The 56,501-nt window shown below is 68.1% G+C and carries 48 protein-coding genes, 1 tRNA gene and 1 pseudogene (1 of these 50 running past the window's edge); 24 read left to right on the top strand and 26 right to left on the bottom strand.

The genetic code is table 11. The features are described 5' to 3' along the window. Window positions 1-564, top strand: a pseudogene (locus tag ACZ5IK_RS00250) (MFS transporter) (it extends 582 nt beyond the left edge of the window). A 71-nt stretch (window positions 565-635) separates the two neighbouring features. Here ACZ5IK_RS00250 and ACZ5IK_RS00245 read toward each other — a convergent pair. Both ACZ5IK_RS00245 and ACZ5IK_RS00240 read right to left on the bottom strand, forming a co-directional pair. Beyond that, on the bottom strand, window positions 636-1,007 hold the full coding sequence (locus ACZ5IK_RS00245) for a hypothetical protein (RefSeq protein ID WP_465485887.1): 372 nt from the start codon (window positions 1,005-1,007) through the stop codon (window positions 636-638). 72 nt (window positions 1,008-1,079) lie between these two features. Continuing rightward, window positions 1,080-2,270 (bottom strand): RtcB family protein, encoded by a 1,191-nt coding sequence (locus ACZ5IK_RS00240; RefSeq protein ID WP_465485886.1) that lies wholly within the window; start codon window positions 2,268-2,270, stop codon window positions 1,080-1,082. A gap of 233 nt (window positions 2,271-2,503) precedes the next feature. On the opposite strand from ACZ5IK_RS00240, the gene ACZ5IK_RS00235 reads away from it, so the two are divergent. Together ACZ5IK_RS00235 and ACZ5IK_RS00230 are read left to right on the top strand one after the other, a co-directional pair. Further along, window positions 2,504-4,003, top strand: coding sequence for a M48 family metallopeptidase (locus ACZ5IK_RS00235; protein ID WP_465485885.1), 1,500 nt, complete (start codon window positions 2,504-2,506; stop codon window positions 4,001-4,003). A 9-nt stretch (window positions 4,004-4,012) separates the two neighbouring features. Next, window positions 4,013-5,119 (top strand): DUF4034 domain-containing protein, encoded by a 1,107-nt coding sequence (locus ACZ5IK_RS00230; RefSeq protein WP_465485884.1) that lies wholly within the window; start codon window positions 4,013-4,015, stop codon window positions 5,117-5,119. 128 nt (window positions 5,120-5,247) lie between these two features. Here the strand turns inward: ACZ5IK_RS00230 and ACZ5IK_RS00225 are convergent, their stop codons facing one another. Continuing rightward, the gene (locus ACZ5IK_RS00225) at window positions 5,248-6,285 is read right to left on the bottom strand and encodes an aspartate-semialdehyde dehydrogenase (protein WP_465485883.1); all 1,038 of its coding nucleotides are present in this window, start codon (window positions 6,283-6,285) and stop codon (window positions 5,248-5,250) included. Then, a complete protein-coding gene (locus tag ACZ5IK_RS00220) occupies window positions 6,285-7,550 on the bottom strand; it encodes an aspartate kinase (RefSeq protein WP_101611168.1) in 1,266 nt (421 codons plus the stop codon). The genes ACZ5IK_RS00225 and ACZ5IK_RS00220 overlap by 1 nt, the downstream gene beginning before the upstream one ends. A 227-nt stretch (window positions 7,551-7,777) precedes the next feature. On the opposite strand from ACZ5IK_RS00220, the gene ACZ5IK_RS00215 reads away from it, so the two are divergent. Then, window positions 7,778-8,374 (top strand): nitroreductase family protein, encoded by a 597-nt coding sequence (locus ACZ5IK_RS00215; RefSeq protein ID WP_465485882.1) that lies wholly within the window; start codon window positions 7,778-7,780, stop codon window positions 8,372-8,374. Here ACZ5IK_RS00215 and ACZ5IK_RS00210 read toward each other — a convergent pair. Next, window positions 8,335-9,804, bottom strand: coding sequence for an MFS transporter (locus tag ACZ5IK_RS00210; RefSeq protein WP_465485881.1), 1,470 nt, complete (start codon window positions 9,802-9,804; stop codon window positions 8,335-8,337). The two genes, ACZ5IK_RS00215 and ACZ5IK_RS00210, sit on opposite strands and share 40 nt — an antisense overlap. A 103-nt stretch (window positions 9,805-9,907) precedes the next feature. Here ACZ5IK_RS00210 and ACZ5IK_RS00205 point away from each other — a divergent pair, with 103 nt between their 5' ends. Both ACZ5IK_RS00205 and ACZ5IK_RS00200 read left to right on the top strand, forming a co-directional pair. Continuing rightward, a complete protein-coding gene (locus tag ACZ5IK_RS00205) occupies window positions 9,908-10,747 on the top strand; it encodes a helix-turn-helix transcriptional regulator (protein ID WP_465485880.1) in 840 nt (279 codons plus the stop codon). Between the two features lie 9 nt (window positions 10,748-10,756). Further along, complete coding sequence (locus ACZ5IK_RS00200) at window positions 10,757-11,350, top strand: hypothetical protein (protein ID WP_465485879.1); 594 nt, start codon at window positions 10,757-10,759, stop codon at window positions 11,348-11,350. On the opposite strand, the gene ACZ5IK_RS00195 is transcribed toward ACZ5IK_RS00200, so the two are convergent. Beyond that, on the bottom strand, window positions 11,343-12,236 hold the full coding sequence (locus tag ACZ5IK_RS00195) for an ANTAR domain-containing protein (protein WP_465485878.1): 894 nt from the start codon (window positions 12,234-12,236) through the stop codon (window positions 11,343-11,345). The two genes, ACZ5IK_RS00200 and ACZ5IK_RS00195, sit on opposite strands and share 8 nt — an antisense overlap. 142 nt (window positions 12,237-12,378) lie before the next feature. Between ACZ5IK_RS00195 and ACZ5IK_RS00190 the strand changes: the two genes are divergently transcribed. Then, the gene (locus tag ACZ5IK_RS00190; RefSeq protein ID WP_465485877.1) at window positions 12,379-13,140 is read left to right on the top strand and encodes an ANTAR domain-containing protein; all 762 of its coding nucleotides are present in this window, start codon (window positions 12,379-12,381) and stop codon (window positions 13,138-13,140) included. A gap of 1 nt (window position 13,141) precedes the next feature. Here the strand turns inward: ACZ5IK_RS00190 and ACZ5IK_RS00185 are convergent, their stop codons facing one another. From ACZ5IK_RS00185 to ACZ5IK_RS00175, 3 genes are read right to left on the bottom strand one after another with little or no spacing between them, the layout of a single operon-like run. Beyond that, window positions 13,142-14,992, bottom strand: coding sequence for a CheR family methyltransferase (locus tag ACZ5IK_RS00185; protein WP_465485876.1), 1,851 nt, complete (start codon window positions 14,990-14,992; stop codon window positions 13,142-13,144). Continuing rightward, entirely contained in the window at window positions 14,989-15,594 is a 606-nt protein-coding gene (locus ACZ5IK_RS00180) for a chemotaxis protein CheB (RefSeq protein ID WP_465485875.1), read from the bottom strand. The genes ACZ5IK_RS00185 and ACZ5IK_RS00180 overlap by 4 nt, the downstream gene beginning before the upstream one ends. Window positions 15,595-15,617: 23 nt before the next feature. Further along, complete coding sequence (locus ACZ5IK_RS00175) at window positions 15,618-15,983, bottom strand: hypothetical protein (protein ID WP_465485874.1); 366 nt, start codon at window positions 15,981-15,983, stop codon at window positions 15,618-15,620. Window positions 15,984-16,228: 245 nt separating this feature from the next. Here ACZ5IK_RS00175 and leuA point away from each other — a divergent pair, with 245 nt between their 5' ends. Next, entirely contained in the window at window positions 16,229-17,986 is a 1,758-nt protein-coding gene (gene leuA / locus ACZ5IK_RS00170) for a 2-isopropylmalate synthase (RefSeq protein WP_465485873.1), read from the top strand. A 90-nt stretch (window positions 17,987-18,076) separates the two neighbouring features. Here the strand turns inward: leuA and ACZ5IK_RS00165 are convergent, their stop codons facing one another. After that, the gene (locus ACZ5IK_RS00165) at window positions 18,077-18,703 is read right to left on the bottom strand and encodes a peroxiredoxin-like family protein (protein WP_465485872.1); all 627 of its coding nucleotides are present in this window, start codon (window positions 18,701-18,703) and stop codon (window positions 18,077-18,079) included. A gap of 58 nt (window positions 18,704-18,761) precedes the next feature. Between ACZ5IK_RS00165 and ACZ5IK_RS00160 the strand changes: the two genes are divergently transcribed. Continuing rightward, entirely contained in the window at window positions 18,762-19,367 is a 606-nt protein-coding gene (locus ACZ5IK_RS00160; protein ID WP_465485871.1) for a TetR/AcrR family transcriptional regulator, read from the top strand. Here the strand turns inward: ACZ5IK_RS00160 and ACZ5IK_RS00155 are convergent. Then, window positions 19,324-20,262, bottom strand: coding sequence for a LysR family transcriptional regulator (locus ACZ5IK_RS00155; protein WP_101611178.1), 939 nt, complete (start codon window positions 20,260-20,262; stop codon window positions 19,324-19,326). The genes ACZ5IK_RS00160 and ACZ5IK_RS00155 overlap by 44 nt on opposite strands. Window positions 20,263-20,349: 87 nt before the next feature. Between ACZ5IK_RS00155 and ACZ5IK_RS00150 the strand changes: the two genes are divergently transcribed. Continuing rightward, complete coding sequence (locus tag ACZ5IK_RS00150) at window positions 20,350-21,273, top strand: EamA family transporter (protein WP_465485870.1); 924 nt, start codon at window positions 20,350-20,352, stop codon at window positions 21,271-21,273. Here ACZ5IK_RS00150 and erm read toward each other — a convergent pair. Next, the gene (gene erm, locus ACZ5IK_RS00145; RefSeq protein ID WP_465485869.1) at window positions 21,176-21,922 is read right to left on the bottom strand and encodes a 23S ribosomal RNA methyltransferase Erm; all 747 of its coding nucleotides are present in this window, start codon (window positions 21,920-21,922) and stop codon (window positions 21,176-21,178) included. The two genes, ACZ5IK_RS00150 and erm, sit on opposite strands and share 98 nt — an antisense overlap. Window positions 21,923-22,103: 181 nt before the next feature. Further along, a complete protein-coding gene (locus ACZ5IK_RS00140; protein WP_465485868.1) occupies window positions 22,104-22,802 on the bottom strand; it encodes an SDR family oxidoreductase in 699 nt (232 codons plus the stop codon). 87 nt (window positions 22,803-22,889) lie between these two features. Between ACZ5IK_RS00140 and ACZ5IK_RS00135 the strand changes: the two genes are divergently transcribed. Further along, the gene (locus ACZ5IK_RS00135; protein ID WP_465485867.1) at window positions 22,890-23,453 is read left to right on the top strand and encodes a CGNR zinc finger domain-containing protein; all 564 of its coding nucleotides are present in this window, start codon (window positions 22,890-22,892) and stop codon (window positions 23,451-23,453) included. On the opposite strand, the gene ACZ5IK_RS00130 is transcribed toward ACZ5IK_RS00135, so the two are convergent. From ACZ5IK_RS00130 to ACZ5IK_RS00095, 8 genes are all read right to left on the bottom strand, one after another. Then, complete coding sequence (locus ACZ5IK_RS00130; protein WP_465485866.1) at window positions 23,446-24,087, bottom strand: SDR family oxidoreductase; 642 nt, start codon at window positions 24,085-24,087, stop codon at window positions 23,446-23,448. The two genes, ACZ5IK_RS00135 and ACZ5IK_RS00130, sit on opposite strands and share 8 nt — an antisense overlap. 141 nt (window positions 24,088-24,228) lie before the next feature. Beyond that, on the bottom strand, window positions 24,229-25,347 hold the full coding sequence (locus ACZ5IK_RS00125) for an ABC transporter ATP-binding protein (RefSeq protein ID WP_465485865.1): 1,119 nt from the start codon (window positions 25,345-25,347) through the stop codon (window positions 24,229-24,231). Then, window positions 25,344-26,339 carry an ABC transporter ATP-binding protein gene (locus ACZ5IK_RS00120; protein ID WP_465485864.1) on the bottom strand — a complete coding sequence of 332 codons (996 nt, stop codon included), beginning with the start codon at window positions 26,337-26,339 and terminating at the stop codon, window positions 25,344-25,346. Before ACZ5IK_RS00120 ends, ACZ5IK_RS00125 begins: the two co-directional genes overlap by 4 nt. A gap of 6 nt (window positions 26,340-26,345) precedes the next feature. Beyond that, window positions 26,346-27,281, bottom strand: coding sequence for an ABC transporter permease (locus ACZ5IK_RS00115; RefSeq protein WP_465485863.1), 936 nt, complete (start codon window positions 27,279-27,281; stop codon window positions 26,346-26,348). Then, window positions 27,278-28,279: an ABC transporter permease gene (locus ACZ5IK_RS00110; protein ID WP_465485862.1), complete on the bottom strand. Its 1,002-nt coding sequence runs from the start codon at window positions 28,277-28,279 to the stop codon at window positions 27,278-27,280. Before ACZ5IK_RS00110 ends, ACZ5IK_RS00115 begins: the two co-directional genes overlap by 4 nt. Window positions 28,280-28,364: 85 nt before the next feature. Then, window positions 28,365-30,038 (bottom strand): ABC transporter substrate-binding protein, encoded by a 1,674-nt coding sequence (locus ACZ5IK_RS00105; RefSeq protein WP_465485861.1) that lies wholly within the window; start codon window positions 30,036-30,038, stop codon window positions 28,365-28,367. Between the two features lie 605 nt (window positions 30,039-30,643). Beyond that, window positions 30,644-31,561, bottom strand: a complete 918-nt coding sequence (locus ACZ5IK_RS00100; protein ID WP_465485860.1) for a cation diffusion facilitator family transporter — start codon at window positions 31,559-31,561, stop codon at window positions 30,644-30,646. Window positions 31,562-31,712: 151 nt separating this feature from the next. Next, complete coding sequence (locus ACZ5IK_RS00095) at window positions 31,713-32,837, bottom strand: epoxide hydrolase family protein (protein WP_465485859.1); 1,125 nt, start codon at window positions 32,835-32,837, stop codon at window positions 31,713-31,715. Window positions 32,838-32,883: 46 nt separating this feature from the next. On the opposite strand from ACZ5IK_RS00095, the gene ACZ5IK_RS00090 reads away from it, so the two are divergent. From ACZ5IK_RS00090 to ACZ5IK_RS00035, 12 genes are all read left to right on the top strand, one after another. After that, window positions 32,884-33,321 (top strand): MarR family winged helix-turn-helix transcriptional regulator, encoded by a 438-nt coding sequence (locus ACZ5IK_RS00090; protein ID WP_465485858.1) that lies wholly within the window; start codon window positions 32,884-32,886, stop codon window positions 33,319-33,321. A 65-nt stretch (window positions 33,322-33,386) separates the two neighbouring features. Beyond that, window positions 33,387-33,459, top strand: a tRNA-Arg gene (locus tag ACZ5IK_RS00085). A 504-nt stretch (window positions 33,460-33,963) separates the two neighbouring features. After that, the gene (locus ACZ5IK_RS00080; RefSeq protein WP_465485857.1) at window positions 33,964-34,932 is read left to right on the top strand and encodes a ParB/RepB/Spo0J family partition protein; all 969 of its coding nucleotides are present in this window, start codon (window positions 33,964-33,966) and stop codon (window positions 34,930-34,932) included. A gap of 334 nt (window positions 34,933-35,266) precedes the next feature. Beyond that, a complete protein-coding gene (locus ACZ5IK_RS00075; RefSeq protein ID WP_101610278.1) occupies window positions 35,267-35,530 on the top strand; it encodes an acyl carrier protein in 264 nt (87 codons plus the stop codon). A 63-nt stretch (window positions 35,531-35,593) separates the two neighbouring features. Continuing rightward, window positions 35,594-36,742: an LLM class flavin-dependent oxidoreductase gene (locus tag ACZ5IK_RS00070; protein ID WP_465485856.1), complete on the top strand. Its 1,149-nt coding sequence runs from the start codon at window positions 35,594-35,596 to the stop codon at window positions 36,740-36,742. After that, entirely contained in the window at window positions 36,739-37,968 is a 1,230-nt protein-coding gene (locus ACZ5IK_RS00065; RefSeq protein WP_465485855.1) for a cytochrome P450, read from the top strand. Before ACZ5IK_RS00070 ends, ACZ5IK_RS00065 begins: the two co-directional genes overlap by 4 nt. Further along, complete coding sequence (locus ACZ5IK_RS00060; protein ID WP_465485854.1) at window positions 37,961-39,934, top strand: amino acid adenylation domain-containing protein; 1,974 nt, start codon at window positions 37,961-37,963, stop codon at window positions 39,932-39,934. Before ACZ5IK_RS00065 ends, ACZ5IK_RS00060 begins: the two co-directional genes overlap by 8 nt. 11 nt (window positions 39,935-39,945) lie before the next feature. Next, on the top strand, window positions 39,946-44,793 hold the full coding sequence (locus ACZ5IK_RS00055) for an amino acid adenylation domain-containing protein (protein WP_465485853.1): 4,848 nt from the start codon (window positions 39,946-39,948) through the stop codon (window positions 44,791-44,793). Between the two features lie 32 nt (window positions 44,794-44,825). Continuing rightward, complete coding sequence (locus ACZ5IK_RS00050; RefSeq protein WP_465485852.1) at window positions 44,826-45,764, top strand: thiamine pyrophosphate-dependent dehydrogenase E1 component subunit alpha; 939 nt, start codon at window positions 44,826-44,828, stop codon at window positions 45,762-45,764. Further along, a complete protein-coding gene (locus ACZ5IK_RS00045) occupies window positions 45,761-46,756 on the top strand; it encodes an alpha-ketoacid dehydrogenase subunit beta (RefSeq protein ID WP_465485851.1) in 996 nt (331 codons plus the stop codon). Before ACZ5IK_RS00050 ends, ACZ5IK_RS00045 begins: the two co-directional genes overlap by 4 nt. A 19-nt stretch (window positions 46,757-46,775) precedes the next feature. Beyond that, complete coding sequence (locus ACZ5IK_RS00040) at window positions 46,776-47,363, top strand: TIGR03086 family metal-binding protein (protein ID WP_465485850.1); 588 nt, start codon at window positions 46,776-46,778, stop codon at window positions 47,361-47,363. Window positions 47,364-47,648: 285 nt separating this feature from the next. Beyond that, window positions 47,649-48,230: a P-loop NTPase family protein gene (locus ACZ5IK_RS00035; protein ID WP_465485849.1), complete on the top strand. Its 582-nt coding sequence runs from the start codon at window positions 47,649-47,651 to the stop codon at window positions 48,228-48,230. On the opposite strand, the gene ACZ5IK_RS00030 is transcribed toward ACZ5IK_RS00035, so the two are convergent. The 5 genes from ACZ5IK_RS00030 to ACZ5IK_RS00010 form a co-directional block, all read right to left on the bottom strand. Next, window positions 48,227-48,718 carry a GNAT family N-acetyltransferase gene (locus tag ACZ5IK_RS00030; RefSeq protein WP_465485848.1) on the bottom strand — a complete coding sequence of 164 codons (492 nt, stop codon included), beginning with the start codon at window positions 48,716-48,718 and terminating at the stop codon, window positions 48,227-48,229. The two genes, ACZ5IK_RS00035 and ACZ5IK_RS00030, sit on opposite strands and share 4 nt — an antisense overlap. A 61-nt stretch (window positions 48,719-48,779) precedes the next feature. Further along, window positions 48,780-50,027: a WXG100 family type VII secretion target gene (locus ACZ5IK_RS00025; protein WP_465485847.1), complete on the bottom strand. Its 1,248-nt coding sequence runs from the start codon at window positions 50,025-50,027 to the stop codon at window positions 48,780-48,782. Beyond that, on the bottom strand, window positions 50,024-50,359 hold the full coding sequence (locus ACZ5IK_RS00020) for a type VII secretion target (RefSeq protein ID WP_465485846.1): 336 nt from the start codon (window positions 50,357-50,359) through the stop codon (window positions 50,024-50,026). Before ACZ5IK_RS00020 ends, ACZ5IK_RS00025 begins: the two co-directional genes overlap by 4 nt. After that, a complete protein-coding gene (locus ACZ5IK_RS00015) occupies window positions 50,356-50,958 on the bottom strand; it encodes a YbaB/EbfC family nucleoid-associated protein (RefSeq protein WP_465485845.1) in 603 nt (200 codons plus the stop codon). The genes ACZ5IK_RS00020 and ACZ5IK_RS00015 overlap by 4 nt, the downstream gene beginning before the upstream one ends. A gap of 218 nt (window positions 50,959-51,176) precedes the next feature. After that, complete coding sequence (locus tag ACZ5IK_RS00010) at window positions 51,177-55,820, bottom strand: DUF7927 domain-containing protein (RefSeq protein ID WP_465485844.1); 4,644 nt, start codon at window positions 55,818-55,820, stop codon at window positions 51,177-51,179. A gap of 192 nt (window positions 55,821-56,012) precedes the next feature. Here ACZ5IK_RS00010 and ACZ5IK_RS00005 point away from each other — a divergent pair, with 192 nt between their 5' ends. After that, window positions 56,013-56,390 carry a RidA family protein gene (locus tag ACZ5IK_RS00005; protein ID WP_465485843.1) on the top strand — a complete coding sequence of 126 codons (378 nt, stop codon included), beginning with the start codon at window positions 56,013-56,015 and terminating at the stop codon, window positions 56,388-56,390. Window positions 56,391-56,501 lie beyond the last annotated feature (111 nt).

Here is a 56,501-nt window from a genome sequence, read left to right as displayed (position 1 = left end):
GGACGGCTCGTGATGGCGATGTTCATCGCCGCCGGCGCGCTGTTCTGCCTGGTCGGGATGGAGCTCGCCGCGCTGGCGACGGTGCGCGCGAGCGGCGACATCGCCTGGTCCGGGCTGCTGATCACGTTGATGTGCATCGCCTCCGTGCTCGGCGGGGCGATACACGGGGCCGTCCAGCGGTCGCTTTCGCAGGGCACGCTGATGGTGCTGCTCGCGGTGCTCACGCTGCCGGTCGGGCTGGTCGACCACCCGTGGTGGCTGCTGGCGATCGTGCTCTTCCCGAGCAACGTGCTGTGCGCGCCGACGCTCGCGGCGAGCACCGAGACGGTCAGCGCGGCGGCGCCACCGCGGGTGCGCGGCGAGGCGATGGGGCTGCTGGACGCGGCCAGCCGGATCGGGCTGGCGATCGGGAGCCCGATCATCGGGTATGTGATCGATCACTCCAGCCCGGGCTGAGGGTTCGCGGCCTCGGCGATCGGAGCGCTGGCGATCGCCTCGCTCGGCCTGTTCTGGCGACGGTCCCGCACCCCGGCCGCCCCGGCGCCCGCACTCGCCTCCTCCTGACGCAATTCGTCCTCTAGTTGCGGTGGTTCGAGAGCGAACCACCGCAACTAGAGGACGAATTGCGGGGAGGGTCAGGCGCAGACCTTGCGCAGGGCGTCGACCCGGTCGATGTTGCGTTTGGTCCAGTCCGCGATCTTGCCCGCGTCATGGATGTTCTCCTTCTGGGCCTGCAGGTACGAGTCGGCCATGCCGGTGAGCGCGCCCGCCACGTCCTGCTCGCCGACGCTGGACGCCAGCTCACGCAAGCGCTTCTCCTTGTCCGCGGCCCGCTCCTTGAGCGTCGCCGGGTCCGGAGTGAGGTCGGTGAGGCTGAGCGCCTCGGCGCACGCGCCGACCTTCGTCGCGGCCTTGTTCGTCTGATCGACGGCGTTCGTGACCTCGCTGCAGCCGGCCAGCGCGAGTCCGGCGGCCGCCACGAGCGCCACGATTCCCAACCTCTTCATGGGATCCAGGGTAGCGATTTCGTGGGTGGCATGTCGGGTTCCCTGACCACCACCCACGAACCGCCCGGTAATTCAGCCCTTCACGCAGACGACCTGCTTCAGGTGCGCGACCACCTCGACGAGGTCGGTCTGCGCCTTGATCACCGTTTCGATGTCCTTGTACGCGGCCGGGATCTCGTCCACCACACCGGAGTCCTTGCGGCATTCCACCCCGGCGGTCTGCGCGGCGAGGTCTTCGGCGGTGAACAGCTTCTTGGCCTTGTTCCGCGACATCCGGCGGCCCGCGCCGTGCGACGCGGACTGGAAGGACGACGTGTTCCCGAGACCGCGCACGATGTACGAACCGGTGCCCATGCTGCCCGGGATGATCCCGAGGTCACCCGAACCCGCGCGGATCGCGCCCTTGCGGGTCACCAACAGTTCGACGCCGTCGTAGGTCTCTTCGGCGACGTAATTATGGTGGCAGCTGATCGCGTCGTCGAACGTAGTCTGCGGGACGACGTCCTTCAACGCCTGCTTGACGAGCGCGACCATGGCGGCGCGGTTGCGCGCCGCGTAGTCCTGCGCCCAGAACAGGTCGCGCCGGTACGCCTGCATTTCCGGCGTACCCGCGACGAACACCGCGAGGTCCGGATCCGGCAGGTCCGCGTTGTGCGGCAGCTTCCGCGCGACGGCCATGTGCCGTTCGGCGAGTTCCTTGCCGATGTTGCGCGAACCCGAGTGCAGCATCAGCCAGACGCGGCCTTCGTCGTCTCCGCCCTGTTCGAGGCAGACCTCGATGAAGTGGTTACCGCCACCGAGGCTCCCGATCTGGCGGGCGGCGCGGTCGTGCAGTTCCTGGACGCCGGTGTGCAGGTCGCCGAAGGACTTCCAGAACGCGTCCCAGCCACCGACACCGTGCACCTTCGCCGGGTTCACCGGGGTCTTGTGCAGGCCGAAGCCGACCGGGACGGCCGACTCGATCCGGCGGCGGAGCTTCACCAGGTCGTCGGGCAGATCGGCGGCGGTGAGCGAGGTCCGCACCGCGCTCATCCCGCAACCGATGTCCACGCCGACGGCGGCCGGGGACACGGCGTCGCGCATCGCGATCACGCTGCCGACGGTCGCGCCCTTGCCGTAGTGGACGTCGGGCATGACCGCGACGCCGTGCACCCACGGCAGGTTGGCGACGTTGTGCAGCTGTCGCATGGCTTGGTCCTCGACCGACGTGGGGTCGGCCCACATCCGGATCGGAACCCGCGAGCCTTCGACCGCCGTGTACATGACTTTCCCTTCGTGGAAAACGTTTTGTCGTCGTCGAGCATGCACCGGGCGGGCGAACCGGACAAGGCAATTACCGCCATCCACAGTGGACTGTCACGTGCGTTTGCGTGGGCTGATGTTCATCGCGAAGTCGTAGATCGTGTTCGAAAAGTGCTCGGCTCTTACTGCGGCTTCGGGCACAATGAGCGCTCGGTGTCGGGGGTACACCAACTCTGGGGAAGGTCCGTTTCACAGTGAAGTCTTTACGTGGGCTGCTCGCTGCCGTCCTGCTGGCGGGATTCCCGCTGCTCGTGCTGGCGTTCGTGGGCGGGATCGTGACGCTCGAGGTGCTGGCGCTGCGCCACAACGTTTTCGCGGCGGCGAAGCTCGGCATCGTCACCGTCCCGGTCGGCTGGATCCTGCTCAAGACGCTGCTCACGGTCGAGCGGGCGACCGGCGACGACCTGCCCGGCGTCGAGGTGACGCCGGAGGACCAGCCCGCGCTCTGGGCGCTGGTCCGGGAGCTGGCGGACGAGGCGGGCACCCGGCCGCCGGACGAGATCTATCTCGACGCGGACGTGAACGCCGCGGTCACCGAGCGGACCTCGTGGCTCGGGCTGCGGGTGCTGCGCCGCCGGATGATCATCGGTGTCCCGCTGATCATGGGCCTGCGCCAGGACCAGTTCCGGGCGGTGCTCGCGCATGAGCTGGGCCACTACAGCAACAAGGACACGCGGTTCGCCGCGCTGACCTATCGCGGGCGCAAATCCATCGCGAGAGTCGTCAGTGGTCTCGGCCGCGAAGGCTACTTCGAGCGCTTCGTCGGCTGGCTCTTCAAGCAGTACGCGAAGCTGTACTTCGTCGTCTCGATGAGTGTCTGCCGAGCCCAGGAACTCGCGGCCGACGCCGTCTCCGCGCGACTCGCGGGGACCGACGCGGCGACCTCGGCCCTGCGTGAGATCGAGGCGCTGGCCGTCACCTGGCGGTTCTTCATGAACAACTACGCCGCCATCGGCTGGGACGCGGGCTACCTCCCGGATCGGTTCGGCGAGGGCTATCGCGCGCTGCTCACCGACCCGACCAGGGCGGAGCAGATGGACGAGATGCGGCGGAACCCGCCGGAGGACAAGACCTCGCGGTGGGACACGCACCCGGCGACCCGGGACCGCGTCGCGACGCTCGAGGCCGGGGCCCGGATCCCGGTCCGCTCCGGCGGCGAGCGCCCGGCGGCCGACCTGCTGACCGGCGCCGAGAAGATGCTCGACAGGGCGCTGTTCACCGTCTTCTCCGACGAGGCGCTCGCGATGCGGCGGACCGACTGGCAGTCCTTGGTCGCCATCGGCCGTCGTCATGTCGCGGCCGAAGCGGCCGCCGAGATCCTGGGCGAACGCACCCTGGACATGGCGCTGGACCTGCTCGACGCGGGCCGTCACGAGGAACTCTCCGACCCCGGCGAGAAGGCACCCGCCGGCGCCGGGCCCCGTGCCCGCCGGGAGTTCGCCGCCGTCTCCGTCCGCAGGCGGGTGGGGATCGTGGTGCACGCGGCCCTCACCGACGTCGGCGTGGCGCGGTGGTCGCTGTCGTGGTCCGGACCGGCGCCGTTCACCGTGGACGAGCCGCTGGACGAGCGGCTGCCGTCCGCGCTCGACAGGGCCACCGCCGCCGAAGCCGACACCGCGCCGCTGCGCGCGCTGCTGACGGCCGCCGGGGTGTCCGCCGGTTACCGGCCGTCTCCCACTCTTGTTCGTTCTTAAGGAGTTTCAATGCTTTGGCTGCTCAAATCCCGTGAACGCAAGGCCGTCTTCGCCATGATGAAGGAGGCGAAACGACGCGGCGTCGAGATCGACGAACTCAAGAACGTGCTGACGCCGGAAGAGTTCGCCGCGCTCTTGCCGCCGGAGAAGCCCAAGTTCAAGGGCAGGATCCCGGACGTCACGCGCTGGGGGCTCCCGGCCGACAGCGAGGTGTCGGCCAAGGAGTACTGGACCGACGAAGAGGTCCTCGCGGTTCTGGAGTCGACCGCCCGGGGCGAATGGGAAGGCGCGGCCGCGCTGCTGGCGTCGACCTGGGGGAACTGGGATCGCCGCAACCTGGTGAACGGCGCGCTCGGCGAAGCCGCCGCGCAGGACGACGAATGGCTGCGGGCGTGGCGCAAGGCCCGCCCCGGCGACCCGGGCGCCGCGCTCGTCAACGCGGAATCGCTGGTGCACGTGGCTTGGGAGGTGCGCAGCGGCCTGCAGGCGAAACACGTCACCGAGGAACAGTTCGCCGCGTTCTTCCGGGTGCTGGAGCAGGCCGAGGAGGCCGTGCGCGAGGCGTCCGCGCTCGCCCCCGAGGACCCGACGCCGTGGGTGACCGCGCTCGCGATCGCGATGGGACGGCAGTACGAAAACGACCAGTACCTGGAGATTTGGGCGGAACTCGCCGAACGCGACCCGCAGCATCGCGGGGCGCATACACGGGCACTGCAGTACTGGTGCGCGAAGTGGTTCGGCTCGAACGAGCGGATGTGGGAGTTCGCCGAGACCGCCGCGGCGAAGTCGCCGAAACTGGCCCCGCTGCTGCTGATCGCCGCGCACGAATCCGAGTTCCAGGACGCTCCCGCGTGGCGTGACCCGCGGGTCGCCGGCGCGCTCGACGGGATCGTGGCGTGGCTGAACGGCGAAGGGCGCGATCACCCGGCGACGCGGGGAGACCGGGCGTACGCGGCGAAGGCGCTCGTGGAGAACGGGCGCTTCGACGAGGCCGTCGAGCAGTTCCGGCTCTTGGGGACGCGGGCCGACAGCGGGGTGTGGGCCTACAGCGGGGACGCGCGGGGCGAGTTCCTGGCGACGCGGTACGCGGCGTGCGCCGGGGCCACGAAGCCCTGACCATCCCGTGCGTTTAGTCCTCTAGTTGCGGTTGGTTCTCCGGTCGCGCGTGCTATGAAAGGCCCGTTACTTGCGAAATTTGCAAGTAACGGGCCTTTCATAGCGTCCGGTACGGAGCGTTCGGTGCGTCAGGAGTTCGCGATCAGCTCCGCGATCTGTACCGCGTTGAGCGCCGCGCCCTTCCGCAGGTTGTCGTTCGACAGGAACAACGCCAGACCGCGACCGCCGTCGACGCCCGGGTCCGTCCGCAGCCGCCCGACGTAGGACGGGTCCTGGCCCGCGGCCTGCAGCGGGGTCGGGATCTCGGACAGCTCCACGCCGGGGGCGCCGGTCAGCAGTTCGGTCGCGCGGGCGACCGAAAGCGCCTGCGAGAACTCCGCGTTGATCGAGATCGAGTGCCCCGAGAACACCGGCACCCGCACGCAGGTGCAGGAAACGCGCAGCTCCGGGATGCTCAGGATCTTGCGGCTCTCGTTGCGGAACTTCTTCTCTTCGTCCGTCTCGAACAAGCCGTCGTCCACAATGGACCCGGCGAGCGGGAGGACGTTGTGCGCGATGGTCCGCGCGTACTTCTTCGGCTCGGGGAAGGTCACCGCCGCGCCGTCGTGAGTCAGCGCGCCCGCGTTCGGCGCCGCCGCGGCGAGCTGGCCTTCCAGCTCCTCGACGCCGGCGAGCCCGCTGCCGGACACCGCCTGGTAGGTGCTGGCGACCAGCCGGACCAGCCCGGCCTCGGCGTGCAGCGGCTTGAGCACCGGCATCGCGGCCATCGTGGTGCAGTTGGGGTTCGCGATGATCCCCTTGCGCGCTTCCTTGATCGCCTCCGGGTTGACCTCGCTGACGACCAGCGGGACCTCGGGGTCCATCCGCCAGGCCGACGAGTTGTCGATCACCGTGGCGCCCGCCGCGGCGAACCGCTCCGCCTGCGCCTTGGAGGTCGAGCCACCGGCGGAGAACAGCGCGATGTCCAAACCGGACGGATCGGCGGTCGTCGCGTCCTCGATGACGATTTCCTGATCCTGCCAAGAAAGCTTGGAACCGGCGGACCGCGCCGAAGCGAAGTACCGCATCTCGGCGACCGGGAAACCCCGTTCTGCCAGCAGACGGCGCATGACGCCGCCGACCTGACCGGTCGCCCCGACGACCCCTACCCGCAAACCGTTCGACATCAGCGTCCACTCCCCGCGTAGACGACGGCTTCTTCGTCGCCGCCGAGTTCGAATGCCTCGTGGATCGCTCGCACCGCGTCGTCGAGCTGCGAGTCCCGGATCAGTACCGAGATCCGGATCTCCGAGGTGTTGATGATTTCGATGTTCACGCCCGACTGCGCGAGCGCCTCGCAGAACGTCGCCGTGACACCGGGGTGCGAACGCATCCCCGCGCCGACGAGCGACACCTTGCCGACGTGGTCGTCGTAGAGGACCGACTCGAAGCCGATCTCGTCCTTGATCTTCTCCAGCGACTGCACGGCCTTGGCACCGTTGGCCTTCGACAGCGTGAAGGTGATGTCGGTGCGGCCGGACGACGTGCTGGACACGTTCTGCAGCACCATGTCGATGTCGATCTCGTTGTCGGCGATCACCCGGAAGATCCTGGCCGCGGCGCCGGCGGTGTCGGGCACGCCGGTCACCGTGATCTTGGCTTCGGAGCGGTCGTGCGCCACACCGGTGATCAACGCTTGTTCCACGGGGATCTCCTCGATAGAACCGGTCACCGTGGTGCCCGGTTTGTCACTGTAGGAAGAACGGACTCGGATCGGGACGCCGTAGCGGCGCGCGTACTCCACCGAGCGCAGGTGCAGGATCTTCGAGCCGCTCGCGGCCAGCTCCAGCATCTCCTCGTAGGCGATGGTGTCGAGCTTGCGGGCGTCGGGCACGACGCGGGGATCGGCGGTGTACACACCGTCCACATCGGAATAGATCTCGCAGACGTCGGCGTTCAGCGCCGCGGCCAGCGCGACGGCGGTGGTGTCCGAACCGCCGCGGCCGAGGGTGGTGATGTCCTTGGTGTCCTGTGACACGCCCTGGAACCCCGCCACCAGCGCGATGTAGCCCTGGTCGAGGGCTTCCGTCACACGGCTGGGGCTGACGTCGATGATCCGCGCGTTGCCGTGCACCGACGTCGTCACCACGCCGGCCTGCGAACCGGTGAACGACCACGCCTCCGCGCCCTGCGCGGAGATCGCCATGGCGACGAGCGAGTTCGAGATGCGCTCACCGGCGGTGAGCAGCATGTCCATCTCACGCTCCGGCGGGGCCGGGTTGACCTGCTGAGCCAGGTCGAGCAGCTCGTCCGTCGTGTCGCCCATGGCGGAGCAGACGACGACGACGTCGTTGCCCGCCTTCTTGGTGGCGACGATGCGTTCCGCGACGCGTTTGATCCGGTCGGCACTTTCCAGCGACGAACCGCCGTACTTCTGGACCACGAGGGCCACGCCCGAACCTCCTCGACGGGCCGGGCGTGCTCCTGGTGGGCACCGAGGAGCCCCCGCGTCCCTTATTTGAGCGAAAGCCTACCGGGGTCACGCACGCCCGCCACCGTCGTAAGTGGTCCTGACCACCACTTCGAGGACTTCTGGAAGTAAATCTTCCTTAACACCAACGAAATAGTCGGAGGGCTTTCACTTTAGTGACGGAGAGCACGCCTTGTTATCGTCCGCCAATGCACAAACCCGCCCAGACGAGTACCCCGATCGCGTCGATCCTGGCCGCCAGGTGGAGTCCCCGGGCCTACGACGAGGCCGCGGTCGTCACCGAAGACCAGCTCCGCGCACTGCTCGAAGCGGCCCGCTGGGCACCGTCGTTCGGCAACACCCAGCCCGCCCGCTACCTGGTCGGCCTGCGGGGCACGCCGTCGTTCGACCGCATCCTCTCGACGCTCAACTCGGGCAACCGCGACTGGGCCCATCGCGCCGGTCTGCTGTTGATCGGCGCGATGGTGACCACGAACGAGAAGGGCGATGTCCCGTACGCCGAGTACGGGCTGGGTCTCGCGAGCGAGAATCTCGTGCTCCAGGCCGTCGAACTCGGCCTGATCGCGCACCAGATGGCGGGCTTCTCCGCCGAAGCGGCGAAGGACTTCTTCGGCCTCCCCGACGACGTCGTCCCGAAGGTCGCCATCGCCGTCGGCTCCCCCGCCGACCCGTCGGTGCTCGAAGAGGACTGGCGGATCGAGCGTGAGAAGGGGCCTCGCGAGCGGATCCCGCTGGCGGAATTCGCCTACGCCGACACCTGGGGTGTGAGCGCTTTCTCCGAGTGAGGGAGCCATCGCAGAGCGAGACCTCCCAGTGCGACGTGCAGCAGGCTCAGCACCGCGACGGCGGTGTGCAGGCCCGAGACGAAGGCCTCCTTCGCGTCAGCGGCGACAGCGGGCGCGATACCGGGCAGCTGGAGGGTTCCGTCCAGGGTGGGCGCGAGATCCGGACCGGCCAGGCGGAACACCAGCGCGGCGAGTGACCCCATGAGCGCGATCCCCAGCGCGTTGCCGATCTCGTTGCCGGTTTCGGCGATGGCGCCCGCCGCTCCGGCCCGTTCGGCGGGCACCGCGGCGACGGCCGTGTCGGCCACGACGCTGAACGAGATGCCGTAGCCGACACCGGCGACCACCGTCGAGGCGACGTACCAGCCCACCCCGCCCGTGACGCCGGTCATGAGCAACAGCGCCAGCCCGACGGCGATGGAGAAGTGGCAGCCGACCAGCGCCACGCGCTTGCCGATCCGCTCGACCAGCGCCGGGGTGACCACGCACATGATCGTGAGGACGGCCGCCCCGGGCAGCGCCAGGAGCGCCGCGTGCAGGACGGGCAGCCCCAGCACGGACTGCAGGTGGATCCCGGACAGGTACGCGGCCGCCGACCAGGCCGCGAGCGGCAGGAACCCGGTGACGATCGCGATCGTGAAGACACGGTCGCGGAACAGGGAGAAATCGATGAGCGGATGGTCGAGGCCTCGCTGGCGCCGGGCGAACCACACCAGCAGCACGGCACCGGCGATTCCCGCGGAGACCGCGAAGACGGACAGGCCGTCGGCCGCCACGTGCTTGATCCCGTAGATCGCGAGCAAGAGTCCGGCGGCGGAGAGCGCCACGCTCAGCGTGTCCACGCGTCCCTTCCCGGTGGCCCGCACCTCGCGGAGCAGCACCGGCGCGAGCAGCAGGAACACCGCGATCACCGGCAGGTTGACCAGGAAGACCGAACCCCACCAGAACCGCTCCAGCAGGACACCGCCGACGACCGGGCCGGCCGCGAAACCGGCGGCGAACGCGGCCGCGAAGACGCCGATGGCCTGCGCCCGTCGCCGAGGATCGGGGAAAAGTTCACTCAACACCGCCAGTGCCGACGGCAGCAGAGTCGCGCCTGCCAGCCCCATCAGCGCGCGGAACGCGATCAACAGCTCGGGACCCGGAGCGAACGCCGCGCCGGTCGAAGCCGCGCCGAACACCGCGGCGCCGATCATCAGCAGCTTCAGCCGTCCGTACCGGTCGCCGAGGTTGCCGAACGCGATCAGCAGCGAGCCGACCGCGAAGCCGTAGACGTCCAGGATCCACAACGCCTGGTCGGCCGTCGGAGCGAGCGCCTGGCTGATCCTGGGCATCGCGAGGAACAGGATCGACCCGTCCATGGAGACCAGGAACACCGGGCAGAGGATCACCAGCAGGCCGAACCAGGCCCGGGTGTGCGGTCGTGTCATGACCTCGACGCTGCACCGGCTTCGGGAGGGCAGCCATCCCCGTGCCGTGGGTACACCCAGCGGGTACACCCACGCGGCCGCGCGAAAACCTAGGCTCGGGGTCATGGAAAGCCTCGGCGTGTACCTCAAGAGCCGTCGTGACCGGGTGACTCCCGCCGACGTCGGCCTGCGCACCTACGGCACCTCGCGTCGCGTGCCCGGCCTGCGCCGCGAGGAACTCGCCCAGCTCGCCGGAGTGAGCGCCGGGTACTACACGCGGCTCGAACAAGGACTGGCCGAAACCGCTTCACGGCAGGTGCTCGACGCGCTCGCCCGCGCGCTCCGGCTCGACGACGTCGAGATCGGCCACCTGCATAACCTCGCGCGGCAGACCGCGCTGCCGAAGTTGTCCGACCCCGGGCCGGAGGATCCGCACCCCCGGGTCCTCGCGCTGCTGGAGAACCTCGGCGAGGCCGTGCCCGCGCTCGTTTTCGGCCGTCGCGGCGACGTTCTCGCGTGGAACCACGCCGGGCACACGCTCATGGCCGAGCACCTCGACTTCGACGCGCCGGGCGATCCGGACCGGCGGCCGTCCCTCCCGCGCCTGTTCTTCCTCGACCCGCTCACCCGCGACCTGCACCGCAACCGCGCCGAACTCGCGCCCATCCACGTCGCCTACCTGCGGCTCACCGCCGGCCGCTACCCCACGGACGCCCGTCTCGCCGGGCTCATCGGCGAACTTTCGATGCGCAGCGACGAGTTCGCGACGCTCTGGGCGACCGGTGACGTCGCCGACTGCACCGTCGGCGCCATGCACCTCCGGCATCCGACGGTCGGCGCGGTGAGCGTCGACTACCAGGTGTGGCTCCAGCCCGACAGTCCCGACCACCGGCTCGAGATCTACACGCCGAAGGACCCGGGCTCCGCCGACGCGCTGAAGATCCTGACCCAATTCGATCGCTAACCTGGGGTCATGGGGGCTTTACGCAGTCTCGTCCGCAACGAATCACGCACGTTGAAAGGCCTCTGGCTGTATCTGAGAGGCCGCAAGGACGGAGTCACCGAGGACGCCGTGGCGGTGCCGTACGGCTCCGACGGCAAACCGATCTTCATCGTTCTCGCCGTGGTGAGCGCCTTCGAAGCGGGTCTTTTCTGGCTACTCGACTTCGGCCTGGTCGTCGACCTGCTGCTGCTCGTTCTGGGCGTGTATTCGGCACTACTGGTCTTCGGCGTCTACGCGGGCACCGTGGTCAGGCCTCACGTGATTTCTTCTCATGAGGTGCGAGTGCGCTACAGCTCTTTCTACGACGTGAGAATCCCGAGAGAAAATATCGTCAGCCTGCGGCACTCGAAGGAAAGCCACGATCCCGCCAAAGCGAAGGCGTTCCGCGACGGAACCTGGCTCAGCCACGACAATTCCTACGAGACGAACCTCGTCGCGGAACTGCGGGAGCCGATCACGGTGACCCGGCCGCTGGGGAAGACCGAGTCCGTCCGCGTCGTGAAGTTCACCGCGGACGACCCGAAGGCCGCCGTCGAGGCATACGAAAGGCTCGGCGTCAGCTGAGCCGGTACGTCCTGTCCACGATGGCGCGGGCGAGTTCGGTGAGGCTCTCGTTCCGCGCGAAGGCGTGGGCACGGATGAGAGCCAGCGCGTCGGTCGCCGAGCAGTCGTGGGTGGCCATCACCACCCCGGTGGCCTGGTGTGCCACGACGCAGACGTCGACGTCGCCGAACAGCGGATGCACCGGAAGGCCGTCGTCACCGTCGAGCCGTACGTCCGGGTCCAACGCGGTGGTGGTCAGCACTTCGGCGAGCATCCCCACCGATCGGGCCACCTCGGCGTCCGGCGCGGGCTCGGACCGGTACGCGGTGAGGCTGCCCATCGGCGCCCCGTCCAGGCCCAGATGCGCCGAAACCACCGACCTGACCCCGATTTCCCGCGCCGCGGACCCGAAGTGGGGCCACCGGCTCACGAGTTCCGGCTCGCCACAGACGCCGGGTTTCAGCGGTATTCCCCGTGAAGGCCCTTCGCCGAGGCTGTATTCGAGGTCGTGCGCCTTGGCCGCGATGGGATCGGACACCACGACCGACGCCTCGCTCCCGTCCGTCGTGAACAGGGCCACCGCCAGACTCCGGATACCGGACGACTCGGCGACCGCCGCCATGAACGCCGGGGGCAGGACCGAAGGTCCCCGCGGCCGGTCCGCCCAGCTCCCGACGGCGTCGAGATAACCCGCGTGCAGGTCCACCGCGGCCTGGTGCCTTCGCTCGGTGGCGCGGTGCAGTTCCGCCATCCGCAGGTGGAAGGACCGCATCGACGCGGAGGCCGTCTCCACCAGGCGTTCGTGCCGCCGGGCCACGGTCGCCGCGCGCTCCGCCCGCCCGCGCTCGGTTTCGATCAGCCCGCGCAGGGCCGGCGGGTCGTATCGACCACCCGTGCCGTCCCACATGGGCTGAGCCTACGCCCGCGTGGGGCCCACAGAAGTGACCCGAACGGCTGAGCCTCCACGGGTTCCCCGTCATCCATCGCCGGACTAGCGTTGTTTCCTCAGCGCCCTCGACACTGCAAGTCCGCAGGAAGGCCGGATTCTGATGCAGAATCGCGAAAGATGGGTCGCCGACACGTTGGTGGAGCTGGCCGACACTTTGGCACCCGCACTCGACCCGAAGAACTATTGGCTCTGTGTAGCCAACCGCTACGCGCAACTGGTCGCCTCGTCAGCTGTCCGGCTGGCCGCGACAGGCGACCGCGCCGACCGGCCGATCGTGGTGTGCACCGACGAACGGCTCGAACATCCGCCATTCGGTGATGTCCTCGCCGAGGAAGGCCCCGGTATCGACTGCCATGACGACGATGAGCCGATCGTCAATGTGCTCCTCGACGAAGCGGAGGCACGCTGGAGCCGGCTGGCCCCGGCCGCCCTCGAGCTCGGCTTCCGATTGGTGCACGTGTTCCCGTTCAGCCGGCGCGAAAACGTCCTCGGCGAGGTCACGATCCTGACCACGGAAACCTCGCCACTGCCGGTGGCCGACCTGCGGATCGCGATCGCTTTCGCCGACGCGGCGGCGATCGGCATGCTCAACCACCGTGCGATCGCCGGCCTGACCAGGACCTCCGAGCAACTGCAGGGAGCACTGGACAGCCGGGTGATCATCGAGCAGGCGAAGGGCCTGGTCTCCGCGCGGCTGGAAATCGACCCGACCGACGCGTTCCTCGTGTTACGCCACTACGCGCGCGGCCACAACCGCCGCATCAGCGACCTTTGCGAACAGCTGGTCAGCCGTCGCATGACGGTGTCCGATCTCGTGGGCTCGGTCCCCAAACGCGCGCCGCGACCGGGTGGCAGGCGCTGACTCAGTCGGCCGTTCGCTTCTCCGTCATCAAGACGACTCCGCCGCCCGGCCCGCTCAACGGCGAGCAGTTGACCGAGGCGACCAGCGGCCTGCCTTTCCGGTCCACCGCGTCGATCTCGACCTGGGCGGCCCGCTGCCCGGTCTCGTTGCAGAGTTCGACGACGTCGCGGAACCCGGTGGTCGGCAGGCCGAAGTCGAGGGTGAAGAACTCCTCCAGATAGACCTCTCCGGCCCGCAGGCCCCACAGTTCCTCGGCGCCGCGGTTCCAGCTGCGCACCCGGAGATCGCCGTCCAGTACGACCACCCCGGCCGCGACGCTCGACAGCACGCCTTCGAAGAACATGCGCGTCTCGTCGAGTTCCGCGGTGCGGATGCGCATCTCCTCGTTCATCGTCTCGAGTTCCTCGTTGCCCGACTGGAGTTCCTCGTTGGTGGTCTCTAGTTCTTCGTTCGTGGACTGGAGTTCCTCGTTCGTCGTCTCGAGTTCCTCGATGCTCGACTGGAGTTCCTCGTTGACCGTTTCGAGTTCGGCGTTGGTCGATTGGAGCTCCGCGTAAGCCGTGGCCAGGTCTTCCTGCACGCGCTTCACTTCGTGCTGCAGCCTGGTGGCCTCGGTGGTGTCGACGAACGTGATCGCCACACCGATGTCCTCACCTTCGATGGTGAGGAGAGGCCGGACGATGATGTCGAAGTACTGCGTCTCCTCGCCGTTCTTCTTCCGTCGCACGGAATCGACCCGGACGCTGCGGCGATCACTGTGCGCCTGGTCGATGACGGAGCGGAGCTCGATCGGCCGGTACGAGATCTCGAGATCGTGGAACGGCCTGCCCACGTCGTGGGAGGAAAGCCCGAACTGCAACCTCGCCGAGCCGTTGATCAAGGCGACCGTGCCGTCACGTTCGATGCCCAGTACCGAATCAGGCGAGGACGCCAAGGCCAGTTCGCTCACGTGACGCCTTCGATTGGCGTCCCGCACCCCCGCTCCGGCCCGGACGTCGAAGCGCGGGGGCCTCACGGTGGTACCGCCCGTCCGTAGTTTGAACACCCTGTTCCGGATATCCGCGACGTCGAACCGGACACCGTCGGAAAGCAGCATTTCGGCCTTTCCGAGCAGCAGGTGGCCACCTTCGTTGAGCGCGAAATGGAAGCGTTCGATGATCTTCGCCTGGGCTTCGACGTTGAAATACATCAAGGTGTTGCGGCAGGCGAGCAGGTCGACGCGGGAAATGGGGGCGTCGCGCGTGATGTCGTGCCTGCCGAAGATCACCCGGCGGCGAAGATCGCGCCGGAACGCGAACAGATTTCCACTCTGCTCGAAATACTTCACCCTCATCTGTTCGGGCAGCCGCTCCAGCGCCCTCGAGGAATACAGGCCCGTCCTCGCTTCACGCAGGGCTTCTTCGTCGACGTCGGTCCCGTAGATCTTGACCCGCTGGGTGCTCTCCTCGATGCCGAGATTCTCCGCGAAGATCATCGCGAGGGAGTAGGCCTCCTCGCCACTCGAACACCCCGCGCTCCAGATCCGGATCTCGTCGGTGGCGGCCACCTTGGCGACGAGTTCGGGCACGACGGTCTTCTGGAGGAAGGTCCACGCTTCGGGATCCCGGAAGAAGCTGGTGACGTTGATCAAAATGGTGTTGAAGAGTTCCGGGAACTCTTCGGCGTTGAGCTCCAGGAAATCCCGGTACTCGGTGTATCCGGCGATCTTCACGGTCTGCATCCGCTTTTGGATCCGGCGGGCCAGTGAAGTCCGTTTGTAGCCGGTGAAATCGAAACCGCGGGAGTCCCTGATGAAGGTCAGCAGGACCTCGAGTTCCTCACCGTGGTCGATTTCGCCTTCCGGCGTGCTCATAACGTCCTCGTTCCCTCGACCAGACCGACGAGCGCACCGGCGATTTCGGCCAGCGGGAGCACCAGATCGACCGATACGGACTTCGTCACGGCCTGGGGCATGCCCTTGAATTCGGCGGTTTCCGGATCCTCTGAGACAACGGTACCGCCCCGCGACTTCACCACCCCGGCCCCCGCCGCGCCATCGGAACCCGTCCCGGTCAGCACACAGACAAGCGCGGACACCCCGTAGACGGCCGCGACGGATTCGAAGAGCAGATCAGCCGACGGCCGGACGAATTTCACCCTGTCCACCGCGGACAGGCTGAGCCTGCCGCCGGGATTCACCAGCAGATGACGATCCGGCGGCGCGAGGTAGACGACGCCCGGCCCGATGACGTCGTCCGGCTCGGCCAGCTTGATCCTCAGACCGGACCGGCGGTCGAGGATGTCGGCGAGGATGGTGTCGTGGCGCGGGTCGAGGTGCTGGACGATGACCAAGGGCACCGGAAAGCCGGCGGGCAGAGCGCCGAGCACTTCGAGCAGTGCCTTGACTCCGCCCGCCGAAGATCCGATGGCGACGATCTCGTATGCCGCCGCCTGCGGACGGCTGGGGCTGAGCATCTTCCGAGCGTAGTGCTCAGAAGCTAGGCGGAACCGCCCACGCGCCGGATGATCTTGGCGAGAATCCCGGTGACCACCATCCAGAAGACCGCGGCGATGCCGTAGTTGATCAGCACCCGGAGCTTGGCGTCCTCGGGCATGAAGAGGTCCTTGAAGCCCAGCAGCAGCCCTTCGGCCCAGCCGCGGACGAACGACACGATGCCGTTGTCCGGGTTCGCCTCGCCGATCACGAAGACGACGTGCAGCACCAGGATGGCGGCGAAGATCAGGCCGACCCAGCGGACGACGCTCGCCAGTATGCCGGCGGCGCGACCGCCGCCCGCACGCCAGTCGACCTTGCGCCTGGTCTTCTGATCTGCGGTTTCCTTCTCTTCAGCGTGCTCGCCCATGCCGGGCAGTGTGGCACGCCGCCTGGTCCGATTGCTACCCGTGAGTAACCCGAATGGGCGCCCCTGGCGGTCACGGTTCGATCGCGGCCCGGGTTTCCTTTCGGGAGATCTCGCGGTTAAGGTGGCGTCGTGGCTCGAGCTCTCCTGCTTCGCTGCCGCGACGGGGCCTGATCTGACCGGCTCCCCGTCGCGGGGCTTCGTGGTGCCGGTCGTCGCACCCGATTCTTCAGGAGAACCGTCCCCTCATGAGCATCCGTAAGCCCACGCGCCCGGCCCCTTCCGAGCAGGCCCCGTGGAACACCCAGCGCGGCACTTCGATGCCCGTTCATCGCTATCGCCCCTGGTCCGAGCTGGTCGAAGACATCGTTCTGCCCGACCGCACCTGGCCGGACAAGCGCATCGACACCGCGCCGCTGTGGTGCGCGGTCGACCTGCGCGACGGCAACCAGGCCCTGATCGACCCGATGTCGCCCGCGCGGAAGCGCAAGTTCTTCGACCTGCTGGTCCGCATGGGCTACAAGGAGATCGAGGTCGGCTTCCCGGCGGCGTCGCAGACCGACTTCGACTTCGTCCGCGAGATCATCGACGAGGGCGCCATCCCGGACGACGTCAGCATCCAGGTGCTGACCCAGTGCCGGCCGGAGCTGATCGAGCGCACCTTCAAGGCACTCGAAGGGGCGCCTCGCGCGATCGTCCACATCTACAACTCGACGTCGATCCTGCAGCGCCGCGTGGTGTTCCGCGAGGAGCGCATCGGCATCACGAAGATCGCTTCGCAGGCGGCCGAGCTGGTCGTCGACTACGCGGCGAAGCAGCCGGACACCGACTTCCGCTTCCAGTACTCGCCGGAGTCCTACACCGGCACCGAGCTGTCCTACGCGCTCGAGGTCTGCAACACGGTCACCGAGATCTGGCAGCCGACGCCGGAGAAGCCGGTCATCCTGAACCTGCCCGCCACCGTCGAGATGGCTTCGCCGAACATCTACGCCGACTCGATCGAGTGGATGCACCGCAACCTGGAGCGCCGTGATTCGGTGATCCTGTCGCTGCACCCGCACAACGACCGCGGCACCGGCATCGCCGCCGCCGAACTGGGCTTCCAGGCCGGCGCGGACCGGATCGAAGGCTGCCTGTTCGGCAACGGCGAGCGCACCGGCAACGTCGACCTGGTCGCGCTGGGCATGAACCTCTACAGCCAGGGCGTCGACCCGCAGATCGACTTCTCCGACATGGACGAGATCAAGCGGACCGTCGAATACTGCAACCAGCTGCCGGTGCACGAACGCAGCCCGTGGGCGGGCGACCTGGTGTTCACCGCGTTCTCCGGCAGCCACCAGGACGCGATCAACAAAGGTCTCGACGCGCTGAAGGCCGCCGCCGACAAGGCGGGGACGCCGGTCGACGAGCACCCGTGGGAGGTCCCGTACCTGCCGATCGACCCGAAGGACATCGGCCGCAACTACGAGGCCGTGATCCGGGTGAACTCGCAGTCCGGCAAGGGCGGCGTCGCCTACATCATGAAGGCCGAGCACCAGCTCGACCTGCCGCGGCGCCTGCAGATCGAGTTTTCGAAGGTCGTCCAGCGCCACACCGACACCGAGGGCGGCGAGGTCGACCCGACCACGATGTGGAACGCGTTCTCGGCCGAGTACCTGGAGCTGAAGACGCCGCTGGAGCTGGTACGCCAGCACGTCAGGGACAACGGCGACGGCGAGTACGACATCACCGCCACCGTGCGGGTCGAGGGTGACGAGCACGAGGTCACCGGACGCGGGAACGGGCCGATCGCGGCCTTCTTCGACTCGCTGTCGACGGTCGGGTTCGACCTGCGGCTGCTGGACTACAGCGAGCACACGCTCTCGCCGGGCGACGACGCCCGGGCGGCGTCGTACATCGAGTGCGCGATCTCCGACCGGGTGTACTGGGGCATCGGCATCGACCCGTCGATCGTGACCGCCTCGCTGCGGGCCGTCGTCTCGGCGGTGAACCGGGCGAACCGCTAACGCTCAACTGAAGGGGCCCTTCACCGCATGCGACGCGGTGAAGGGCCCTTTCGCTGCGTCTGATGCGGGGAAAGGGCCCTTCAGCCGCTTCTACAGCGCCTTGACCGCGGCCAGGATGTCGGCCGGGTCGGTGCGGGTGGTGTAGTCCGGGTGGACGTCGATGAACCGGATGACGCCTTCGCGGTCCACGACCAGGACGGTCGGATACGGCAGCTCCCACTCCGCCGCCCCGTTGATCTTCTCGACGTCGCCGATGAGTGTGTCGAAAGCCGGCTTCGTCTCCGGGGCCAGCCGGAACGTGATGCCGAGCGCGCGCCCGAGCTCATTGTCCACATCGGACAGAACGGTGAACTCGAGATCCTTCGTGGACAACGAGTCGTCCGGGAGCTGCGGGCTGACCGCGATCAGCTTCACCCCCAGATCTTCCAGCTCCGGCAAGACTTCCCGCTGATACGTGCGCAGCGCCAGATTGCAGTACGGGCACCATGCGCCGCGGTAGAACACCACGACTGCGGGCCCGTCCCTGACCGGCACCCTGCCGCCGCTCGCGTCCGGCAGCGTGAGATCCGGCATCGCCGTTCCCGGCTTCGCGGCCGTCTCCGCGACCATCCCGACGAACGTCGCGCGGTCGGCCTTGAGCACCTCGGCGATCTCGGTCGGAACATGGCTCGCGACGGAGCCCCGCAGCTCGGCGAGGTCGGTGTTGAGATCCCCCATCATCGGCTCCCTGGGTTGTACTGATTGGTACAGTGCAGCCGACTGTACTATTCGGTACATGGATGGTCAACCGGCGAAAACACCTCGCGGACGGCTGACGCGGGACGCGATCGTCGACGCGGCGGCGGAGCTGATGTACGTCAACGGCGTCGCCGGGACGAGTGTCGACAAGGTGCTCGCGGCGAGCGGGGCCGGGAAATCGCAGATGTACCACTACTTCAAGAACAAGGAACAGCTCGTCGAAGCGGTCATCGCGCGCTTCCTGGAGAACATCCTCGGCAACCAGCCGACGATCTTCGCGCTGCACGGCTGGGCCGACTTCGAGCAGTGGGCACAGGAGATCCTCGCCATCCAGACCACTCCCAAGGGACCGATCCCCTGCCCGCTCGGCAACCTCGCCGGCGAACTCGGGGACGACCCGAAGATCGCGCCACTGCTGGACAAGGCATACCGCGAGTGGGAATCACATCTCGAAAACGGCCTGAAATCCTTGCGGGATCAGGGAAAGCTTGCCGATGACGCCGACACGGCGAGGCTCGCCCAGACAGCGATGGCGTGCGTCCAGGGCGGCCTGTTGATGGCCCACCTGCGGCACGACGTCACCCCGATCGAGGACGCGCTCAAGCTCGCGCTGGACCACCTGCGGAGTCACGCTCGCCCGTGAGCGCGGCGACCTCGTCCGCGAGCGCGTCGAGGATCTTCGCCACGGCGGGCCGCGAAGACGCGCCGAGCCGGCAGACGGCCTCCACATGCCGCGCCGCCTTGATCCCGGCCAGCGGGCGGCAGACCAGGCCACTGCCCCGCCGGGTGTCCATTGTGTACCGGGGCAGCAGCGCGATCCCGTGCCCGGCGGCGACGAGCCGTTCGGTGATGCGGAAGTCGTTGATGCGCTGGACGACCTGCGGGCGCACACCGGTGCGGATGATCAGCGACTGGAGGATGTCGTCCACCGGGAACCCGGCGTTGACGCTGATCCAGCGTTCGTCGGCCAGTTCGGCGAGTTCGATGCGGCGCCGTTTCGCGAGCCGATGCCCGACGGGGAGCGCGACGTCGAGCGGTTCGCGCAGCAGATGCCGCGTCTCCAGCCGTTCCGAGCCGAGCGACGGCGCGTGCTCGTCCCGGTGCGCCACCACGATGTCGTAGTCCGCGACGAGCCCGGGAACCTCCGGTGGCGTCATGTCGACGTCGCGCACGATGACGTCCAGCCCTTCGAATTCCGCCGTCCGGCGCAGCAGCCCGGGGAGCAGCATCAGCCCGGCCGACTGGAAGATCGCCACCCGGACCCGGCCGCGCGGGGCCCGGCGGTAAGTGTCCAATTCGGACTCCGCGCGGTCGAGCGCGGCGAGCACGTCGTCCGCGCGGGCGACCAGCGCGCGGCCGGCGTCGGTCAGCCGGAGCCCCCGGCCGGCCGGTTCCGTCAGCGCGAGCCCGACGTCGCTCTGCAGGGCGCGGAGTTGCTGGGATACCGCGGACGGCGTGCAGTGCAGCGCCTTCGCGGCCGCCGTCACGCTGCCGCGATCGGCGAACTCCCGCAGGGTCCGCAACCGGCCGATGTCCATACCGCCAGCATATGTGAAGCAAAACTGAACGGTCACTGAAAATATTAGCGCTTGTCCTTCACGATATGCCCCCGTAAGAGTGAAGGCATGCCCGCTCGCGACCGTTTGCTCGCCCTGCTCGTCGTCGTCCTGTGGGGCTGCAACTTCCTCGCCATCCACGCCACCCTCGGGCAGTTCCCTCCCGTCTTCGCCGGCGGGCTGCGCTTCGCGGTCATCGCGATCCCGACCATCCTGTTCGTGCCCTGGCCGAAGGTGAAGATCCGCCACCTGCTCGGCTACGGGCTCGGCTTCGGCACCGGGCAGTTCGCGTTCCTCTTCATCGCGATGGACACCGGCATGCCGACCGGCCTCGCGTCACTGGTGCTGCAGGCTTCGGCCCCGTTCACCGTCCTGCTCGGCGCCGTCTTCCTGCGGGAACGCGTCTCCGGACGGCAGCTCGCCGGGATACTGCTCGCCGTCGCCGGGATGGCGACGATCGCCTGGCAGCAGGCCGGGAACGCCGCCCTGCTGCCGGTGATCCTGACCCTGCTCGGCGCGCTGAGCTGGGCTTTCGGGAACCTGAGCACGCGGCAGGCGGCACCGGACAACCCGCTGAACTTCGTCCTCTGGATGTCCGTGGTGCCGCCGCTGCCGATGTTCGCGCTGTCGCTGGCGATGGAAGGCCCGGCGGAGATCGGCCACTCGCTGAGCACGCTCGGCACTCCCACCGGGCTGATCGGCCTCGGCGGCCTTGCCTACGTCGTGGTGTTCGGCACGATCATCGGCTCCGGGATCTGGACGTCGCTGATGCGCCGCAACCCGGCGGGCGTGGTCGCGCCGTTCTCCCTGCTGGTGCCGGTGGTCGGGCTGTCGATGGCGTTCCTCGTGCTCGACGAGCGGCCGACGCTGCTCGAAGTCGTCGCGGCGGCCGTCGTCATCGGCGGGGTGCTGTTCGGTTCGACCAAGCGCCGCGTGCGCGAGCCGGACTTCCTCGCCGAAGCCGAAACACCTCAGCCCACTGGTGTGCGGTGAGGCTCTTGGGCAGCGCACCCGACGCGATTTCCCTGCCGTTCCCGGTGAACACCCGCCGTACGAAGTCCTGGTAGCGCTCACGATCCGCGTCGTCGACGAGCGGACGGTCGCGGCGGGTCATGGTCAGCAGGCCGCCGTCGACGCCGGGCCGGGGACGGAACGCCGCCGCGGGGACCCGTCCGGCCAGCCCGAAGTCGAACCACGGCCACCACTGCGCGGTCATCATGGTCGCGCCCCCGACCCCTGCCCGGCGGCGCGCCACCTCCCACTGCACGAGCAGCACGGCGTCGGTCCAGCCAGGCGCGGCGAGGACGTGGCGAAGCGTCGCGGTGGTCAGATGGAACGGCAGGTTGCCGACCAGGACGCAGGGCGTCTTCGGCAGGGGGAACCGCAGGAAGTCCGCGGTGACGATCTCCGTGGACGGCCCGACGCGGCCCGCCAGCCGGACGGCACGGCGGTCGTCGATTTCGACGCCCGTCAGCGGCCTGCCGAGCCGTTCCAGCGGCAGGGTGAGCGCGCCGTCGCCCGTGCCGAATTCGATGATCGGCCCGTCGGTTCCGGCGACGAGCTCTACCAGGTTCGCGATGGTTTTCCGGTCGATGAGGAAGTTCTGGCCGAGCTCATGACGGCCAGGACGATGTGTGCGCAAGGGGTCTCCGCGGCTTCAAGGTGAGCCGGGCAGCCTGGAGCAGGCCCGGCGATGACTCGCTCGGGCGGCGGTTCCTTGCTGGACGCGGGGATCCGCCGCTAGGCGCGGCGGGTCCTGGTGAAGGCGGAAGCACACATGGCGGCGAAGTTACCTGGGCGGGAGCGCCTCCGCCAGCGGTTTTCTAGGCACCGATCCGGCTGGTGCCGAGGTGTTCGACCGGCCCGGACAGCGCGGCCTTCACGCGGCGGGTGACGTCGTCGGTGAGCACCTCGGTCTCGCCCTTTTCGAGGCCGTCGACGACCAGCCGGGCGACGTCGCGCGGGTCGTTCTTCTCGACCTCGAGGCCCTGGGTCATGTCGGTGTCGGTGTAGCCGAGGTGAACGCCGACGACCTGCGTGCCCTGCTCGGCGAACTCGATCCGGAGCGAATTGGTGATCGACCAGAACGCGGCTTTCGACGCGCCGTACGAACCCGAACCCGCGGCCCACGACAGGACGGAATGGACGTCGACCAGCGCGCCGCCGTCCTTGAGCTGCGGCGCAAACGCTTGCGCGATGCGCAGCGCGCCGAAGACGTTCGTCTCGAAGACCGGGCGGTGCGCGTCGACGGGCTCGGTCAGCAGCGATCCGAGGCCGAGGACACCTGCGTTGTTGAAGACGATCGTGGCGTCGCCCGCCTTCTCGATCAGCGCGCGGACGGACTCCGCGTCGGTGACGTCGAGCGGGAGCGGGACGATCCGCGGATCGGTCTCCTCGCGCGGCGTCCTGGCGGTCGCGTAGACCTTGGCGGCGCCGCGGTCGAGCAGTTCGGCGACGAACGCCTTGCCGAGCCCGCGCTGCCCGCCGGTCACCAGGACGACGGCACCCTCGATGGTGGTCATGACTTGCTCCCTTGACAGAAGTGTTCTGCTTTTGCCTCTGTCGTCAGCATGGAGGCGCGCAGCGACAGAGTCAAGTACGCTTGACCTATGTCATGGACCGCGACGGACCGGTACCGGTTGCGCACCGCCCCCTCGGGGCTGGCGCTCGTTCAGGACTTCCTCAACACGAAGGCGATCAAGACGCACGGCCTCGACCTGCTGGGCGACGCCGACTTGGCGCGGCCCTGGGCCGGCGAAGCGCTGGCGGAATGGTCGCGGACCCGGGACGCCGAAGTGCCCGAGATCACGCTGGGCTCAGGCGACCTTCGCGCGCTTCGGGACCTGCGGGAGTCGTTCGTTTCGCTCTTGGACGGCGACGACGCGGCCGTCGAGAAGCCGATCAAGGCCGATCTGGCGCTGAGGGACGGCGTCGTCCGGCTGTTCCCGTCGGGCACCGGACGGCACTGGCTCGCTTCGGCACTGTGGACGGAGACGCTGCTCGCGCAGCAGTCCGGGATCTGGCCGCGGCTGAAACTGTGCCGCCTCGACGGCTGCCGCTCGGCGTTCTACGACGTCTCGCGCAACAACAGCGGGGTCTGGCACGACGTGAAGACCTGCGGGAACGTCGCGAACCTGCGGGCGTCGCGGGAGCGGAAGAAAGCGCTCAGCTGAACGAGGACAGGGCCGACGGGATCGGGATGTCGCCGCCGATGACGTCGAACCCCTGGTTCTCGGCCAACGGTTCCTCGAGGGTCGCGACCATGACGGCGGCGACGTCGGCACGGGAGACGCGGCCCGGTTCGAGGTGACCGGCGATCTTGACGTGCCCGCTGGGCGGATCGTCGGTGAGCGTGCCGGGACGGACGATCGTCCAGTTCAGACTGGAGCGGCGGAGGATGCTGTCGGAGATCTGCTTCGCCATCAGGATCGAGCGCACCAGGCGATCGCCCTGATCGGGCGAATCCGCGAACTGCGCGGAAAGCTGCACGAACCGCGCGACACCCGCCTTCTCCGCGGCGCGGATCGCGGTGATCACGCCGTCGCGGTCGACGAGGTCGACCGACGCCTGATCCGGATCGGGCGCGCCGATCGCGCTGATCACCACCTCGGAACCGGCGAGGGCCTCGACGAGGTCGTCCGCGTCGGCGGTGACGTCCGCGACCACGGTTTCGGCGCCGAGCCCGGCGACCTCCTCGGCCCGGCGACGGCTGCGCAAGCCCGCCCGCACCCGATGTCCCCGCCCCCGCAGAAGCCGGACCACGTGAATCCCCGTCCGCCCCGACGCACCCAGCACTGTGACCCGCATGACACCGAGTCTGCCTGATGGCGGCGGCCCGTGCCTGGTCACGCGAGGGTCGTGCGTGGCGGTCCCCCATGCTAGGAAAGGCCCGTTACTGGCAAAATTTGCCAGTAACGGGCCTTTCCTAGCGTCCGGTGACCCGAAGACCTACAGGATCTCGGCCGCCGAGCCGACGTCCGGCAGGCCGCCGATGTCGGGGTTCAGGTCCCCGGACTCGACGAGTTCCGCCTTGACCTCGTGCGGCCGGATCCGGCCGTCACGGATGTCCTCCGCGTAGTGGCAGGCCACCCGGTGCCCGGCGCCGATCTCCCGCAACTGCGGGCGGTCGGTGTCGCACAGGCTCTGCTGCTTCCACGGGCACCGCGTGTGGAACCGGCACCCGGACGGCGGCCGCGCCGGCGAGGGCAGGTCGCCCGCGAGCAGGATCTGCTCCCGGCTGTCCTCCACCTCCGGGTCCGGCACGGGGATCGCCGAGAGCAGCGCCCGCGTGTACGGGTGCAGCGGGTTCTCGTACAGCGCGTCGGCGTCGGCCTCTTCGACCAGCGAGCCGAGGTACATCACGCCGATGCGGTCGGAGATGTGCCGCACCACCGCGAGGTCGTGCGCGATCACCAGGTAGGTGAGCCCGAGCTTCTGCTGCAGGTCTTCCAGGAGGTTGATCACCTGCGCCTGCACCGAGACGTCCAGCGCGGACACCGGTTCGTCGGCGACGATCAGGTCCGGCTCGACGGCGAGCGCCCGCGCGATGCCGATGCGCTGGCGCTGACCACCGGAGAACTCGTGCGGGTACTTCCGCAGCGCGGACTCGGGAAGCCCGACGGCGGACAGGAGTTCGCGCAGCCGCTTGGCCGTCGCTTCCTTGTCCTTGTCGAGGCCGTGCGCCTTCATGCCCTCCCGCAGAATGGATTCCACCGACTGCCGGGGGTCCAAAGAGGACATCGGGTCCTGGAACACCATCTGCATCCGGCGGCGGGCCTTGCGCAGCGCCTCGCCCTTGAGCCCGGCGACGTCCGTCCCGTCGAAGACGACGTTGCCGTTCGTCAGCTCGGTCAGCCGGAGGATCGCCCTGCCCAAAGTGGACTTGCCACATCCGGATTCGCCGACCAGGCCGTAGGTTTCACCCTTGCGGATGGCCAGGTCGACACCGTCGACGGCGTACACGTGCCCGACCGTCTTGTCGAAGACGATGCCGCGCTTGATCGGGAAGTGCACCTTGAGGTCGTTGACCTCGAGCAGCACTTCCTGCTGCGGAACCACTGAGGTCATCGTGCCCCTCCTCGTGCGGCCACGGCCGGGATCACCGGGTTGTGGCAGCGCAGCAGCCCACCGCGATCGGGGGTCAGCTGCGGTGAAACCTCCCGGCACACGCCGAGAGCGTTCGGGCAGCGGGGCGCGAAGGCGCAACCGCCGACCCACGGGATGTTGTCGGAGACGGATCCCTTGATGGGAATCAGTTTCTCGCCGCGGCCCGCGTCGAGACGCGGGATCGAGGCGAGCAGGCCGTGCGTGTACGGATGCCGCGGCTCGGCGAACAGCGCGTGCCGTTCGGCGCGCTCGACGATCTTGCCGCCGTAGAGCACGTTGACCTCGTCGCAGAGACCGGCGACGACCCCGAGGTCGTGCGTGATCATGATCAGCGCGGTTCCGGTGTCCTGCACCAGTTCCCGCAGCAGCGCGAGGATCTGCGCCTGGATCGTCACGTCGAGCGCGGTGGTCGGCTCGTCGGCGATGAGCAGCCGCGGACGGCACGCCAGCGCGATCGCGATCAGCGCGCGCTGCCGCATCCCGCCGGAAAGCTGGTGCGGGTACTCGGAAAGCCGCCTCGACGGGTCGGGGATGCCGACCTTGTCCAGCAGTTCCGCCGCTTCCACCGACGCCACCTTGCGCGACATCCCGCGGTGCCGCTCCAGCACCTCGGTGATCTGCAGGCCGATCGGGATGACCGGGTTCAGCGAGGACAGCGGGTCCTGGAAGACCATGCCGAGGTCGCGACCCCGGCGGTCCCGCATTTCCTTGTCCGACAGGCGAAGCAGATCCGCGCCTTCGAACGACACCGAACCGCTGACGTGGTTGCCGCGTTTCGCGAGCAGCCGCATGATCGCCAGTGACGTCACGGACTTGCCACAGCCGGACTCGCCGACGAGGCCGACCGTCTGGCCGGGTTCGACGTCGAAACTGACCTCGTCCACCGCGGTGAACGGCTTCTCACCGCGCCGCTGGAAAACGACCTTGAGGTCGCGTACTTCGAGGAGGGCCATCAGAAATCACCGCCTGTTCTTCGGATCGAGGGCTTCCCGCAAGGACTCGCCGAGCAGCGTGAACCCGAGCGCGACGATGATGATCGCGATGGCCGGGTAATACGCCAGCTCGGGGCGGATGTCGAGGAACTGCCGAGCACTGCGGCTCAGCATGATTCCCCATTCCGCCCGGTTCGGGTCCGGGTCACCGAGACCGAGGAACGACAGCGCCGCGGCCTCGAGGATCGCGGTCGCCAGCGTCAGCGTGGCCTGCACGATGAGCGGGCCGAGTGAGTTGGGCAGCATGTGCCGCAACACGATCGCCCCGCGTTTGACGCCGAGCGACGTCGCCGCGAGCACGTGGTCGCTGTTTCTCTGCGCGAGCATCGAACCGCGCAGCAATCGCGCGAAGATCGGCACGCCGACCATCGACACCGCCACGATCACGGTCCACTGGCTCGGCTTCTCGAACAGCGCGGCGACCGAGATCGCCAGCAGCAGCGACGGCACCGACAGCATGACGTCGACGAGGCGCATCAGCACCGTGTCGACCCAGCCGCCGAACGCGCCGGCGAGCCCGCCGATGATCATGCCGACCACGACGCCGATGACCGTCGCGAGCACACCGACCATCAGCGTGTTCTGCGCGCCGACCAGCAGCCGCGAAAGGTAGTCGCGGCCGAAGTCGTCGACACCGAGCGGGAAACCGGCCTGTGCGCCGGGGATGATGCCCTGCCCGAGGATGACCTCGCTCTGCAGGTACCGCTCGTAGGGGTCCTTCGGCGCGATGAACGGCGCCAGAATCGCCAGCAGCAGGAAAAGTCCGGTGATCACGCCGCCGGTGATCGCCACCGGGCTCCGCAGCATCCGGCGGATCGCCTCGCCACCGAGGCTGTGCCCCTTCGCCGACGTCGCGGCGAGCTTGTCGATCGGCTCTTTCTTCTTGTTCAGCAATGTGTTCATCGGACACGCACCCTCGGGTCGATGAGCCCGTACGAGACGTCGACCAGCATGTTCACCAGCACGTAGACCAGCGCGCCGAACAGCAGCAGCGCCTGCAGCCGCGGGTAGTCACGCCGTTCGATGCCTTCGGCGAGCAGGAAGCCGAGGCCGCGGAAGTTGAACACCCGTTCGGTCAGCACGGCGCCACCGAGCAGCGCGCCGGTCTGCAGGCCGATGACGGTGACCACCGGCAGCAGGCCGTTGCGAAGCACGTGGCGTCGCCGGACGACCGGCTGGGTGAGGCCCTTCGAATTGGCGGTGCGGATGAAGTCCTCGTTCATCACGTCCAGCACCGACGCGCGGGTGATCCGGACGATCACCGCGAGCGGGATGGTGGCGAGCGCGAACGCGGGCAGGATCAAGTGGGTGATCGCGTCCCAGGCGGCGTCCCATTCCTGGGTGATGATGCCGTCGAAGACCGCGAAACCGGTGACGGTGGTGGCGTCGAGCCCGGCCATCTGACGGCCCTGCGACGGAAGTCCCAGCGGCGCGGCCAGCGCGTCCTGCATCATGTAGCCGAGGAAGAACACCGGCACGGCGACGCCGATCAGCGAGAACACGATGATGACGTTGTCGACCACCCCGCCGTGGAAGCGGGCGGACAGGTAGCCGAACGGGATGCCGAGCCCCACCGCGATGAGCATCGCGCAGAAGCCGAGCTCGAGGGTGGCGGGGAGGAAGTTCCCGATCTCCGACATGACCGGCTGGGCGGAGACCAGCGAGTTGCCGAAGTCGCCGGTGATGGCCCGGCCGAGGAACTTGAAATACTGGACGAAAATCGGATCGTCGAGGCCGAGGAGCTTGTTCAGGTCGGCGATCTTCTCCGGGGTCGCCTTGTCACCCAGCAGGGCGCCGGCGGGGCCACCGGGCAGTGACCGGAGCCAGGCGAAGATCAAAATGGACAGGATCAAGAGCGTCGGTATCGCTTGTAGCAGCCGACGCACGAGAAAACGGAGCACGTGCGTTCCTTTGTTGCCAGCCCGGGAATGGGCCGAAGGGGGTGGGTGCGGTAGCACCCACCCCCTGCGACTCAGTGGTAGTGGATCAGTTGACCGTGACGGTGTAGAAGCGCTCGTCGGTCAGCGGGCTGGCGACCAGGCCCTTCACCTTCGGGCCGACGACGATCGCCGGGGGACCGTAGGAGATCGGGATGGCGGGCAGGTACTCCATGATCTTCTGGTTCACTTCCTGGTACGCCTTGGTGTGCGCCTCACCGGCGGGCGCGGCGTCCGCGGCCGAGATGGCCGAGAACAGCTCCGGGTTGCTGAAGCCGAACTCCGGCTTCTCGCGGCCGAAGAAGGTACCCACGAAGTTACCGGCGTCGTTGTAGTCACCGGTCCAGCCGAGCAGGTGCACGTCCTGCTTGCCCGCCTTCTGGACGTCGTCCTTGTAGCCACCGTTCCACGGCTTGGCGATCGGCTCGACCTTGATGCCCATGGCCTTCATGTCCTCGGACAGCGAGGTGAAGATGTCGGCCGGGTTCGGCATGTACGGCCGGGTGACCTCGGTCGGGTAGTAGAACTTCAGCGTCATGCCCTCGGCGCCGGCTGCCTTCAGCAGGTCCTTCGCCTTCTGAAGGTCGTAGTCGTACTTGGTGACGTTGTCGTTGTAGCCGTCGATCGCCTTCGGCACGAACTGCGTCGCGGTCTCGGCGCCCTCGGGGAGCTTCGACTTCACGAACTGCGCACGGTTGAGGCCGTAGGCCAGCGCCTTGCGGACGTTGGGGTCCTTCAGCTTCGGGTTGTTCTTCTGGTTGATGCCCAGATACAGGATGTTGAACGACGGGCGGATGAGCACCTGCTCGCCGTCGTTGCGCAGCAGGCCGTAGTCCGCGGGCGACGGGTAGTCGTAGCCCTGGATGTCGCCGGCCTTCAGCGCCTGCTTGCGGGCGTTCTCGTCCGGGATGACCTTGAAGACCAGCTTGTCGAGCTTGGCCGTCTGGGTCGGGGAGTCGGTCGCCTTCGACAGCGTGATCTCACCCTTGGCCTGGTCCCAGCTGTCGAACTTGAACGGGCCGGTGCCGGTCGGGTGCTGCAGCGCGTACTCGGGGTAGGAGAACGAGTCACCGCTCTGGGTGACGTTGTCCGCGTTGTACTTCTTCAGCGCGTCCGGGCTCTGGATGGAGAACGACGGCAGCGTGAAGGCCGCCGGGAAGGCGCCCTTGGCCTTGTTCAGGTTCAGGATCGCGGTCGACTCGTCCTTGGCCTGGCAGTCCTTGAACACCGGGGCGCCGGAAGCGTCACCCTCGTTCTTGGCGAAGCCCTCGAAGACGTCGCCGTAGTAGATCATCTGGCTCTGGGCGGCGGCGCCCTTCATGTTGAACATGCGGTTGAAGTTGAAGCAGACCGCTTCGGCGTTGAACGGGGTGCCGTCGTGGAACTTGACGCCCTTCTTCAGCGAGAAGGTCCAAGTCTTGCCTTCGTTGCTGCCTTCCCACTTCTCCGCGAGGCCGGGCTCGAGATCAGCCGTGCCCGGCTTGTTCATGATCAGCGTGTCCATCATCTGGCGGATGATGCGGAAGGTCTCACCGTCGTCGTTGAAGAGCGGGTCGAAAGTCTTCGGGTTACCGGCGGCGCCGAAGACCATGGTGCCTCCTGAACCACCCCCTGCGCCTTCTTCACGCTTCGAATCGGCACAGGCGGAAATGGAGACCGCGAGTGCGCCGGCAAGCCCGATCAGGGCCACACGGCGTGCTCGGGTCACCCGCAGTTGCTGCATCTGGCACCCCTTGAGGAGAATTTCGGTGTTTTAGTCACCGTCCGGTCGGTCGGAAACTCGAACTCCGCGGACGATCGGTGTGCCCGCCGACACTAGCGGGAACTCGGCCCGCACTTAAGCACGCGAGGTTACGATCGCGCTACACGAAGACCAATACGACCGCAAAGTGTCGGCAATTCCGGACGGAGCGTAATCAATTCAGCACCACTAACGCGCAGAGTGCCGGGTCACTAACACAAATGGGTGTCCACCACTAGGCTCAATGGTTCACTGACAGAAGTGGACATCGTCGGACATCGTGGTGGGGGTTTGGGGGGGGGGGGGGGGGGTTTGGCCCCCCCCCCCCCCCCCCCCCCCCCCCCCTCGACCGCGCCACCGCTGCCACTTCACCTTCGCCCTGGTCTCGCGCAGGCCGGACGTCGATACCCCGAGACGTGTCCCTTAAGGACAGTCGAGGGAGCGTCAGGGCATCCTGGCGACCCTGCTCCCGCCCATCGACCCTGCTGCGCCACCTTTGGCTTACGCGTTTCGTCCTCTAGTTGCGGTAGTTGGCTTCACGAACTACCGCAACTAGAGGACGAAACGCGTTGTGGGGGCGGGGGGGGTTACCAGGAGAGTTCCCGGCACCGTTGCGCGCACTGGGGCACTTCTATCTGCAGCGTCGCGTGCTCGATCGAGTAGCGATCGGCCAGGAGGTTCTGGGCCTCGGTCAGGACCGCGGCCTGCTCGACGGTCGGCGCGATGGTGAGATGCGCCGAAGCGACCTCCATCCCCGAAGTCAGCGTCCAGACGTGCAGGTCGTGGACGTCCTCGACGCCCTTCAGCTCGCCGAGTTCGGCCTGGATCCCGGCGACGTCGACCCCCTTCGGCGCGTGCTGGAACAGGATCCGCAGCGCACGGCGGGCGAGGGCGTAGGTGCGGGGCAGGACGAACAGGCCGATCGCGACACCGATGATCGGGTCGGCGTAGCGCCAGCCGGTCAGCAGCGTGATCGCGCCGCTCAGCAGCACCCCGACGGAGCCGATGAGGTCGGCGAGGACTTCGAGGTACGCGCCCCGGACGTTGATGCTCTCCTCGGCGCCCTTGCGCAGGATCAGGAACGAGACGATGTTCGCGACCAGGCCCGCGGCCGCGGCCAGCAGCACCGGCAGGCCGGGTACGACGGGCGGGTCGCTGATCCGGCCGACGGCCTCGACCAGGACGTAGCCCGCGACGCCGAACAACAGGATGGCGTTGCCCAGCGCCGCGAGCACTTCGGCCCGGTAGAAACCGAACGTGCGGGTGAGCGTCGGGCCGCTGCGCCGGGCGAGCATGATCGCCGCCAGCGCCATGCCGACCCCGAGGACGTCGGTGAACATGTGCGCGGCGTCGGAGATCAACGCGAGCGAGCCGGTGGCGAACCCGACGATGAACTCCATGACCATGAAGCCGGCGCCGATGACCAGGGCGATCGTCAGGCTCTTGAGGTAGCGGCCTGACGCGCTCGACGGCGAGGCCGTCCCATGCCCGTGCCCGTGACCCATTGCTCCGCCTCTCGTGAAGTCGACAGGCCGAATATATTGTCACATGCGCATATGTGCAATACAGGTGAGCCTAAGTTCACCATGTCTTAAGCCACACAAGGAAGCCATCCCCCAGGAGGGCCTTCCCGAAACCTGATACCGACACGGACCGCTACCGAAGCGACCGGAAGAACCCCCGCAACTGGCCGACGAAGGCCTCGGGCTGCTCGAACGCGGCGAAGTGGCCGCCCTTGGGCAGCACCTCGTACCAGCGAAGATCGGTGTAGCGCAGCTCCGCCCAGCGCCGTGAGGGTCGGATGATCTCGCGCGGGAAGATCGAGATACCCGAAGGAACCTCAATCGCCGAGAGGTCCCGCTCCTTGCTCTCCCAGTAGATCCGCGCCGACGAAGCGGCCGTCCCGGTGAACCAGTAGACGGAGATCGCGTCGAGCATCTGCCGCCAGGACAGCGCGGTCTCCGGCGAACCGTCGTTGTCGGTCCACTCCCAGAACTTCTCAGCGATCCAGGCCGCCTGCGCCACCGGCGAGTCGGTGAGCCCGTAGCCGACCGTCTGCGGGCGCGTGGCCTGCTGCTGCGAGTACGCGGCCCCGGCCTTCTGGAACCGGATCAGGTCACCGATCGCGGCCTTCTCCTCGGCCGTCGGTTCACCCAGCCTGGCCTCGTCGTACGGGACGCCCGCCATGTTGACGTGGACGGCGATCAACCGCTCCGGCGCGACCTTGGCGAGCATGTTCGTGACCCCGGCACCCCAGTCGCCACCCTGCGCGGCATAGCGCTCGTAGCCGAGCTGGCCCATCAGCTCGTCCCACGCCCGCGCGATGCGCTCGACGTTCCAGCCCGTCCCGGACGGCTTGTCGCTCCAGCCGAACCCGGGCAGCGACGGCGCCACGACGTGGAACGCGTCCGCGGGGTCGCCCCCGTGCGCGGCGGGGTCGGTCAGCGGGCCGAGCACGTCGAGGAACTCGACCACCGAACCCGGCCAGCCGTGCGTGAGCACGAGCGGCGTCGCGTCCGGCTCCGGCGACCGGACGTGCAGGAAGTGGATACCGAGACCGTCCACGGTGGTTTTGAAACCCGGGAAGGCGTTGACGCGGCCGGCCAGGCCGAAGTCGTAGTCCTCCGCCCAGTGGCGGCACAGCTCCCGCGCGAACTCCAGCGGGACACCCTGGGTCCAGTCGTCCACAGTGGCCGGCTCGGGCCAGCGCGTGGCGCCCAGCCTGGTCCGTAGATCGGCGATGGCGGATTCGGGGATCCCCACCTCGTAAGGTTCGATCACGACAGCCTCCCCAGTTCGTTGGTGACACCAACGCTACGCTGTCCCGATGAGCACCGCCCCCGTCCGGCTCCGCACCAAGGCCAGCTGGCTGGTCAACCAGGCCGCCACCGTGGCCCACCGGCTCGCCCTGGACGAGTTCGCCCGCAGCGGCGCCCGCCGGTACCACTACGGGATCCTCGCGGCCATCGACGAGAACGGCCCGTCGAGCCAGGCCACCTTGAGCCGCGCCACCGGAATCGACCGCAGCGACGTCGTCGCCGTCATCAACGAACTCGCCGACGCGGACTACGTCGAACGCTCCCCCGACCCGGCCGACGGCAGGCGCAACCTGATCACCCTCACCGGCACGGGCACGAGACGGCTCGATCACCTGGAAGAGCTGGTCAGAGAGACTCAGGACGTCTTCCTCGCGCCACTGGAACCCGCCGAACGGGAGCAGCTGACCCGGCTCCTGGCCCGCGTCGTGGACCATCACCACGGCTAACGACCACCGCGCGCGAGGCCCCCGGACGGGATGCGCTAAGCTTTCGGAGTCGCCCAGGCGGCAACGCCCTCGTAGCTCAGGGGATAGAGCACTGCCCTCCGGAGGCAGGTGTCGCAGGTTCGAATCCTGCCGAGGGCACACAGTCTGTTCACCGATCGCCCGGTGCGTACCGGATCGGACACTCACCAAGCGTGCTATGAAAGGCCCGTTACTTGCAAATTTTGCAAGTAACGGGCCTTTCATAGCATCGGTGACCCACCGGAGAATGGGCGCATAAACGAACTTCCGGTTCGTCCGCGCAATACAAAAGCTTCACTCTCGGTATCCCGAATACCTCTCAGGAATACCGAGAGTCCCGAATCAGCCCCCAGCCCGCGATCTCCTGTGCACGGCACATCTTCGATCCAGGCTGCCCGCAAGGCGCACTCCCGTCAAGCGACCCCCTTGGACAGCGTCGTCACCACCGCACAAAGGCCGACATGCCAGGTAAACCGGCAGCGGCCCGGTTGCGACTCACGGCCCTTGACAAGTTCACACACCGGCTCGAATGATGGAAAAGGTTTGACATGATCCAAGTGCTCTGGGGGCTAGAAGATGTTGAACTGGCACAAGGAAAAACAGGCAGACAGTCCACAGATCCCCGTGGCCAGGCGGGAAAGTGACTGGACAGCGGCCTCGGATCCAGCGCTCGGCGAGGTCGTCGAAGTGCCGCTGGACGCGTTGTCGGCGGAAAGCTCACCACGGGCGGCGGGAGTGGATCTCGCCTACGCACGAATACTCGCGGAGACGGACAACCCGCTCCCCCCGATTCTCGTGCACCGTCCCACGATGCGGGTGATCGACGGAACGCACCGGTTGCAGGCGGCCAAGATCAAGAAGGCCACCGCGATCACCGTGCGGTTCTTCGACGGGGACGAGCAAGCCGCCTTCATCCTCGCCGTGAAGTCGAACATCGCACACGGATTGCCGCTTTCCCTCGCTGATCGCAAGACCGCCGCGTGCCGGATCCTCGGGCTGCGCCCCCAGTGGTCCGACCGCGCCATCGCGGCGGTCACGGGCCTGTCCCACAAGACGGTCGGCCGGTTGCGCCGTTCGACTGGGGAAGTTCCCCAGTCGAACGCCCACGTCGGTCGTGACGGCCGCGTCCGCGCGCTGGATCCGACGCAGGGCCGCCGTCGCGCGCACGAGCTGCTCGCGAGCAACCCGTCCGCCTCCATCCGGGAAATCGCGCGCAGCGCGGGGGTTTCCCTCGCGACGGCGCACGACGTGCGGCATCGGCACCGCCACACCGAAACGTCCTCCCCCGCGACGCCGCGGGAAGTGAGCCCGGCACGGCCCCCGGCGAGACCACGCTCCGCCGACCCCCACCCCCAGACCACCGCCGATCAAGCGGCGGTGGAGCGGCTCCGGTCGGATCCCACCATTCGCTACACCGAGGCCGGGCGCACCCTGGTGCGCTTGCTGGACGGCCATCTCAACGACCGGGACGAGTGGGATCAGGTCGCCAGGAACATACCCGAACACCGGCTCGAATTGATCTCCGAGCTCGCCAAGACCCGCGCCGAAGACTGGCGTCAATTCGCGGCGCTGATTCAGAAACGCCAGCGCTGAAATAGCTTCATACGTATCGAAAACTCCTGGGCGGAGCGACGTCGAGACGTCGCTCACCAGGAGTTTTTCTTGTCATATGGCACTTTCCGGCCAATCATGCAGAAGTCGACGGGTCCGCACAGTGTTGCGAACCGTGGCCTATTCGGGACACAATAGTGTCAACCCGCCCGCATGCACGGACGCCACGCTGGGGTGACTTTCGCTGCCGTGAATCACGGGGCAAGTGATCAACTCAAACCACCGGTTTACTTTTCGCCGTACTCACCCGCGGTAGAACCGGAATTCCGAACTCGTCTACCCGCGCCCATCGGCGCGGATCAGCATAAGGGGACACATGAGCGCAGAAGAGGCACGGTCGGAACTACGTCAGCAGATCTTTTCCCTGCTGTCCGAGGTCGCGGGCGGTGTTCTGGAAAACCAGACCATCGAGGCGGACACGGAGTTCCCCGAGACGGGTATGAGCTCCATCGAGTACCTGGCGCTCATCGAGAAGATCGAGACGAAGCTCGACGTGTTCATCGACCTCGAAGAGAACGAGGATCTGACCACAGTGGACAAGTTCTGCGACTACCTGCTGGAACAGGTGCCCGCCGGCTGAGAAACGACCGTCGCCCGCCGATCACGATCGCCCCCGGACAAAGAATCAAGAGGTTTTCGGATCATGAATTCCAAGGCGTTCGGCTGCTTCCTGCCGCCCTTTCACGACCCTTCGGTCAGCCCGCACGCGTCGCTGCACCGTGACATCGAACTGAGCGTATTGGCCGACGACCTGGGTTTCGACGAGATCTGGCTCGGCGAGCACCACTCCAGCGGCTGGAGCACGCTCAGCTCGCCGGAAATGCTGATGGCGGCACTGGCCAGGGAAACCCGCCGCATCCGCTTCGCCACCGGCGTGATCCCGCTGCCCTATCACCACCCCCTGCACGTCGCGGAACGGATCGCGCTGCTCGACCACCTCACCGCGGGCCGGGCGATCCTGGGCGTCGGGACCGGGACCTACGTGCACGACATGGAAATGATCGGGGTGGACCCGGCCACGGTCCGCGATCATTTCCGGGCGGCGCTGGAGACGGTTCAGGCGCTCCTCAACGGCGAGACGGTCAACACCACGACACCGTGGTTCACCGTGAAGAAGGCCGTCCTGCAGCTCCAGCCGTTGCGGGGCCCCGGAGCCATCGAGACCGTCGTCGCGTCTTCGCTGAGCCCCGCCGGCATCGAGCTCCTGACGGACACCGCCACGACTCCGACCGTCCACGTGGCACCGCCGTGGGGCTCCATCCGGCCCGGCATGGATCCGGATCCGGTCGGCGCGCTGATCGAACGGGTCGACTCCTACCGCAACAAGTCCGCGGGCGGGACCCGGATCCGGTGCAACGTCTTCGTGCACATCGCCGACTCCCCCGCCGAGGGCGTCGAGGAACTCCTGGAAGGGTTTTCCGCGCTGCGGCGCGGTTTGTACCGGAACACCCTCGGCATGCCGATCCCGGATTCCCCGGTGGCCCACCGCAAGACCCTGCAGAACCTCGTCGACACGGGCGGGTTCATCGTCGGCGACACCGCGACCTGCGTCAGCCGGATCCGCGATCTGCTGGACCGCGTCGGCGACCCGGTCTCGTTGAACTTCTTCGTTCCCCGCTGGGTCTCGCACAAGGCGACTCTCGAGCAGCTGACGGGTCTCGCGCACGAGGTCGTGCCCGCGCTGGCGGGCGGGTACGCCGGGACCACGGAGTCCATCAGGCTCACGTCGGAAGAGGCGGGCCGCCAGCTGAAGTCCCGGACCGAGCTGGTCGGCAACGGAGGCGACAAATGAGCACCACGAAGGTGAGCCTGGACTTCAGTTCGGACGAATTCCTCGCCGATCCGTGGCAAATCTACAAGGAACTTCGGCGGTCGGAACCCGTGCACTGGTCGTCGGCCTTCAACGCCTTCCTGATCACGCGGTTCGACGACGTCCAGGAGTTGCTGTCGGACCGGCAGGTCGGCAGCGGGTTCCCGATGCGCAGCAGCCGCCGGTTGTTCGGCCGGACACTGCTGGACACCGACGGGCCGCGCCACCGTGATCTGCGCAAGCTGTTCATGCCGCTGTTCGCCGGTGGTTCGGTGAAACGGCTGCGCTCCGAGATCCTCGTTCCCGCGGTGGACCAGGTCCTCGACTCGATCGAGGCCGAAATGGGCTCCCGCGACGAGGTCGACGTCGAGTTCATGGAGCGGGTCGCGGTCGGGGTGCCCTACGCGATGGTCACCCGGCTGTTCGGCCTGCCGCCGGAGGACGCGGCCTGGCTGCGCCCCCGGGTCCTTCCGCTGGCGGGCGCGATCGAGTTCCCGGCGACCTCGCTGGACTCGGCGCTCACGGCCAAGGCGGAGCTGATCGAGTACCTGAAGGACAAAATGGCCGCCCGCGAGGACGGCGACCGGATGCCGTTCCTCGACCTGGTCTTCCCTCCCGGTGAACCGGTCGACGAATCCATGCTGGGCACGGCGACGCTGTTCCTGCTGGCCGGGACCGAGACGAGCGTCGCCACCATCGGCAAGATCATGTACGCGGTCCTGGCGCACGACGTCGAGCTTTCGGCGTTGGCGGATCAGGAATACCGGACCCAGGTGGTGCGCGAGACGCTGCGGTGGGAGCCGCCGAGTCACACCATCCTCCGGTACGCGACCACCGACCTGACACTGCACGGGGTGGACATCCCGCGCCGGTCCGCGCTCCTGCTCTCCCTGGGCAGCGCCAGCCGCGACGAGAACACCTTCGAGGATCCCGACACCTGGCGCCCGGAACGCACCGACCAGCGGTTGCTGGCGTTCTCGGCCGGTCCGCACACCTGCCTGGGCATCCAGCTGGCCCTGGCGGAGTTCGACACGCTGTTCGAGCGGTTGTCGCTCCGGTTCGGCGGCGTCCGGCTCGGCGGCTCGCTCGACGGCGTCCGGAAGGGTTTCTGGCGGCTCCGCGAGCGGGGTCACATCTTCCGGCGGCCCGACCACCTCCATGTCCGGTTGGAGCGCCTGAACGCGGGGAGCAGCAAGGCCGATGCCTGAGGCGCGCCCCGTTCCCTACGAGCTGACGGCCGGACTCGCGGCCGGATCCGCCGCGGACGACCGCGCGGCACTGGTGGTGGCCGCGTTCGCGGTCACCCTGTGCCGGTGGACGGCCGCGAGCGAGGCCGCGATCTCGGTCGCTGGGAAGGTGATCCGGCTCCGGATCGACGACGACGCGCTCGTCGGCGACTTCCTGCGCTCGGTCCGGACGGCCGGAGACGGCGGAGACGGCTCCGCGGACCTCGAAATCGTGTCCGCGGACGCCGATCTGCGTTCCGGCGAGATCCGTTTCGTCACCGAGGTGCCGGACGTCGCGCACGGCTTCGCGGCCGACGTCGCCACCGCGGTGACCGAGCTGGCCTCGCTCGACGGTCGTCTTCAGGACGTGCGCTGCATCGCGCCGGAACGCCGCCGGATCCTCGACGCGCTGGCCGGCGCCGAAAGCCCGCCGTCCGGTATCGAATCCCTGTTCCTGGAACAGGTCCGGCTCCGGCCGCGGGAGATCGCGGTGCGGGACGCGAACGTCGAGCTGACCTACGAACAGCTCGCGCTCGCCGCCGGGCGGTACGCCGAGGTCCTGGGGGACGCGGGGGTCCGGCCTGGTGACACGGTGCTCATCGCGGCCCGGCGGTCGGCGGGCGAGATCGTGGCGTTGCTCGCGATCCTCCGTCTCGGCGCCGCGTACGCGGGATTCGACGACGACGCGCCGGACGCCCGGTTGGCGAGGATCGTCGGCAAGCTGGCGCCCGCGGTGGCGGTGGTCGACACCGCCACGGCCGATCATCCCGTCCTGCGCGGGCTCCACCGCGTCGATTCCTGGGTTCCCGGGCAGCACCCGGATCCCGGGTCACCGGGCCGGGCGCCCGGCTCTGAAGACCCGGGCCGCACGGCGTACATCGCGTTCACGTCCGGCTCCACCGGCGAACCGAAGGGCGTCGTCGTCCCGCATCGCGCGGTCGCGCGGCTCGCGCGGACACCGGAACTCCAAACGCGCCCCGGCGACCGTGTGCTGCGCATGGCGCCGCTGGCCTTCGACGCGTCGACGTACGAGATCTGGGTGACCTTGCTCAACGGCGCGACGCTGGAGGTCTTCCCCGGCAGGCTTCCGGCGGTCCGGAAGCTCGAAAAGTTCTTCGCCGAGCGGGAAGTCTCGGTCGCCTGGTTGACCGCCAGCCTGTTCCGGCTGGTGGTCAAGTCCCGGCCGCAGGCACTCGCCGGGCTCCGCTGGCTCTTGAGCGGGGGCGAGGTCGTCCCGCACGACGCCGTGACACAGCTGCTCGAGTCCTATCCCGGACTGGTGATCACGAACGGCTACGGCCCCACCGAGAACACCACCTTCACGACCACGCACACCGTGCGTTCCGCAGTGGAGGTCACCGGGCCACTTCCCATCGGCAGGCCGATCGCCGGAACCAAGGTCTTCGTCCTCGACCGGAACGCCCGTCTCGTCCCGCCCGGCGGGATCGGCGAACTGTACGCGGCCGGAGCGGGAATGGCCGACGGCTATCTCGGCGACGAGACCGAAACGGGAAAGCGGTTCGGCCACTTCTCGCCGGACGTCGGCGAACGCCTGTACCGCACGGGGGATCTGGTCCGGCTCGATCCGGACGGTAACGTGCTCTTCCTCGGCCGCGCGGACAAGCAGATCAAACTCGACGGGCATCGCATCGAAACCGAGGAGATCGGCACCATCCTCGCCGGTCACCCCGGGATCCGCGACGCCGTGATCGTCGTCTCGCGGCAACCGAACCAAAGTCTCCAGCTCGTGGCGGCCATCGTCGTGCACCCCGGTGCCGAGGCGGATCCGCGATCGTTGCGCGAGTTCCTGTCGCGTCAGCTGCCGAGCTACGCCTTACCGGCCCGCTGGGTCCAGGTCGACGAGATTCCCTTGACCCGCAACGGGAAAGTCGACGAAAAGATGCTGATCGAAGCCGCGGCCCCGCCGGTACCCGCGAGCGTCGGATGAAGGAGAAGTCGATGAGGTTGTCGCTCGGGCAGGAGCGTCTGTGGCTGGTGCAGCAGCTCGATCGGACCAGCGCCGCGTACAACATCCCGATCGTCCTGCGGTTCCACGACGGCGTCGATTTCGAGGCACTCGAACGGGCGCTCGGCGCGCTCGTCGAACGGCACCCGGTGCTCCGCTGGAAGTTCGTCGTGGACGGATCGGGGACGCCCGCCGCGGTCTCCGTACCGGACTTCCGCATCCCGGTGACGCGGCGGACCGCCGGTCCCGGTGAGAACGCCTGGCAGCAGCACACCGCCGAACTGGTCAGCGAACCGTTCGATCTCGCGGCGGCGCCGCCCGTGCGCGCGATGGTCGTCGAGTGCGCCGACGGATCGGCCGTGCTGTGCGTGGTGAACCACCACATGATCACCGACGGCCGGTCCATCCAGATCGTGACCGAGGATCTCGTCACGCTCTACCGTTCGGAAACCCCCGCGCCGCTCGACGTGACCTACGAAGAGTTCGTCGCGGCGCAGCGTTCCGGCCGCGACAACGAATCCGCGGCGGAACACCTCGACTACTGGCGCCGGGAACTCGCCGGTTTCGAACCGCTGCGACTGCCGACGGACCGGCCGCGAACGGGCAATCCCGGCTTCGCGGGCGACCACGTCGATTTCGAACTGCCCGCCGAGCTCACGAAGACCTTCAGTGCCTTCGCCCTGCGGAACCGGTGCGCGCTCTCCAGCGCCGTGGCCGCGGTGTTCCAAGCCCTGCTGTCCCTCCATTCAGGACAGCAGGACGTCACGATCGGAACGGTGCTGGCCGGCCGCGACGACCGCCGGTTCGCCGACGTCCTCGGTTTCTTCGTGAACACCGTGGTGCTGCGCGCCCACCTCACCCCCTCGATGTCGTTCCGTGAACTGCTCAAGGTGACGCGCACCAAGATGGTCGAGGCGTACGCCCATCAGCAGGCGCCGTTCGACCAGGTCGTCGCCGAGGTCCGGCCCGAACGCGACGCGGGCCGCAACGCGATCTTCGACGTCGTGGTCGTGCACAACGGGGAGCTCCCCACACCCGGCGAGGGCGAGATCTCCCCCGTGCCGTGGGCGGGCGTGGCGACCCGGTTCGACCTGGAACTGGTCACCCACGTGCAGGACGGCAAACTGCACGGCTCACTGGTGTTCCGCACCAGTCTTTTCGACCGCTCCACCGCCACGCGGATCGTCGGCAGGCTCGTCCGGCTCGTCGAACACGCGATGCGGAATCCCGACGAGCCGATCTTCGAGGCCCTGCAGGGGCAGCTCGACTACTGGCGGGACGAACTCGCCGACGTGCCCGAGGCGCTGGAACTGCCGACGGATCGCGCGCGTCCGCCGGTGGCGTCCTACCGCGGTGACTCGGTCACCTTCGGCGTGGATTCCGTTGTCGCCGAACAGCTTCGTGAGCTGAGTGGCCGCCACGACGCCACCCTGTTCATGACGCTGCTGGCGACCTTCAAGGTCGTACTTTCCCGCTACGCACGCACCAACGACGTGACTGTCGGCGTACCCACCTCCGGCGAGACCGGCCTCGGGTACGACGCCAAGACGTTGGTGCTGCGCACCGATCTTTCCGGCGACCCCACGTTCCCGGAGCTGCTCGGGCGCGTTCGGGAGACCACGCTCGGCGCCTACGCGAACCCGGACATTCCCTTCGAACGCCTCGTCGAGGAGTTGGCGCCCCGGCGGGACTTCAGCCGCAATCCCCTCACGCAGGTCGCGTTCCGGCTGGTGGACGTGCCGTTGCCGGAGATCTCACCCGTCGGCACGGAGGCGGATCCGTTCGACCTCGAGCTCCAGGTGACGGACCGGAACGGTGTGCTGGAGGCGCGGGTCGACTACAACGCCCGCCTGTTCGACCGGGTCACGATCGAGCGGTTCGTCCGGCACTTCCGGCAGCTGCTCGCGTCCGTCGGGGAAGGGCTGGAGCGGCCGTTGTCCGCCCTGCCGATGATGGACGACGCCGAACTCCGACGGCTGGCGGAAGACTGGAACGACACCGCCACGACGTTGCCGGATCCGGCGACGGTGCCCGCGGTGTTCTCCGCACAGGTCCTCCGTCGTCCCGACGCGACGGCCCTCATCTGTGGCGAAGACTCGCTGACCTACGCAGAACTCGACGTCCGGTCCAACCGGCTCGCGCACCGGTTGCGCGCCCTGGGTTCCGGGCCCGGAAACCTCGTCGGGGTGTGCCTGCCGCGTTCCATCGGGCTGATCACCGCGGTGCTCGCGGTACTCAAAACCGGTGCCGCGTACCTGCCGATCGATCCGGAGTACCCCGAGGAACGCCGGCGGCTCCTGCTCACCGACGGTGGGGCCGAACTGGTGATCACCACCGATCCGACCGGCGATCCCACCCTTGAAGCGGAGTCATCGGCCGCGGTCGAGTCCGGTGTGGAGCCCCGGGACCTGGCGTACGTCATCTACACCTCCGGCTCGACCGGACGTCCCAAGGGCGTCGAAATCGAGCACCGGGCGATCATCCGGCTCGTCACCGGGCTCCCGGAAGGCATCCTCGGCCAGGACGAAGTGGTGCTGCACGCGTCCGCGATCTCGTTCGACGCGGCGACCTTCGAGATCTGGGGCGCCCTCCTCACCGGCGCCACCTGCGTGATCGCAAGCGAACGAGTGCTCACCGCCCGGCCGCTCGCCGACGCGATCACCCGGCACCGGATCAGCACGGCCTGGCTGACCTCGTCGTTGTTCAACCACATCGTCGACGAGGACACCACGGCGCTGACCGGGCTCCGGCAGCTGCTCGTCGGCGGCGAAGCGCTGTCCGTCACCCACGTCCGCCGCGCCGTCGCCGCGCTGCCGGGCACACGGTTCTTCAACGGCTACGGCCCCACCGAATGCACCACGTTCACCACGTGTCACCCGATCCCGGCCCCGGTTCCCGCCGACCTCACCGGCATCCCCATCGGCCGCCCGCTCGGCAACACCCGCGTGTACGTCCTCGACGAGCAGGGCAGGCTCGCTCCGACGGGGGTGCAGGGAGAACTCCACGTGGCGGGACCCGGCGTCGCACGAGGCTATCGAGGACAACCGGAACTCACCGAGGAACAGTTCGTCCCCAATCGCCACGACACCACCAGCGAGCGGCTCTACCGGACAGGGGACATCGTCCGTCACAACGCCGACGGCGACATCGAGTACCTCGGGCGCGTCGACGACCAGGTCAAGATCCGCGGCTTCCGCATCGAGCCACGGGAGATCGAAGCCGCCCTTCTGTCCGATGAGGACATTTCGCAGGCCGCCGTCGTCGCGCGCGAAGACACGTCCGGGGAGAAGCGACTCGTCGCGTACCTCAAGGTCTCGGGCGTCCTCGACGACAACGCACTGCGTACCCGGCTGCGCACCGTGCTGCCGGAATACATGGTGCCCGCGGCGTTCGTGTCCTTGCCCGAACTCCCGTTGACCCTCAACGGAAAGCTGGACACCAAGGCACTTCCGGAACCCGACGACGGCCCTCGACCGGACACGGCCACGCCGTTCGCCCCGCCACGGAACCCGACCGAGGAAACCCTGGCGGCGATCTGGGCCCAGGTCCTCGATCGCGAAGCCGTCGGCAGGGACGAAAGCTTCTTCGACGTCGGCGGGCACTCCCTCAAGGCCGCGCAACTCGCCGTCCGGATCGGGGAGACACTCCAGATCGACCTGCCGTTGCGGACGTTGTTCGAGCGGCCCACGATCGCGAAGCTGGCCGAAGGGATCACCGGCGAGGGGCTGACGACCGGTGCCCGCTCGTTCGATCCGCTGCCGATCCTGCGCGGCATCCTCCCCGACCCGCTGCCGCCCCGCGCGCCCGGCGAGGTTTCGGACATCCTGCTGACCGGGGCCACCGGCTTCGTCGGGGCCTACCTGGTCCGCGAGTTGCTGAAACGGGACGGCGTGCGCGTCCACTGCCTCGTCCGGGCCGCGGACGAGAACGCGGGATTGCTTCGGCTGCGCGAAAATCTCGACCGCTACGGCCTGTCTCACGAGGTCGACCTCGACCGGATCGCGGTCGTCCCCGGCGATCTCGCGGCGCCCGGGCTCGGGCTCACCGACACGACCTTCGAGCGGCTCGCGGGCGAAATCGACCTGATCTGTCACAACGGCGCCTGGGTCGACGCGCTCTCCAGCTACGAGCAGCTCGAAGGAGCCAACGTCGGCGGCACCCGTGAACTGATCCGGCTGGCGGCCACCACGCGGCTCAAGCAGGTGCAGTTCGTATCGACCATTTCCGCCGGCGCCGAAACCGGTGCCCGCAGCGGGTACGCGGAGACCAAGTCGCACGCCGAACAGCTGATCACCGCCGCGTACGAACGCGGGATCCCGGCGGCGACCTACCGGCTGCCCCGGATCGTCGGGGATTCGCGCACCGGGCAGGGAAACTCCCGGGACATCATGCTGCGGGTGCTGCGCGTCATCCTCGAACTCGGCGCCGCGCCGGACACCGAGCTGGAAGAACCCTGGATCGCGGTGGACGAGACGGCCGCGCAGCTCGCCCGGCTCGGCGCGGAGCGATCGCGCGACGGCAGCCGATTCGTGCTCGACAGCCGCCGGCCGATGCGTCTCACGCATCTGCTCGATCTCTTGCGCGGCGACGGCACGGCGATCGACACCCTGCCGTTGTCCGAGTGGCTCTCCAAGCTCGAAGCGCACTCCTCCGAGGAACACGCCATTCTGAGGCTGATCTTCGAGTCCTCTTTCGACTCCACAGAGGACAGTCGTCCGAACGACGAGTTCACCACGATCGTCGTACCGAACCCCGACGACGGCGCGCTGCTTCGTTACGTCGACAGGATGCTCGTCCGGCCCCGTCTCACCGTCGACCACGAAGGGCTGTTGCAAAAATGACCCGTGAACACCAGATGGCCCTTTACCGGTCCATGAAACTGATCCGAGAGTTCGAAGAACGCTGCCTGGCGATGGCGATCGACGGCGAGATCGACGGCGGTATCCACCCGTACATCGGTCAGGAAGCCGTCGCCGTGGGCGTCTGTTCGAACCTGACCGACCAGGACTACATCACCAGCACCCACCGGGGACACGGGCACGTGCTGGCGAAAGGCGCGGACCCCCGCCGTCTGCTCGCCGAACTCCTCGGCACCCTCGAAGGCTTCAACAAGGGCCGCGGCGGATCGATGCACGCCGCGGACATGAAGCTGGGCATCCTGGGCGCCAACGGAATCGTCGGCGCCGGCGGAGCGATCGCCTCCGGCGCGGCGTGGGCGGCCAAGGCACGCGGGAACTCGCAGGTCGTCGTCAGCTTCTTCGGCGATGGCGCGATGAGCCAAGGTGTCCTGCTGGAAGCGTTCAACCTCGCCTCGATCTGGTCTCTGCCCGTGTTGTTCGTCTGCGAGAACAACATGTACGCGACGAGCCTCAAACTCGAATCGGGACTCGCGGGCAACGCGGCACGCCGCGCCGAAGGATTCGGGATGGTCGCGCGCACCGTCGACGGCATGGACGTCGAGGCGGTGGCCTCCGCGACGGAGGAGTTGATCGAACACTGCCGCACCGGGCAAGGGCCCGCTTTCCTGGAATGCGCGACCTACCGGTTCTTCGGACACCACTCCGTACTCGAACTGCTGGGTGTCGAGTTCCGCGATCGCGACGAAGTGGCCCAGTGGCGCGAGCGGGATCCGATTCCCTTGCTGGGCGGGAAACTGGGCGACGACGTCGTCGCCGAAATCGACGAAGCCATCAAAAACCAAATCGACGACGCGGTCGAGTTCGCGAAGAACGCCCCGTTGCCCGACCCGAAGGACGCGCTGATGTATCTGTACGCGGGATCCACCGCTGTCCGGCCGGGGGTGATCCTGTGAGCGAGCTGCCCTCACCGGAGAACTTCGGTTACATGCACGCGATGAATCTCGCCCTGCACGCCGAAATGGCGGCGGACGAGGACGTCTTCCTGCTCGGTGAAGACGTGGGCGTCGGCGCGAGCGGCGTCACTTCGGGACTGCTGCCCAGATTCGGCCCGGAACGAGTGCTGGACACACCGTTGTCGGAACAGGCTTTCACCAGTTTCGGTACCGGCGCGGCGATGCTCGGGAAGAAGCCGGTCATCGAGTTCCAGATCTCCTCGCTGATCTATTTGGTCTTCGAGCAGATCGTGAACCAGGCGCACAAGTTCTCGCTGATGACCGGCGGGCAGGTGCAGATCCCGGTCACCTATCTCGTGTCGGGATCGGGTTCGAGGTTCGGCTGGGCGGGCCAGCATTCGGACAACCCGTACAGCCTGCTCGCCCACGCGGGGATCAAGACGGTGGTCCCCGGACTGCCGTCGGACGCGTACGGACTGCTGCGGTCGGCGATCCAGGATCCCGACCCGGTGGCGGTGTTCGCGCCGTCTCCGCTGCTGGGGGCGACGGATCCGGCCTACGGTGGCGAAGACGAGATCGTGCCGCTGGGCGAGGCGAACGTCGTCCGCGAGGGCGGCGACCTGACGATCGTCGCGGTGGGGCAGCACGTCGGCACGGCGATCGAGGTCGCCGAGAGCCTCAGCCACCGGGTGGACATCGAGATCGTCGACCCGCGGACGGTGTACCCCTTCGACTGGGACTGCCTGCGCAAATCGGTCAACAAGACCGGGCGCCTCGTGGTGATCGACGATTCGAACCGGATGTGCGGGCTGGGCGCGGAGATCGTCGCGACGGCGGCCGAAGAATTCGATCTGGTGGCGCCGCCGAGGCGGGTCTGCAGGCCGGACGGCACGGTCATCCCGTACGCCCTCGCGCTCGACAAGGCCTTGGTGCCGGGTGCCGAACAGCTGACGGACGCCGTCAACGCGACGCTGAAGTCGGCGTCGAAATGATCCGTGCCGCGGAGGGCTGATGGAAACCAAAGAGATCGTGGACCGCTACCAGCGGACACAGGACACCTTCGACGCCGTGCTCGCCGCCGTCCCGGCGGGACAGTGGGACGCGGCTTCGGCGTGCGAGCACTGGACGGTGCGCGACGTGGCGGGGCACGTCATCTGGGGCGTGGAGGTTCTGCGCCGTCACGCGGCGGGCGAGGAGTACACGCCGCGGAACGGCCCGGCGGGCTCGGCGAATCCCGGCGAACTGGCGGGCGAGGACCCGCTGGCCCAGTGGCGCGCGACCCGCGAAGCGACGGACGCCGTCGTCACCGACGAGTTCCTCGGCCTGCCCGCCCCGGCGTGGTACGTGGCCAACCGTCCTGACGCGACAGTCACGGACTACCTCGCGCTGCTGACCTTCGACACCCTGGTCCACACCTGGGACGTCGGCTCGGCGCTCGGTGTGGAGGTGACGATGGAGCCCGACATCGTCGGACCGTCGTTCTCCCTCGCCCGGTTGATCATCAGCCGGACACCGGGCACCTTCGGCCCCAAGCTGAAGCCGGCGCCGGGTGCCGACCAGCAGACCCGGTTCCTGGCGTTCCTCGGCCGAGCGGCCTGAGGCGGGCTTCGGTACAGCTGGTCGCCTGGAGGTGTGAAGGTCGCGTTTCCTCGGCTGAGCCGAGGGAAGGGACCCTTCACGCGCGATCGTCGTGGCTGGTGATGCCGCTGGGGCTGGAGGTGCTGTTCCCTGGCGGGTGAGGGGAACTTTGAGGGACCCTGGGTCCCTCAAAGAGTCCTTCACGGACTACGCGGCACGAACCGAACCGCCAAGGCCTCGAGATCTGGTTGAAGGACCTCAAAACAGCCGCCGAAAATCGGTAGGACGGCTCCTTACGCTAGTGGCATGGAGATCATCGGGCCGGATGACGCCCTGCCCGGGCGGCGGATCCGGCGGGCCGCGGTGGCGGGTCCCGCCGGAGCCGGGAAGTCGACGCTGGCGCGAACCCTGAGCGAGCGCATGGGATTGCCGTTCATCGAGTTCGAATCCTTCTTCCACGCTCCCGGTTGGACGGTGCGTGAGACCTGGAAGGCCGACGTCCTGGAGTACCTCGAAGGCGACGAGTGGGCCATCGAGTGGCAGGGCGAGGAGGTCCGGGAGCGGATGACCGAGCGGCTGGACGTGCTGGTCTGGCTCGATCACCCGCGGGCCATGACCGTGGCCCGCACCGTCGTCCGGACGCTGAAACGGAAGGCCGGACGCGGCTCGAAGATCGCGGGCGGCAACGTCGAGGGTCCGCTGCACACGTTCTTCACCGATCCCGACCACATCGTCAAACTCGCCTGGCGCTACCACCCGCTCATCCGGGCTCGCGTGCACAAGGTCATCGAGGAGAACCGGTATCCGGGCCTCGTCATCGTCCGCCTGCGTGGCCAGCGCCAGGTCGACCGCTGGCTCGACGGGGCCCTCGCCCGGAACCTCCGCTAGCGAAGACTCCGGACGCGCCACACCACACCGAGCCGAGGGTCTCCCGTGGAACTCGGTTCGATCCGATCCACCGTGAAACCCTCGCGCTCGTAGAAGGCGCCCGCGCGCTCGTTGGCCACGAAATGCTCGATGTACAAGCGTTCGGCGTCCGAGGGCAGCTGTCCGATGAGGGCATCGAGCAGCCGGACACCCAGCCCGCCGCCGCGATGAGACGGGTGCACGTAGAGCTTGTAGATCACGTGGTCTTCGCCGTCGAGACCGCGCTGCCCGACACCGGCCAGGTTCCCGCCGTCGTCCGCGGCCACCACCGACCCGCGAGCCACTGCCCCGGCGATATTCGTCTCGTGCCACCACATCCGGACTTGCCGGGCTGCGGCTTCCTCGCCGATCAACGGCGCGTAGTGGGCCCGGACGTGCTCCTCGCCGAAGTGGCAGATGGCCATCACGTCGTCCCGGCTGGCAGGCCGCACAACCGGTCCGCTTCCCATCAGGTCCCCCTTTACGTGACCGGAGCCCCGCACCTCGATCGGTGCGGGGCTCCGGTGGCCGTCATTCCTTCGGTTCGTCCTCCGGCGGTTTTTCGTTCGCCGCGGGCGGGATGCCCTTCGTCAACTCGACGATGGTCTTCCCCGCCATGCCCGAGGCACCGTAGGTCGGGTCGCTCAGGATCTTGGTGACCTTTTCGATGTTTTCCGCCGTGGTCTTGCCGAGCCTCTTGGTCAACTCGGGCATCGGCATGCTGGACCAGTAGTCGAACCGCTCCATCAGCTTCTTCGTCGCGGCGTCGGACAGCTCGCCCTTTGCCCGCAGTTCCTTCAGCAGCTTTTCCCGCACGATCCAGCCTGCCTGGTCGCCGAGCTTGTCCGGTTTGGGCTTGGCCAGCGGGTCGGGTTTCACGTCCTCGATCCGCGGAGCCCCGGGCGGGGCGGCTTCTGGTGGCGGCTTCTTGCCGCCGCCCACCGGGACCTTGATCTTGTCGATGTTGCCGCTGAGCTTCATCTTGACGACGTCGTCGGCCGCCCCGCGCGTCTTGGCCAGGATCTTGAGCATCTCGGCGAGCCGCTTGGCGATGTCGGCGATCTGCTTGGCGATCTTCGCGATCGCCACACCGACCGTGGCCATGATGGAGGTGATCGCCGCGATGATCGAGGCGCCGAAGGTGACGGGCGCCAGCGCGACCGCCACGATCGCGGCCTTGAGGATGCCTGCCAGGGTCATGGCGATGATGTCGCGGACGATGCCGCGGACGGCACCGATGATCGCGCCCGCGATGCCCATCTGCTTGCCGGCGAGGTTGATGTAGCCGGCAAGCGCGTCGAGCTGCTCGGCGACACCCTCCATGTCGGACCGGAACGCTTCGGCGGCGTCGCCCTTCCAGGTCTCCAAGAGGTTTTTGGTGGACGTCTTGTGGTCTTCCGACCACTGCTTGACCGTCTTGCCCTCTTCGTAGATCGCCTCTTTGGCCGCCTCGATGCCCTTCGGGTCCCCCAGCAGGAAGTCCAGCGGCCAGCGGAAGATGACGACGTGCTCCATCAGCCAGCCGATCCCGGCGGTGAGCAACGACCCGATCGGGTCGAGGACCATGCCGAGGATCTCGATCCCCATCCCGATCGAGGCCATCGTGATGGTGAGGGCGTCACCTTCGTTGGTCGCCCGTTTCAGCGCGAACGCCGAATCGAAGAAGCCCGCGCCCGCGGTGTCACCACTGCCCGCGAGGAAGTTGTTCTTCTCGTCTTTGAAGTCCTCGGCGCTGACGGCGCTGTTGCTCCCGAAATCGTTCCGGTGGTACTCGCTCACTTGACCTTCACCTCCTCGATCCCGTCGCCGGCGGCGGTGATCAGCTTCTCCGAGTCCTGCTCGTTGGACTCGTACAGCTTCGCGGCCTCGTGCATCTTGTCGGAGAACTTCTGCATGTTCTCCGCGTACTTGTTCAGCTGGTCGCGTGCCTCGCCACAGTGCATGCTCGCGCCCGCGCCGTAGGCCTGGCCGCCGAAGATGCCGAAGAGGCCGGGGTCGGCGACACAGCTGCCCACCATGTCGGCGCTCTTCTGCAGCGATTCCTCGAGCCGGTCGAGGTGCTTGGCGAATTCCTTCAGCGCCGCTGTCGTTACCTCGCGTCCACCGCTCACCACGGGCTCATTTCGTCGTCGTCGGGAGTGGACGGCCGCCGGGTGCGCGGCGGCGGCGCCGGCGGGTTCGGGGGCCGCACGGGGCGGCCCGGCTGCGGCGGCATCGGGGGACCGGCCTGCGGCCTGGCCCCACCCGGCTGCTGCGGCGGCGTCCACCGGCCCGGCTGCGGCGGCCGTTCCTCGTGGTGCGCCTCCGGCGCCCACTTCTCCTGTTCAGGGCCGTCCTGCGCGCCGCCCTCTTCGTCCTCGACCTTCGGCATGAAGGTGCGGACCAGTTCCGCGGCCTCGTCGTTGCCGTTGATCTCGGTGTAGGACTCCGTGACCTTCTCGACGGTCCTGCGCTGGGCCTCGCGCACGGTCTGCATGACGAGTGAGGAGAGTCTGGCCGGTCCCAGCGTGAGCGCCCGGTTGCTGAACTCGATGGAACTCAGCGAGCCGTTGGCCTCGACCTTCACCGTCACCGAGCCGTCCGCCGACTGCGCGGTGGAGGCGGACGCGGCGAACGCGGCGGTCAGCGCGCTGGCTTTTTCCTCGAGTTTCTTGGCTTCCCGCTCCAGGAGGAGGGCGAAATCCTCACCGGCGTCGAAGTTGGGTTGCATGGGCCGCCTTGCTCGCTCTGGACAGGGTCACCACCGGGGGCACGGCTCGACGACGGGGACAGCCGGCAGGCCGTTCACCACGCCTCAAGCCGAAAAAGAGCATAAAACACCGTTCCTGCAAAGGCATCCTAGGCAGCACCGCGGATCCCCCGGAGCACCGGGCCGCAAGGCTTGCCCGTACGAACAAGCCTCACTGCCCGAGAACGCAAACCGGCCGCTCAGCGGCGGACCCGGCGGCGCGCGTACCGCAGCATCCAGGCGCCTGCCAGCAGTGCGGCGAAGGCCAGCGCCAGCAGGTCGGCGGTGTGCGATCCGGTGGAGGCCAGCGGCCCCGTACCGGGTGGCCGGACCGGCGCCGGGTCGCCGGGCTGCGTCGGATCAGGCTTGGTCGGATCAGGATGGGCCGGATCGGGAGGCGTCGGCGGCTCGCCGGGGGTGATCGGTGTTTCGGTGGAGCAGCCGGGCTCGACCGGGGTGAGGCAGTTGGCGCCGGGGGTGGTGGAGGTGACCGCGTTGCGCAGCTTCCCTTCCCCGGATCCGGCGGTGACCGAATACGTCACGACGACCTTCTGCCCGACAGCGAGCTTGCCGTGCCAGCGAAGCAGCTTTTCGGTCAGCGCGACCGATCCGCTCGTGGCCTTCGCGTCGCCGTTGTAGGTCGCTCCACTGAGGACACCGGCCAGATCGTCGGTCACGACGGCGTCGTCATAGCCGCCGGTGCCGGTATTGGCGATGGACAGCGTGTACGTGACCTTGCCGCCCGGAGCGACGCCACTGGTCGGCGACGCGGCCTTGGCGATGGTCATCGACAGCACCGGGGTGCGGGTGGAACAGGCCGGATCGGCCGGTGACGGCGGGCAGTTGGTCCCTTCGTCGCCCGTGACGGCGTTGTCCAGGAAGTGGTCTCCGCGCAAGGGTTTCGCCACGGTGACCGAGTAGGTGATGGTCGCCGAGGCGCCGGGCGCGACCGTGCCCGTCCAGGTCAGCTTCGGCGCCTTGTACGCCACGGAGCCCGCGGTGGCCCGTGCGTCGTCGTTGTAAGTGGCGTCGTCGAGGACCTTGGTCAGATCGTCGGCGAACGAAGCACCGGGATACGGCGCCTGACCGGTGTTGCGCACGGCCACCGTGTACGTGACCTTGCCGCCCGGCGCGGCCACCGCCGGGACGGCCGACTTCGTGATGCGCAACGCGGGGGTGGGCAGTTCGTTGCGGCAGTCGGGGTCTTCGGAGCCCTCTTCGCAGTTGGAGCCCGCGCCGGTGACCACGTTGACCAGGCGTTTGTCACCCTTGTTGGTCACGACGACGGAATAGGTGACGGTGGCCTTGGCGCCAGGAGCGAGAGAGCCTGTCCAGGTCAGGGAGGGCTTCACGACGGCGACGGTCACCGTGCCCTTGTCCGCCTTCGCGTCGCCGTTGTAGGTGGCGTCGTCCAGCACACCGGTGAGGTCGTCGGTGAACGACGCGGCGGGATCCGTTGCCGCGCCGACGTTTTCGACGGTGACGGTGTAGGTGATCGTGTCGCCGGTCTTGACCTCCCGCGGGGTGGCGGTCTTGCGGATCTTCAGCGACGGCACCGGCGTGACCGTCCCGCAGTCCGGATCCGCCGAACCCGGCGGGCAGTTGCCGTCCGGGGTGCCGGTGACGGCGTTGGAGAGCTTCTTGTCGCCGCCGGGCGGGCTGTTCACGGTGACGGAATAGGTGATGGTCACGGTGGCACCGGAGGCGACGTCGCCGGTCCAGGTCACCACCGGGGCCTCGTAGCCGGTGGTGCCGCCGGTCGCCGTGGCGTCGTCGTTGTAGGTCGCGTCGTCGAGGACCCCGGTCAGGTCGTCGGTGATCCGGGCGCCCGGGTAGGCCGCGGTGCCGGTGTTCTGGACGCGCACCGTGTAGGTGACCCGTTCGCCGGGCCGGGGCGCGGCGGGAGCGGCGGTCTTGACGACCCGCAGCGCCGCGATCGGGGTGACGGCGGAGCAGTCCGGGTCCGTCGAACCGGGCGGGCAGGTCGAGTCCTCCGTGCCGGTCACGGAGTTGCGCAGCGTCCGGTCCCCGGCGGGCGGCTTGTTCACGGTCACCGAATAGGTGATGGTCACCGTGGCGCCCGCCGGAAGGTCCGCCGTCCAGGTCAGCTTCGGCTCCGCATACGTGACGGTGCCCGCGGTGGCCCGCGCGTCCCGGTTGTAGGTCGCGTCGTCCAGGGCCCCGCTCAGATCGTCGGTGAACCGGGCGCCGCGGTAGACGCCGGTTCCAGGGTTGCTCGCGGTCACGGTGTAGGTGACGGCCTGCCCCGGCTTCGCGGTCGCCGGTGTCGCGGTCTTGGCCAGCACCAGGACCCCGATCGGGGTCTCGGTCGCGCAGTCGGGATCCCCTCCGCCGGACGGGCAGGTGGAGCCGTCCGGTCCGACGACGACGTTGGTCAGCCTGCGGTCCCCGGCCGGCGGTTCGCCGACGGTGACCGAGTAGGTGACCGTCACCGCGCTCCCCGCGGCGACGTCACCGGTCCAGGTGAGTTTCCGGCGCGGCTCGTCGAACGTGGCCACGCCCGAGGTGGCGGAGGCGTCGCCGTTGTAGGCGGCGTCGTCGAGGACGCCGGTCAAGTCGTCGGTGAACGAGGCACCCGGGTACGCCGCCGGGCCGACGTTGCTCACCTTCACGGTGTAGGTGACCTTGTCGCCGGGCATGGCCGAGGCCGGGCTCGCCGTCTTCTTGATCTCCAGTGCGCCGATCGGGGTCACCGTGCCGCACGCCGGGTCCGTGCTTCCCGGCGGGCACGACGAGCCGTCCGGGCCGGTGACGGCGTTGCGCAACACCTTGTCCCCGCCCGGCGGCGTGCCGACCTTCACCGAATAGGTGATGGTGACGGTCTTCCCGGCGGGGACGTCGCCGGTCCAGATCAACGTCGTGGTCGCGCTGTCGTAGCCGGGTTGCGCCGGGGTGGGCACACCGTCGGCGGTGGCGGCGGCATCACCGTTGTAGGTGGCGTCGTCGACGACGCCCGACAGATCGTCGGTGAGCGTGACACCGGCCGCGGCCGAACCGTCGATGGTCCGCGCGGTCAAGGTGTAGGTCACGACGTCGCCGGGTTTGGCCGTGGCCGGGGCGGCCGACTTCGTGATCACGAGTCCGCTGATCGGCTCGTCGGTGCCGCAGTCCGGATCCGTGCCGCCTTCGGGGCAGGTGGAGCCGTCCGGTCCGACGACCGCGTTGGTCAGCCGCTTGTTCCCGCCCGGCGGATTCGCCACGGTCACCGAATAGGTGATCGTGACCGTGCCGCCCTTCCCGACGGCACCGGCCCAGCGCAGGGTCTTGTCACCCTCCAGATAGGACACGACGCCGCTGGTCGCGGTCGCGTCGCCGTTGTACGCCGCGTCGTCGACCACATCGGACAGATCGTCGACGGCGGTGGCGTCCGTCCAGTCGGCCGTGCCGTCATTGGTGAGCTTGACCGTGTAGGTGACCTTCTGGCCCGGCATGGGCTTCTTCGGCGCGCTGGTCTTGACGATCTTCAACGTCGCCACGGTGACGAGCGCGGCGCAGTGCGGGTCCTTCCCGCCCTCGGCGCAGTTGCTGCCCGGCACGGTCACGACGTTGTCGAGCTTCTTGTCGCCGCCCGGCGGCGAACCGACCGTCACCGAATAGGTGATCGTCACGGTCGCTCCGGCGGCGATCTCACCCGTCCAGGTCAGGCGCTTTCCCGCGGCGTCGTACTGGGGTTTCGCCAGCTCGGAACCGCCGGAGAGGGCTTTCGCGTCGTCGTTGTACCCGGCGTCGTCCACCACGCCCGACAGGTCGTCGGTGACGACCGTCCCGGGTGCCGCCGCCGTCCCTTCGTTGGCGACGGTGACGGTGTAGGTGACCTTCTCGCCCGGTTTCGCGTCGGTCTTGTCCGCCTTCTTGGCGACCACGAGCCGTTTCGTCAGGTCCGGGGCGATCGAGCAACTGGCCAGGTCGGTGATGGGCCAGGTCCCGCCGGATTCGGAGGTGATCCGGCCGACCTGGCTGGTGTGCGCGTTGCCGCCGGGGACCTGCTGGGACACGCCGGTGCGCGGATCGACCTTGTACAGCGCGCCGCCGTAGTAGCCGAGGTAGATCGAGCCGTTCAGGAAGGCCATGCCGTAGTTGTTGAAGCCGTTGGACGAGCCGGGTCCGGTGACCTTCACCGCCTGGGTGGTCTCGCCGGTGTCCGGATCGAACCGGTAGACGTAGCTCTGCCCGCCGTAGACGATCCCGTAGTACACGCCACCGGAGGAATCGACGAACAGGTCCGGCACGAGCGATCCCCCGGCGAACACGGGGTCGTTCGCCGGAACGGGTTTCAGCGTGGATCCCCGGGAGAAGGTCTTCGTCTCGCCACTGGCGAGATCCATCGCGAACAGGACCGGCGCCCCGCCGTTCTGCGCGCCGTAAAGCATTCCGGTGGCGGGATCGGCGCCGAGCCCGCCCCAGTTGACCCCGGCGGGAAGCTTGCGGGACGCTCCCCCGGCGATCTCGTCGGTGACCGTGTTCGTTCCCGACACATGCTTGTAGAGCGTGAGATTCCCGGTGGTGTAGCTGGAGTAGAACGCGGCGACCCGCCCGGTGTCCGGATCCTTGCCCAGCGCCATGTTCGTCGACCAGTAGTCCGGCGGGGCCGCGCCCGCCCGCTTGCTGATCACCGTGTTCTGGATCTCCGCGTCACCTGAGGCGCCGGTGCGGAACTGCATACCGGACCGGAAGTTGCTGTAGTACAGGTGATCGCAGTCGAACGTCGACGGATCGTTCTCGCCCTGCACCGGCCACGTCGCCGCCTGCGCCGTCCCCGTCGTGACCAGGGCGCCGAAGAGGAGGGCCGCCACTGTGCCGAACGACAAAACCCGTCGTGACAACGGTTTCAGTACAAGGCGCCGGCGCTGTGCGACGACCACGAAGAGCCTCCCGGTGACGAGCGAACTCAGCCCGACGCTACAAGCCGCACCACCACACTCAACTCGAAAGTCCAGGCACCACCTGAACGTGTTCGATCATGGGTGAGGCGAATCCGGTTCCGCTCCGGCCGTCACTGTGCTTTCGTTCGGATCATGACTGAGCGGGTGAACATCTCTTCCGGTGGGGACTTCGAGCAGATTTTCGGCTACAGCCGGGCGGTGCGCGTCGGCGACCACATCCACGTGTCCGGCACGACGGCGCGTGAGCCGTTCCGGTCGGGCGACGCGTACGAACAGGCGTCGGCCGTGCTTTCGATCATCGAGACCGCGCTGCGGGAGGCCGGTTCGAGCCTCGCCGCGGTGGTGCGCACGGTCACCTACGTGACCGACATCAAGGACGCCGACCTGGTGGCGCGGGCCCACCGCGAGGCCTTCGGCGACGTGCTGCCCGCGGCCACCATGGTCGAGGTCTCGGCGTTGCTCGACCCGAAGATGAAGGTCGAGATCGAGGCCTACGCCATCGAGAAGTGACCGGCCCCAGGCCAGGCCTCGTGAGTGGTAAGGACGGTTCTAACCGCGTGTCCTGTTTCAGGACTTCGTGAACAGATGTGTTTCAGGACTTCGTGAACGGTTTCTGGTTGG

This window comes from Amycolatopsis sp. NPDC031561, assembly GCF_055580625.1.
Note: the sequence above shows the minus strand (reverse complement) of the source record. Positions and strands in the feature narration are given on the sequence as shown.

What these genes read in the sequence shown, in the direction of transcription:
- ACZ5IK_RS00160 (WP_465485871.1), top strand. Translation starts at nt 18,762, where the DNA reads ATGGATGGTCAACCGGCGAAAACACCTCGCGGACGGCTGACGCGGGAC.
- ACZ5IK_RS00120 (WP_465485864.1), bottom strand. Translation starts at nt 26,339, where the DNA reads ATGGCCCTCCTCGAAGTACGCGACCTCAAGGTCGTTTTCCAGCGGCGC.
- ACZ5IK_RS00225 (WP_465485883.1), bottom strand. Translation starts at nt 6,285, where the DNA reads ATGTCGAACGGTTTGCGGGTAGGGGTCGTCGGGGCGACCGGTCAGGTC.
- ACZ5IK_RS00065 (WP_465485855.1), top strand. Translation starts at nt 36,739, where the DNA reads ATGAGCACCACGAAGGTGAGCCTGGACTTCAGTTCGGACGAATTCCTC.
- ACZ5IK_RS00175 (WP_465485874.1), bottom strand. Translation starts at nt 15,983, where the DNA reads ATGGGCGAGCACGCTGAAGAGAAGGAAACCGCAGATCAGAAGACCAGG.
- ACZ5IK_RS00140 (WP_465485868.1), bottom strand. Translation starts at nt 22,802, where the DNA reads ATGACCACCATCGAGGGTGCCGTCGTCCTGGTGACCGGCGGGCAGCGC.
- ACZ5IK_RS00055 (WP_465485853.1), top strand. Translation starts at nt 39,946, where the DNA reads ATGAGGTTGTCGCTCGGGCAGGAGCGTCTGTGGCTGGTGCAGCAGCTC.
- ACZ5IK_RS00070 (WP_465485856.1), top strand. Translation starts at nt 35,594, where the DNA reads ATGAATTCCAAGGCGTTCGGCTGCTTCCTGCCGCCCTTTCACGACCCT.
- ACZ5IK_RS00005 (WP_465485843.1), top strand. Translation starts at nt 56,013, where the DNA reads ATGACTGAGCGGGTGAACATCTCTTCCGGTGGGGACTTCGAGCAGATT.
- ACZ5IK_RS00150 (WP_465485870.1), top strand. Translation starts at nt 20,350, where the DNA reads ATGCCCGCTCGCGACCGTTTGCTCGCCCTGCTCGTCGTCGTCCTGTGG.
- ACZ5IK_RS00060 (WP_465485854.1), top strand. Translation starts at nt 37,961, where the DNA reads ATGCCTGAGGCGCGCCCCGTTCCCTACGAGCTGACGGCCGGACTCGCG.
- ACZ5IK_RS00240 (WP_465485886.1), bottom strand. Translation starts at nt 2,270, where the DNA reads ATGTACACGGCGGTCGAAGGCTCGCGGGTTCCGATCCGGATGTGGGCC.
- ACZ5IK_RS00195 (WP_465485878.1), bottom strand. Translation starts at nt 12,236, where the DNA reads ATGTGGGACGGCACGGGTGGTCGATACGACCCGCCGGCCCTGCGCGGG.
- ACZ5IK_RS00105 (WP_465485861.1), bottom strand. Translation starts at nt 30,038, where the DNA reads ATGCAGCAACTGCGGGTGACCCGAGCACGCCGTGTGGCCCTGATCGGG.
- ACZ5IK_RS00155 (WP_101611178.1), bottom strand. Translation starts at nt 20,262, where the DNA reads ATGGACATCGGCCGGTTGCGGACCCTGCGGGAGTTCGCCGATCGCGGC.
- ACZ5IK_RS00210 (WP_465485881.1), bottom strand. Translation starts at nt 9,804, where the DNA reads ATGACACGACCGCACACCCGGGCCTGGTTCGGCCTGCTGGTGATCCTC.
- ACZ5IK_RS00090 (WP_465485858.1), top strand. Translation starts at nt 32,884, where the DNA reads ATGAGCACCGCCCCCGTCCGGCTCCGCACCAAGGCCAGCTGGCTGGTC.
- ACZ5IK_RS00030 (WP_465485848.1), bottom strand. Translation starts at nt 48,718, where the DNA reads ATGGGAAGCGGACCGGTTGTGCGGCCTGCCAGCCGGGACGACGTGATG.
- ACZ5IK_RS00135 (WP_465485867.1), top strand. Translation starts at nt 22,890, where the DNA reads ATGTCATGGACCGCGACGGACCGGTACCGGTTGCGCACCGCCCCCTCG.
- ACZ5IK_RS00075 (WP_101610278.1), top strand. Translation starts at nt 35,267, where the DNA reads ATGAGCGCAGAAGAGGCACGGTCGGAACTACGTCAGCAGATCTTTTCC.
- ACZ5IK_RS00035 (WP_465485849.1), top strand. Translation starts at nt 47,649, where the DNA reads ATGGAGATCATCGGGCCGGATGACGCCCTGCCCGGGCGGCGGATCCGG.
- ACZ5IK_RS00205 (WP_465485880.1), top strand. Translation starts at nt 9,908, where the DNA reads ATGGAAAGCCTCGGCGTGTACCTCAAGAGCCGTCGTGACCGGGTGACT.
- ACZ5IK_RS00115 (WP_465485863.1), bottom strand. Translation starts at nt 27,281, where the DNA reads ATGAACACATTGCTGAACAAGAAGAAAGAGCCGATCGACAAGCTCGCC.
- ACZ5IK_RS00125 (WP_465485865.1), bottom strand. Translation starts at nt 25,347, where the DNA reads ATGACCTCAGTGGTTCCGCAGCAGGAAGTGCTGCTCGAGGTCAACGAC.
- ACZ5IK_RS00015 (WP_465485845.1), bottom strand. Translation starts at nt 50,958, where the DNA reads ATGCAACCCAACTTCGACGCCGGTGAGGATTTCGCCCTCCTCCTGGAG.
- ACZ5IK_RS00040 (WP_465485850.1), top strand. Translation starts at nt 46,776, where the DNA reads ATGGAAACCAAAGAGATCGTGGACCGCTACCAGCGGACACAGGACACC.
- leuA (WP_465485873.1), top strand. Translation starts at nt 16,229, where the DNA reads ATGAGCATCCGTAAGCCCACGCGCCCGGCCCCTTCCGAGCAGGCCCCG.
- ACZ5IK_RS00165 (WP_465485872.1), bottom strand. Translation starts at nt 18,703, where the DNA reads ATGGGGGATCTCAACACCGACCTCGCCGAGCTGCGGGGCTCCGTCGCG.
- ACZ5IK_RS00130 (WP_465485866.1), bottom strand. Translation starts at nt 24,087, where the DNA reads ATGCGGGTCACAGTGCTGGGTGCGTCGGGGCGGACGGGGATTCACGTG.
- ACZ5IK_RS00100 (WP_465485860.1), bottom strand. Translation starts at nt 31,561, where the DNA reads ATGGGTCACGGGCACGGGCATGGGACGGCCTCGCCGTCGAGCGCGTCA.
- ACZ5IK_RS00050 (WP_465485852.1), top strand. Translation starts at nt 44,826, where the DNA reads ATGAAACTGATCCGAGAGTTCGAAGAACGCTGCCTGGCGATGGCGATC.
- ACZ5IK_RS00190 (WP_465485877.1), top strand. Translation starts at nt 12,379, where the DNA reads ATGCAGAATCGCGAAAGATGGGTCGCCGACACGTTGGTGGAGCTGGCC.
- ACZ5IK_RS00180 (WP_465485875.1), bottom strand. Translation starts at nt 15,594, where the DNA reads ATGCTCAGCCCCAGCCGTCCGCAGGCGGCGGCATACGAGATCGTCGCC.
- ACZ5IK_RS00230 (WP_465485884.1), top strand. Translation starts at nt 4,013, where the DNA reads ATGCTTTGGCTGCTCAAATCCCGTGAACGCAAGGCCGTCTTCGCCATG.
- ACZ5IK_RS00245 (WP_465485887.1), bottom strand. Translation starts at nt 1,007, where the DNA reads ATGAAGAGGTTGGGAATCGTGGCGCTCGTGGCGGCCGCCGGACTCGCG.
- ACZ5IK_RS00215 (WP_465485882.1), top strand. Translation starts at nt 7,778, where the DNA reads ATGCACAAACCCGCCCAGACGAGTACCCCGATCGCGTCGATCCTGGCC.
- ACZ5IK_RS00185 (WP_465485876.1), bottom strand. Translation starts at nt 14,992, where the DNA reads ATGAGCACGCCGGAAGGCGAAATCGACCACGGTGAGGAACTCGAGGTC.
- ACZ5IK_RS00200 (WP_465485879.1), top strand. Translation starts at nt 10,757, where the DNA reads ATGGGGGCTTTACGCAGTCTCGTCCGCAACGAATCACGCACGTTGAAA.